General features: G+C 72.5%; 55 protein-coding genes, 5 tRNA genes and 1 pseudogene (2 of these 61 cut by a window edge). 41 read left to right on the forward strand and 20 right to left on the reverse strand.

The genetic code is table 11. From position 1 onward, the window contains the following. Positions 1-41: the final stretch of an NUDIX hydrolase gene (locus ACSUPV_RS33130; RefSeq protein ID WP_031114688.1), read on the forward strand. The gene continues 505 nt to the left of window position 1, outside the view; only the last 41 of its 546 coding nucleotides appear in the window; its start codon lies beyond the left edge, outside the window; it ends in the stop codon at positions 39-41. A 1-nt stretch (position 42) separates the two neighbouring features. Here the strand turns inward: ACSUPV_RS33130 and ACSUPV_RS33135 are convergent, their stop codons facing one another. Further along, the gene (locus ACSUPV_RS33135) at positions 43-300 is read right to left on the reverse strand and encodes a hypothetical protein (RefSeq protein ID WP_037760511.1); all 258 of its coding nucleotides are present in this window, start codon (positions 298-300) and stop codon (positions 43-45) included. A 219-nt stretch (positions 301-519) separates the two neighbouring features. On the opposite strand from ACSUPV_RS33135, the gene ACSUPV_RS33140 reads away from it, so the two are divergent. After that, a complete protein-coding gene (locus tag ACSUPV_RS33140; protein ID WP_436949108.1) occupies positions 520-750 on the forward strand; it encodes a hypothetical protein in 231 nt (76 codons plus the stop codon). A 21-nt stretch (positions 751-771) separates the two neighbouring features. Here ACSUPV_RS33140 and ACSUPV_RS33145 read toward each other — a convergent pair whose 3' ends face one another. Then, complete coding sequence (locus ACSUPV_RS33145; protein WP_031114692.1) at positions 772-1,647, reverse strand: 3-hydroxybutyryl-CoA dehydrogenase; 876 nt, start codon at positions 1,645-1,647, stop codon at positions 772-774. Positions 1,648-1,827: 180 nt separating this feature from the next. Here ACSUPV_RS33145 and ACSUPV_RS33150 point away from each other — a divergent pair, with 180 nt between their 5' ends. Continuing rightward, entirely contained in the window at positions 1,828-3,057 is a 1,230-nt protein-coding gene (locus ACSUPV_RS33150) for a family 10 glycosylhydrolase (RefSeq protein WP_031114694.1), read from the forward strand. Between the two features lies 1 nt (position 3,058). On the opposite strand, the gene ACSUPV_RS33155 is transcribed toward ACSUPV_RS33150, so the two are convergent. Both ACSUPV_RS33155 and ACSUPV_RS33160 read right to left on the reverse strand, forming a co-directional pair. Continuing rightward, complete coding sequence (locus tag ACSUPV_RS33155) at positions 3,059-3,259, reverse strand: DUF1918 domain-containing protein (RefSeq protein ID WP_031114695.1); 201 nt, start codon at positions 3,257-3,259, stop codon at positions 3,059-3,061. 92 nt (positions 3,260-3,351) lie between these two features. Continuing rightward, a complete protein-coding gene (locus tag ACSUPV_RS33160; RefSeq protein ID WP_382616841.1) occupies positions 3,352-4,272 on the reverse strand; it encodes a DMT family transporter in 921 nt (306 codons plus the stop codon). On the opposite strand from ACSUPV_RS33160, the gene ACSUPV_RS33165 reads away from it, so the two are divergent. The 3 genes from ACSUPV_RS33165 (at position 4,271) to ACSUPV_RS33175 (ending at position 6,855) form a co-directional block, all read left to right on the forward strand. Then, entirely contained in the window at positions 4,271-5,707 is a 1,437-nt protein-coding gene (locus ACSUPV_RS33165; RefSeq protein ID WP_436949109.1) for a PLP-dependent aminotransferase family protein, read from the forward strand. The two genes, ACSUPV_RS33160 and ACSUPV_RS33165, sit on opposite strands and share 2 nt — an antisense overlap. A gap of 40 nt (positions 5,708-5,747) precedes the next feature. Next, positions 5,748-6,188, forward strand: coding sequence for a GNAT family N-acetyltransferase (locus ACSUPV_RS33170; protein ID WP_037760518.1), 441 nt, complete (start codon positions 5,748-5,750; stop codon positions 6,186-6,188). A gap of 73 nt (positions 6,189-6,261) precedes the next feature. Beyond that, complete coding sequence (locus tag ACSUPV_RS33175) at positions 6,262-6,855, forward strand: histidine phosphatase family protein (RefSeq protein WP_031114701.1); 594 nt, start codon at positions 6,262-6,264, stop codon at positions 6,853-6,855. 36 nt (positions 6,856-6,891) lie between these two features. Here the strand turns inward: ACSUPV_RS33175 and ACSUPV_RS33180 are convergent, their stop codons facing one another. Continuing rightward, complete coding sequence (locus ACSUPV_RS33180) at positions 6,892-7,332, reverse strand: DUF6314 family protein (protein ID WP_037760521.1); 441 nt, start codon at positions 7,330-7,332, stop codon at positions 6,892-6,894. A gap of 133 nt (positions 7,333-7,465) precedes the next feature. On the opposite strand from ACSUPV_RS33180, the gene ACSUPV_RS33185 reads away from it, so the two are divergent. The 6 genes from ACSUPV_RS33185 to ACSUPV_RS33210 all read left to right on the forward strand — a co-directional run bounded on the left by ACSUPV_RS33185 (position 7,466) and on the right by ACSUPV_RS33210 (position 14,899). Continuing rightward, positions 7,466-9,949 carry an alpha-L-arabinofuranosidase C-terminal domain-containing protein gene (locus ACSUPV_RS33185; protein WP_436949110.1) on the forward strand — a complete coding sequence of 828 codons (2,484 nt, stop codon included), beginning with the start codon at positions 7,466-7,468 and terminating at the stop codon, positions 9,947-9,949. Positions 9,950-10,071: 122 nt separating this feature from the next. Next, positions 10,072-11,100: an N-acetyl-gamma-glutamyl-phosphate reductase gene (gene argC / locus ACSUPV_RS33190; protein WP_436949111.1), complete on the forward strand. Its 1,029-nt coding sequence runs from the start codon at positions 10,072-10,074 to the stop codon at positions 11,098-11,100. After that, complete coding sequence (gene argJ, locus ACSUPV_RS33195) at positions 11,097-12,248, forward strand: bifunctional glutamate N-acetyltransferase/amino-acid acetyltransferase ArgJ (protein ID WP_031114706.1); 1,152 nt, start codon at positions 11,097-11,099, stop codon at positions 12,246-12,248. The genes argC and argJ overlap by 4 nt, the downstream gene beginning before the upstream one ends. Next, positions 12,245-13,150 carry an acetylglutamate kinase gene (gene argB / locus ACSUPV_RS33200; RefSeq protein ID WP_359785681.1) on the forward strand — a complete coding sequence of 302 codons (906 nt, stop codon included), beginning with the start codon at positions 12,245-12,247 and terminating at the stop codon, positions 13,148-13,150. The genes argJ and argB overlap by 4 nt, the downstream gene beginning before the upstream one ends. Continuing rightward, positions 13,147-14,346: an acetylornithine transaminase gene (locus ACSUPV_RS33205; protein ID WP_436949112.1), complete on the forward strand. Its 1,200-nt coding sequence runs from the start codon at positions 13,147-13,149 to the stop codon at positions 14,344-14,346. Before argB ends, ACSUPV_RS33205 begins: the two co-directional genes overlap by 4 nt. Positions 14,347-14,353: 7 nt before the next feature. Beyond that, entirely contained in the window at positions 14,354-14,899 is a 546-nt protein-coding gene (locus tag ACSUPV_RS33210; RefSeq protein ID WP_031114708.1) for an arginine repressor, read from the forward strand. 65 nt (positions 14,900-14,964) lie between these two features. On the opposite strand, the gene ACSUPV_RS33215 is transcribed toward ACSUPV_RS33210, so the two are convergent. The 6 genes from ACSUPV_RS33215 to ACSUPV_RS33240 form a co-directional block, all read right to left on the reverse strand. Further along, positions 14,965-15,768, reverse strand: a complete 804-nt coding sequence (locus ACSUPV_RS33215; RefSeq protein ID WP_436949113.1) for an FAD:protein FMN transferase — start codon at positions 15,766-15,768, stop codon at positions 14,965-14,967. Further along, positions 15,761-16,828 carry an FMN-binding protein gene (locus ACSUPV_RS33220; RefSeq protein WP_436949114.1) on the reverse strand — a complete coding sequence of 356 codons (1,068 nt, stop codon included), beginning with the start codon at positions 16,826-16,828 and terminating at the stop codon, positions 15,761-15,763. The genes ACSUPV_RS33215 and ACSUPV_RS33220 overlap by 8 nt, the downstream gene beginning before the upstream one ends. A gap of 40 nt (positions 16,829-16,868) precedes the next feature. Next, a complete protein-coding gene (locus tag ACSUPV_RS33225; RefSeq protein ID WP_031114713.1) occupies positions 16,869-18,251 on the reverse strand; it encodes a ferredoxin reductase family protein in 1,383 nt (460 codons plus the stop codon). A 127-nt stretch (positions 18,252-18,378) separates the two neighbouring features. Beyond that, the gene (locus ACSUPV_RS33230; protein ID WP_359785669.1) at positions 18,379-19,080 is read right to left on the reverse strand and encodes a L,D-transpeptidase family protein; all 702 of its coding nucleotides are present in this window, start codon (positions 19,078-19,080) and stop codon (positions 18,379-18,381) included. 3 nt (positions 19,081-19,083) lie between these two features. Then, entirely contained in the window at positions 19,084-19,671 is a 588-nt protein-coding gene (locus ACSUPV_RS33235; RefSeq protein WP_031114715.1) for a pyridoxamine 5'-phosphate oxidase family protein, read from the reverse strand. A gap of 137 nt (positions 19,672-19,808) precedes the next feature. Continuing rightward, positions 19,809-20,747 carry a hypothetical protein gene (locus ACSUPV_RS33240; protein ID WP_436949115.1) on the reverse strand — a complete coding sequence of 313 codons (939 nt, stop codon included), beginning with the start codon at positions 20,745-20,747 and terminating at the stop codon, positions 19,809-19,811. Positions 20,748-20,963: 216 nt separating this feature from the next. On the opposite strand from ACSUPV_RS33240, the gene argH reads away from it, so the two are divergent. The 11 genes from argH to ACSUPV_RS33295 all read left to right on the forward strand — a co-directional run bounded on the left by argH (position 20,964) and on the right by ACSUPV_RS33295 (position 31,770). Next, on the forward strand, positions 20,964-22,397 hold the full coding sequence (gene argH, locus ACSUPV_RS33245; protein WP_031114719.1) for an argininosuccinate lyase: 1,434 nt from the start codon (positions 20,964-20,966) through the stop codon (positions 22,395-22,397). Between the two features lie 169 nt (positions 22,398-22,566). Next, positions 22,567-23,538, forward strand: a complete 972-nt coding sequence (locus ACSUPV_RS33250) for an aldo/keto reductase (RefSeq protein WP_436949116.1) — start codon at positions 22,567-22,569, stop codon at positions 23,536-23,538. Positions 23,539-23,623: 85 nt separating this feature from the next. Beyond that, a complete protein-coding gene (locus ACSUPV_RS33255; protein WP_031114722.1) occupies positions 23,624-24,175 on the forward strand; it encodes a TetR/AcrR family transcriptional regulator in 552 nt (183 codons plus the stop codon). Beyond that, complete coding sequence (locus ACSUPV_RS33260) at positions 24,172-25,707, forward strand: MFS transporter (RefSeq protein WP_037760621.1); 1,536 nt, start codon at positions 24,172-24,174, stop codon at positions 25,705-25,707. The genes ACSUPV_RS33255 and ACSUPV_RS33260 overlap by 4 nt, the downstream gene beginning before the upstream one ends. A 140-nt stretch (positions 25,708-25,847) precedes the next feature. Beyond that, positions 25,848-26,075: a hypothetical protein gene (locus tag ACSUPV_RS33265; protein WP_031114726.1), complete on the forward strand. Its 228-nt coding sequence runs from the start codon at positions 25,848-25,850 to the stop codon at positions 26,073-26,075. A 2-nt stretch (positions 26,076-26,077) separates the two neighbouring features. After that, complete coding sequence (locus tag ACSUPV_RS33270; protein ID WP_037760709.1) at positions 26,078-27,070, forward strand: AAA family ATPase; 993 nt, start codon at positions 26,078-26,080, stop codon at positions 27,068-27,070. Then, the gene (locus ACSUPV_RS33275; protein ID WP_436949117.1) at positions 27,067-27,975 is read left to right on the forward strand and encodes a DUF58 domain-containing protein; all 909 of its coding nucleotides are present in this window, start codon (positions 27,067-27,069) and stop codon (positions 27,973-27,975) included. The genes ACSUPV_RS33270 and ACSUPV_RS33275 overlap by 4 nt, the downstream gene beginning before the upstream one ends. Positions 27,976-27,988: 13 nt before the next feature. Next, complete coding sequence (locus tag ACSUPV_RS33280; protein ID WP_436949118.1) at positions 27,989-28,939, forward strand: VWA domain-containing protein; 951 nt, start codon at positions 27,989-27,991, stop codon at positions 28,937-28,939. Between the two features lie 16 nt (positions 28,940-28,955). Continuing rightward, entirely contained in the window at positions 28,956-29,864 is a 909-nt protein-coding gene (locus ACSUPV_RS33285) for a S1C family serine protease (protein WP_359785656.1), read from the forward strand. A gap of 14 nt (positions 29,865-29,878) precedes the next feature. Then, the gene (locus tag ACSUPV_RS33290; RefSeq protein WP_031114734.1) at positions 29,879-30,547 is read left to right on the forward strand and encodes a response regulator transcription factor; all 669 of its coding nucleotides are present in this window, start codon (positions 29,879-29,881) and stop codon (positions 30,545-30,547) included. A gap of 5 nt (positions 30,548-30,552) precedes the next feature. After that, entirely contained in the window at positions 30,553-31,770 is a 1,218-nt protein-coding gene (locus ACSUPV_RS33295) for a sensor histidine kinase (RefSeq protein WP_436949965.1), read from the forward strand. 9 nt (positions 31,771-31,779) lie between these two features. Here the strand turns inward: ACSUPV_RS33295 and ACSUPV_RS33300 are convergent, their stop codons facing one another. Beyond that, entirely contained in the window at positions 31,780-32,454 is a 675-nt protein-coding gene (locus ACSUPV_RS33300; protein ID WP_031114736.1) for a lysophospholipid acyltransferase family protein, read from the reverse strand. A gap of 378 nt (positions 32,455-32,832) precedes the next feature. Between ACSUPV_RS33300 and ACSUPV_RS33305 the strand changes: the two genes are divergently transcribed. The 3 genes from ACSUPV_RS33305 to ACSUPV_RS33315 all read left to right on the forward strand — a co-directional run bounded on the left by ACSUPV_RS33305 (position 32,833) and on the right by ACSUPV_RS33315 (position 35,150). Next, positions 32,833-33,996, forward strand: coding sequence for a glycerophosphodiester phosphodiesterase (locus ACSUPV_RS33305; RefSeq protein WP_037760629.1), 1,164 nt, complete (start codon positions 32,833-32,835; stop codon positions 33,994-33,996). A 104-nt stretch (positions 33,997-34,100) separates the two neighbouring features. Further along, positions 34,101-34,595 carry an RNA polymerase sigma factor gene (locus tag ACSUPV_RS33310; protein WP_037760631.1) on the forward strand — a complete coding sequence of 165 codons (495 nt, stop codon included), beginning with the start codon at positions 34,101-34,103 and terminating at the stop codon, positions 34,593-34,595. Positions 34,596-34,652: 57 nt separating this feature from the next. After that, the gene (locus ACSUPV_RS33315) at positions 34,653-35,150 is read left to right on the forward strand and encodes a GNAT family N-acetyltransferase (RefSeq protein WP_031114741.1); all 498 of its coding nucleotides are present in this window, start codon (positions 34,653-34,655) and stop codon (positions 35,148-35,150) included. 93 nt (positions 35,151-35,243) lie between these two features. On the opposite strand, the gene ACSUPV_RS33320 is transcribed toward ACSUPV_RS33315, so the two are convergent. Both ACSUPV_RS33320 and ACSUPV_RS33325 read right to left on the reverse strand, forming a co-directional pair. Beyond that, a complete protein-coding gene (locus tag ACSUPV_RS33320) occupies positions 35,244-35,675 on the reverse strand; it encodes a hypothetical protein (protein ID WP_037760634.1) in 432 nt (143 codons plus the stop codon). Then, positions 35,656-36,015 (reverse strand): hypothetical protein, encoded by a 360-nt coding sequence (locus ACSUPV_RS33325; RefSeq protein WP_031114743.1) that lies wholly within the window; start codon positions 36,013-36,015, stop codon positions 35,656-35,658. Before ACSUPV_RS33325 ends, ACSUPV_RS33320 begins: the two co-directional genes overlap by 20 nt. 69 nt (positions 36,016-36,084) lie before the next feature. Between ACSUPV_RS33325 and ACSUPV_RS33330 the strand changes: the two genes are divergently transcribed. The 10 genes from ACSUPV_RS33330 to ACSUPV_RS33375 all read left to right on the forward strand — a co-directional run bounded on the left by ACSUPV_RS33330 (position 36,085) and on the right by ACSUPV_RS33375 (position 49,261). Then, positions 36,085-36,735, forward strand: coding sequence for an HAD-IA family hydrolase (locus ACSUPV_RS33330; protein WP_359785649.1), 651 nt, complete (start codon positions 36,085-36,087; stop codon positions 36,733-36,735). 374 nt (positions 36,736-37,109) lie between these two features. Continuing rightward, positions 37,110-38,144 carry a methionine ABC transporter ATP-binding protein gene (locus ACSUPV_RS33335; protein WP_037760639.1) on the forward strand — a complete coding sequence of 345 codons (1,035 nt, stop codon included), beginning with the start codon at positions 37,110-37,112 and terminating at the stop codon, positions 38,142-38,144. Continuing rightward, entirely contained in the window at positions 38,141-38,848 is a 708-nt protein-coding gene (locus tag ACSUPV_RS33340; RefSeq protein WP_031114747.1) for a methionine ABC transporter permease, read from the forward strand. Before ACSUPV_RS33335 ends, ACSUPV_RS33340 begins: the two co-directional genes overlap by 4 nt. A gap of 62 nt (positions 38,849-38,910) precedes the next feature. Further along, on the forward strand, positions 38,911-39,729 hold the full coding sequence (locus ACSUPV_RS33345; protein WP_436949119.1) for a MetQ/NlpA family ABC transporter substrate-binding protein: 819 nt from the start codon (positions 38,911-38,913) through the stop codon (positions 39,727-39,729). Between the two features lie 140 nt (positions 39,730-39,869). Next, complete coding sequence (locus ACSUPV_RS33350) at positions 39,870-40,502, forward strand: GNAT family N-acetyltransferase (RefSeq protein WP_037760645.1); 633 nt, start codon at positions 39,870-39,872, stop codon at positions 40,500-40,502. A gap of 145 nt (positions 40,503-40,647) precedes the next feature. Beyond that, the gene (cbiE, locus tag ACSUPV_RS33355; RefSeq protein WP_359785644.1) at positions 40,648-41,865 is read left to right on the forward strand and encodes a precorrin-6y C5,15-methyltransferase (decarboxylating) subunit CbiE; all 1,218 of its coding nucleotides are present in this window, start codon (positions 40,648-40,650) and stop codon (positions 41,863-41,865) included. A 367-nt stretch (positions 41,866-42,232) separates the two neighbouring features. Further along, positions 42,233-46,564, forward strand: a complete 4,332-nt coding sequence (cobT, locus tag ACSUPV_RS33360; RefSeq protein WP_436949120.1) for a nicotinate-nucleotide--dimethylbenzimidazole phosphoribosyltransferase — start codon at positions 42,233-42,235, stop codon at positions 46,562-46,564. 171 nt (positions 46,565-46,735) lie between these two features. Beyond that, entirely contained in the window at positions 46,736-47,977 is a 1,242-nt protein-coding gene (gene cobA, locus ACSUPV_RS33365; RefSeq protein ID WP_031114757.1) for a uroporphyrinogen-III C-methyltransferase, read from the forward strand. Between the two features lie 64 nt (positions 47,978-48,041). Then, a complete protein-coding gene (locus tag ACSUPV_RS33370; protein ID WP_382616880.1) occupies positions 48,042-48,860 on the forward strand; it encodes a TrmH family RNA methyltransferase in 819 nt (272 codons plus the stop codon). Positions 48,861-48,868: 8 nt separating this feature from the next. Beyond that, on the forward strand, positions 48,869-49,261 hold the full coding sequence (locus tag ACSUPV_RS33375; RefSeq protein ID WP_031114760.1) for an NUDIX domain-containing protein: 393 nt from the start codon (positions 48,869-48,871) through the stop codon (positions 49,259-49,261). A gap of 25 nt (positions 49,262-49,286) precedes the next feature. On the opposite strand, the gene ACSUPV_RS33380 is transcribed toward ACSUPV_RS33375, so the two are convergent. Further along, positions 49,287-50,720, reverse strand: a complete 1,434-nt coding sequence (locus ACSUPV_RS33380) for a serine/threonine-protein kinase (RefSeq protein WP_382616883.1) — start codon at positions 50,718-50,720, stop codon at positions 49,287-49,289. 255 nt (positions 50,721-50,975) lie between these two features. On the opposite strand from ACSUPV_RS33380, the pseudogene ACSUPV_RS33385 reads away from it, so the two are divergent. The 4 genes and pseudogenes from ACSUPV_RS33385 to ACSUPV_RS33400 all read left to right on the forward strand — a co-directional run bounded on the left by ACSUPV_RS33385 (position 50,976) and on the right by ACSUPV_RS33400 (position 53,193). Next, positions 50,976-51,187: pseudogene (locus tag ACSUPV_RS33385) on the forward strand (hypothetical protein). Between the two features lie 234 nt (positions 51,188-51,421). Then, a complete protein-coding gene (locus ACSUPV_RS33390; RefSeq protein WP_031114762.1) occupies positions 51,422-51,631 on the forward strand; it encodes a hypothetical protein in 210 nt (69 codons plus the stop codon). A 247-nt stretch (positions 51,632-51,878) separates the two neighbouring features. Beyond that, entirely contained in the window at positions 51,879-52,823 is a 945-nt protein-coding gene (locus ACSUPV_RS33395) for a phosphotransferase family protein (RefSeq protein ID WP_436949121.1), read from the forward strand. A 79-nt stretch (positions 52,824-52,902) separates the two neighbouring features. Beyond that, positions 52,903-53,193, forward strand: a complete 291-nt coding sequence (locus ACSUPV_RS33400; protein WP_078625368.1) for a zf-TFIIB domain-containing protein — start codon at positions 52,903-52,905, stop codon at positions 53,191-53,193. A 60-nt stretch (positions 53,194-53,253) separates the two neighbouring features. Here ACSUPV_RS33400 and ACSUPV_RS33405 read toward each other — a convergent pair. From ACSUPV_RS33405 to ACSUPV_RS33425, 5 genes are all read right to left on the reverse strand, one after another. After that, positions 53,254-53,325 (reverse strand) — tRNA-Val (locus ACSUPV_RS33405). A 43-nt stretch (positions 53,326-53,368) separates the two neighbouring features. After that, positions 53,369-53,440, reverse strand: a tRNA-Val gene (locus ACSUPV_RS33410). A 26-nt stretch (positions 53,441-53,466) separates the two neighbouring features. Next, positions 53,467-53,538: transfer RNA gene (locus ACSUPV_RS33415), tRNA-Val, on the reverse strand. Between the two features lies 1 nt (position 53,539). Then, positions 53,540-53,613: transfer RNA gene (locus ACSUPV_RS33420), tRNA-Cys, on the reverse strand. 37 nt (positions 53,614-53,650) lie between these two features. Then, positions 53,651-53,723: transfer RNA gene (locus tag ACSUPV_RS33425), tRNA-Gly, on the reverse strand. Positions 53,724-53,900: 177 nt separating this feature from the next. Between ACSUPV_RS33425 and ACSUPV_RS33430 the strand changes: the two genes are divergently transcribed. Further along, positions 53,901-54,929: the 5' portion of a chorismate-binding protein gene (locus tag ACSUPV_RS33430; protein ID WP_031114766.1), read on the forward strand. 15 nt of this gene lie beyond the right edge of the window; 1,029 of the gene's 1,044 nt are visible here — the first part of the coding sequence; the start codon lies at positions 53,901-53,903; the stop codon falls past the right edge of the window.

Consider the following 54,929-nt stretch of genomic DNA (forward strand, 5'->3'; position numbering starts at 1 on the left):
TGCTGCACCATCTCAGGCTCGGTCAGGACACCTTGCCCTGAACTAGCGTCCCAGTGCCTGCCAGATCGCTACGACGAGGGCACCCACGGCGGTGAGGGCGGCGACCGCGGGCAGCGGCCAGCGCGCGTGTTCCAGGGTGTGGATCCGGGTGTTGAGTTCCTCGATCTCCTTGGCGGTCTCCTCGGTGCGGTGGCTGAGCAGTGCCAGGCCGCCCTCGACGCGGGCGTACGCCACATCGAGGCGGCGTCGTAACTCTGCGAGTTCTCCATGAACGACGGGATGCTCGGGATCGGCGGTCACGAGTCCGCTCCTTTCCGTAGTCGTTTCACATCCCTTGCACACGCATGAGGAGTCAACTCGCCTGGTGGGCGCCTGGGGAGAGTGTGCGGAGGGCATATGCGAGCCCGCCGCGCACACGGTGTGTGAATGCCGCGGGCCCGGCACCAACTCAGGTGCCGGGCCCGTCGGTTGGCCGAAATCTGACCGACCGTAATCGGCCTGTGGGGGTACTCGGGCCGCATGACGAAGGAGCAGAAGAACGCGGCGTACGCGCTGGCGCTCTACGCGCTGTTGGCCGTGGTGTTCCGGTTCTCCTCCGGCGGGCAGGGATGGGGCACGGCGCTGCTGCTCGCTCTCGTGGCCACTCCGCTCGCGCTGTGGATGGGATGGCTGCGCCGCCGGCTCAACGAGCAGGCGGTGGAATGGGGGCGCCGCCGGGCCCGGCCGTGGCCCGAGGAGCGGCGGCGCTGAGGTGGGGCCTGACCCGGGCGGTCAGCCGTACGTGTAGAAGCCCGAGCCCGTCTTGCGGCCCAGGCGGCCCGCGTCGACCATGCGCTGGAGCAGCGGGGGAGCGGCGTACAGGGGCTCCTTGTACTCCTCGTACATCGACTGCGCGACCGAGGCCACCGTGTCCAGGCCGATCAGGTCGGACAGCTTCAGCGGGCCCATCGGGTGGGCGCAGCCCATCTCCATGCCGTTGTCGATGTCCTCGCGGCTGGCGATGCCCGTCTCGAACATGCGGATCGCGGAGAGCAGGTACGGGATCAGCAGCGCGTTGACCACGAAGCCGGAGCGGTCCTGGGCGCGGATCGCGTGCTTGCCCAGCAGCTTCTCCGTGAACAGCTGGGCACGGCTGAGCGTGCCCTCGGACGTGGTGAGCGCCGGGATCAGCTCGACGAGCTTCTGCACCGGGGCCGGGTTGAAGAAGTGGATGCCGATGACCTGGTCGGGCCGCGCGGTCGCCACCGCCAGCTTCACCAGCGGGATGGAGGAGGTGTTGGAGGCCAGGATCGCGTCCGGCCGGGTCACGACCTGGTCGAGCACCTGGAAGATCTCGGTCTTGACCTGCTCGTTCTCGACGACGGCCTCGATCACCAGGTCACGGTCGGCGAACTCGCCGAGGTCCGTGGTGAAGCTCAGGCGGGCCTGCGTGGCCTGAAGCTCCTCCTCGGTGATCTTGCCGCGCTCGGCGGCCTTGGCCAGGGAGTTGTACAGCCGGGTGCGGCCGATCTCCAGGGCCTCGCCGGTGGTCTCGGCGACCATGACGTCCAGGCCGGCCCGGGCGCACACTTCGGCGATCCCCGCGCCCATCTGACCGCAGCCCACGACTCCGACGCGTGCAATGTCTCCCGCTGGGATGTCCGTCACATCGTCCCTTTCGCTGCTGATCCACGACCGGGCAGGTTCGCCGGGTCCCGGTGCCTGCTCCGTTCGTGCACGTTACTCCCAAGTATCGATGATCGATCGCGGGGGTCGGGTCCGCGTCGGGCATGCTGGGCCCGGAGCGATCCGCGACCGGGCGGATCCGCGGCTTTTTGGGGCATGCGGATGGGACGAGTGTCACGCAGGGCGTTCGCGGTGGCGGCGCTGTCGGCTTTCACGATGATGCCTCCGGCGTCGGCCGCGCCCGGGCACAGGGGCGGGGCGCCGGCCTCGCAGATGCGGGGCGTCTGGCTCGCGACCGTGGCCAACCGGGACTGGCCCTCGAAGCCGGGGCTGACCGCCTCGCAGCAGCGCTCCGAACTCCTCACCCACCTCGACACGGCCGTCCGCAACCGGCTCAACACCGTGTTCTTCCAGGTCCGGCCCGCGGCGGACGCCCTGTGGCCCTCGCCCTACGAGCCGTGGTCGCAGTACCTCACCGGTACCCAGGGCAAGGACCCGGGCTGGGACCCGCTGGGCACGGCCGTCGAGGAGGCCCACGCCCGGGGTCTGCACCTGCACGCCTGGTTCAACCCGTACCGGGTGGCGGCCCACACCGACCCGACCCGGCTCGCCGCCTCGCACCCCGCCCGGAAGAACCCGGAGTGGGTGGTGGCGTACGGCGGGAAGCTCTACTACAACCCGGGGCTGCCCGAGGTCCGGGCCTTCGTGCAGGACGCGATGCTCGACGCGGTGGCGAAGTACCCCGTCGACGGCGTCCACTTCGACGACTACTTCTACCCCTACCCCGTGGCGGGCGAGAGCTTCGACGACGACGCGGCCCACGACGAGTACGGCTCCGGCTTCCCGGACCGGGCCGCCTGGCGGCGGGACAACATCGACCGGCTGGTGCGGGAGACGGCGGCCCGCATCAAGGAGGTCCGGCCGGGCGCCCGCTTCGGCATCAGCCCCTTCGGCGTGTGGCGCAACGCGGCGACCGACCCGCTCGGCTCGGACACGCGGGCGGGCGTGCAGACCTACGACGACCTGCACGCGGACACACGCAGGTGGGTGCGCGAGAGCTGGATCGACTACATCGTCCCGCAGCTGTACTGGAACATCGGGTTCGCCGCCGCCGACTACGCGAAGCTCGTGCCCTGGTGGGCGGAGGTCGCGCGCGGCACCTCGACGCAGCTCTACGTGGGGGAGGCGCTGTACAAGGCCGGCGACCCCGCGCAGCCCGCGGCCTGGCAGGACCCGGCCGAACTGTCCCGGCACCTGACGCTCGCCGCGGAGCACGCGCAGGTGCGCGGGCACGTCTTCTTCGCCGCCAGGGACCTGGCGGCCGATCGGATCGGGGCGATGGCGAGGGTGGTCGCCGACCACTACGGGCAACCGGCGAACCCCCCGCGCTGAATCACGGCCCGGTGGTGGTCTCCCGGTGGCGGATCTCGGTGTCGGGTCCCGGTGAGCACACGCCCTCGTGCCCGTCCTCGAACCGGACGCGGTACGGGGGGTTGCCCTCCTCGCCCAGCACCTCGACGATCTCGCCGACCTTGTCGTGCTGACCGACCACCCTGCCGTGCTGGACAAGCTGGTCGCCCACGGTTGCGCGCATCTGGGGCCTCCTCACGATGTGCGGAGCAGCGGTCCGTGGCCTTGAGTCTACGGCGGGGGACGCGGGTCGGCAGGGGCCGTGCAGCGCCCTGCTCAGCCGCGCGCCCGTTGTGTGACGGCGATGCAGACCAGCACCGCGGCGGCCGTCAGCGGGGCGGCCACCGTCAGGTGCTCGCCCAGCAGCAGCACCGACCACACCAGTGTGAGCAGGGGCTGAGCGAGCTGCAACTGGCTGGCCTTCGGGATGCCGATGGCCGCCATGCCCCGGTACCAGACGACCAGTCCGAGGAACTGCGAGCCCGCAGCGACCCAGAGCAGCCCGGTGACGCTGTGCGCGGTGAGACGCACGGGTTCCTGCGCCAGGGCCAACGCGGCCACGGGCACGGCCAACGGCAGGCACAGCACCAGCGCCCAGCCGATGACGTGCCAGCCCGGCATGATCCGGGCCAGCCGGCCGCCCTCGGTGTAGCCGGCCGCGCACACCAGCAGCGCCGCGAAGAGGTACAGGTCGGCCGTGGTCAGCTCACCGCCGCTCTGCTGCACGGTGAAGGCGAGCACCGCCGCCGCGCCCGCGAGGGCCGCGATCCAGAAGGTCCGCGAGGGCCGGGTGCCGACGCGCAGGGCGGAGAAGAGCGCGGTGGTCAGCGGGAGCAGGCCGACCACGACGGCGGCGTGCGCGGTGGTCGAGGTCTCCAGCGCGAGCGTGGTCAGCAGCGGGAAACCGAGGACGACACCGGACGCGACGACCACGAGGCCCGGCCAGTGGCGGCGGGCGGGCACCGGTACGCGCAGCACGAGCAGGGCACCGCCCGCGATCACCGCGGCCAGCACGCTTCTCACGGCGACCAGCGACCAGGGCCCGAAGCCCTCAAGCCCCCAGGCGGTGGCCGGGAACGTCAGGGAGAAGGCGACGACACCGAGCGCGGCCTGGAGGGTGCCGAAGCCGGGGCGATCCCGGCCCGGGGTGGCGACTGCTATCGGGGGTGCGGTAGTAGCGCTACTCTGTGCTCTCATGCAAGAGCGTAGCAGTGTGCGTGAACTGGCGGAACAGTTGCGGCGAGAGCTCGACCGCTACTCTCCTGGTGGAAAGCTGCCGTCGAGTCGGGACCTCGTCGAGCGGTTCCGGGTGAGCCCGGTGACGGTGTCGCGGGCCCTGGCGCAACTCGCCGCCGAGGGGCTGGTCGTCACCCGGCCCGGCGCGGGCGCCTTCCGTGCCCGGCCCCGGACGGCACCCGCCCCCGCCGGAGACACCTCCTGGCAGGAGGTCGCGCTCAGCGCGGACGGCGCCGCCGACCTCGTTCCGCGCTCGGTGGACGCCTCCGGGGTGCTGGTGTCGCTGGCCGCCCCGCCGCCCGGCGTGGTCGAGTTCAACGGCGGCTATCTGCACCCCTCGTTGCAGCCGGAGCGGGCGATGGCCGCGGCCCTCTCCCGCGCCGGACGCCGTCCCGGAGCCTGGGGGCGCCCGCCCATGGAGGGGCTTCCCGAGCTGCGCGAATGGTTCGCGCGGAGCATCGGCGGCTCCGTCACGGCCGCCGAGGTGCTGGTCACCGCGGGCGGACAGTCCGCGCTCACCACCGCCCTGCGCGCCCTCGCCCCGCCCGGCGCCCCCGTCCTGGTCGAGTCGCCGACCTACCCCGGCATGCTCGCCATCGCCCGTGCGGCGGGCCTGCGCCCGGTGCCCGTCCCGGTGGACGCCGAGGGCGTGCGACCGGAGCTGCTCGCCGACGCGTTCCGGGCCACCGGCGCCCCGGCCTTCGTGTGCCAGCCGCTCTTCCAGAACCCCACCGGTGCCGTGCTCGCGCCCGAGCGGCGCGCCGAGGTGCTGCGCATCGCCCGCCGGGCGGGGGCGTTCGTCATCGAGGACGACTTCGTACGGCGGCTCGTGCACGAGGACGCGGGGCCGCTGCCGCGCCCGCTGGCCGCCGCCGATCCCGACGGCGTCGTCGTCCACGTCTCCTCGCTGACCAAGGCGACCTCGCCGAGCTTCCGGGTCGGCGCGCTGGCCGCGCGCGGCCCGGTGCTGGAGCGGCTGCGCGCCATCCAGGTCGTCGACACCTTCTTCGTGCCCCGGCCGCTTCAGGAGGCCGCGCTCGAACTCGTCGGCTCGCCCGCCTGGCCGCGCCACCTGCGGGCCGTCTCGACGGAGCTGAAGGCACGCCGGGACGCGATGACCGCCGCGCTCGCGCTGCACCTGCCGGACCTCGCGCTGCCGCACGTGCCGTCCGGCGGCTACCACCTGTGGCCGCGCCTGCCCGAGGGCACGGACGAGGCGGCCCTGGTCGCGGCCGCCCTGCGCGCCGGCGTCGCGATCACCCCCGGCCGCCCCTACTTCAGCGCCGAACCGCCGGCCGCCCACATCCGGCTGAGTTTCGCGGCGGTCGCGGGCACCGGCGAGATCTCGGAAGGGGTGCGGCGGCTGCGGACGGCCCGCGACGAGGTGCGGCGATAACCGCTCGACGCGTCTTGCGACGGCCTGCGAGCATCCCTCCATGAGCGCCACGCCGAGCCTGCCCGAGGGCTACGAGATCTCCACCGACCCCGCCCGCGTCGACGCCGAGCGCGTCCACCGCTGGCTGTCCACCGACGCGTACTGGGCGCTGGGCCGCCCCCGCGAGAAGCAGGACCGGGCGATCGAGGGCTCGCTCAACTTCGGCGTGTACGACGCGGTGTCGGGGGAGCAGGTGGCGTACGCCCGGGTCATCACGGACCGGGCGACCTTCGCGTGGCTGTGCGACGTGTACGTCGACCCGTCGGTGCGCGGCAAGGGCGTCGGCACCGCCCTCGTGGCGGCCGTACGGGACGAGCTGCGGGAGTACGGGGTGCGGCGCGTCCTGCTCGCCACGCACGATGCCCACGGGGTCTACGCCAAACACGGATTCGCGGCGCTGGAGCGGCCCGAGGACTGGATGGCGCTCGTCTTCGGCCCGTGAGGGCCGATGCACCCTGGGTAACTCCCTGGTAACACCTCTTGACCTGCACACTTGCGGGACGCACGATCCCCGCATGCCACTGAGGGTCACGTTCGTCGCCGCCGCGCGCAGCGCACCGCTGCTCACCGAGCGTTTCGAGGACGACCGGCCGCTGGACCAGGCCGGCTGGGGCGAGGTGGAGCGCGTCGCACACGAACTCCTGCCGCTCGCCGCCGCCGAACTGCGCTACTGCTCGCCGACCCCGCGCAGCCGGGCGACGGGAGAGGGGCTCGGGTACGCGCCGCTGGTGCAGCTCGGCCTGCGCGACTGCGACATGGGCCGGTGGCGCGGGCTCACCCTGGGCGAGGCGATGGCCCGGGAACCGGCGGCCGTGGACGCCTGGCTCGCCGACCCGCACGCCACACCGCACGGCGGTGAGTCGCTGGTCGACTTCATCACCCGCGTCGGCGGCTGGCTCGACACCCGGCCCGTCGAGGACGGCTGCCGGGTGGTGGCGGTGGCCGAGCCGTCCGTGATCCGGGCCGCGCTCGTGTACGCCCTGAAGGCACCGCCCTCGACGTACTGGAACATCGACGTCCGCCCGCTGTCGACGACCACGGTGACGGGCCGCGCGGGACGCTGGAACCTGCGGTTCGACGGCGCGTCGGCGCAGCCTTCGCGGGCTTAGCGCGTCCGTCGGCGTGCGCGTCGGCGGTGTGTCCGCTCAGGCCTCGCGCACGTAGTCGGTGCGCAGGACGAGGTCCTTCGCGGGCCCGCGGACCCGCCACACCGTCCGCCAGTGGTCCGGGTCGCGGACGGTGAACTCGCCGCGGTAGAGGTCCGCCGCGCAGGGGTGGTCGGCGACATGCCGGCCGGACGACAGGTCCAGGTCGTGGAACGGCCGCCCGTCCGCGAACCGCACGTCCGCCGTGCCGCCCGGGCCCGGCAGGAACCGCAGCGTCCGCTCGGCGGGCCGGGCGACGCCCTGCCACACGAAGGTGCCGGACTCGTGGTGCAGCAGCCCGCCGTTCTCCCGCGCCTCGAAGAGGGTGCTGCCGGTGAACTCGCCCTCCGCGCCGCTCGAGAGATCCCGCACCGACCGCGTCACGCGCCAGCGCCCGGCCAGATACGCCAGGACGTCCGGCACTGGCCAGAACTCGCCCATTCCGTACCGCTCTCCGTCCCAGCCGTTGCTGCGCGACCCATTGACGCGCACCTGCCCCCTCCCTATCTTGCCGTTCGAAGTGCTGATCAATGTCTGATATTTCGAACACTCCCTAGAGAGCCGCGGAGTATCCATGCCACGCACCGCCCGCACCCGATGGAGAGTCGGCCTCACGGCCACCGCACTCCTGACGGCGGCAGCCCTCGTACCGGCCCCCGCGCACGCCGAGGACATCACCGACTACGCGATCACCGTCGACCCGTCCGGCCAGGGCGCGAAGATCGACGACACGATGTACGGAGTCTTCTTCGAGGACATCAACCGGGCCGCCGACGGCGGTCTCTACGCCGAGCTCGTGCAGAACCGCTCCTTCGAGTACTCCACCGCCGACAACGGCTCCTACACGCCCCTGACCTCCTGGACGGTCGGCGGCACGGCCCAGGTCGTGAACGACTCCGGGCGGCTCAACGAACGCAACCGCAACTACCTTTCCCTGGGTGCCGGTTCGACCGTCACGAACGCCGGCTACAACACCGGCATCCGGGTCGAGCAGGGCAAGAAGTACGACTTCTCCGTGTGGGCCCGCGCCGAGAGCGGCAGCACGCTCACCGTCTCGCTGAAGGACGCCGCGGGCAGCCTGGCCACCGCCCGCCAGGTCGCCGTGAAGGGCGGCTGGGCCAAGTACAAGGCCACCTTCACCGCGACCCGCACCAGCAACCGCGGCCGGCTCGCCGTCGCCGCCACGAACCCGGCCGCGCTCGACGAGGTGTCGCTGTTCCCGCGCGACACCTACAAGAACCAGCCGAACGGCCTGCGCAAGGACCTCGCCGAGAAGATCGCCGCCCTGAAGCCGGGCTTCGTGCGCTTCCCCGGCGGCTGCCTGGTCAACACCGGCTCCATGGAGGACTACAGCGAGGCCTCGAACTGGCAGCGCAAGCGCAGCTACCAGTGGAAGGACACCATAGGCCCGGTCGAGCAGCGCGCCACCAACGCCAACTTCTGGGGTTACAACCAGAGCTACGGCCTCGGCTACTACGAGTACTTCCGCTTCTCCGAGGACATCGGCGCCATGCCGCTGCCTGTCGTCCCCGCCCTGGTGACCGGCTGCGGCCAGAACAAGGCCACCGACGACGAGGCGCTGCTCAAGCGGCACATCCAGGACACCCTCGACCTCATCGAGTTCGCCAACGGCCCCGCGACCTCCACCTGGGGCAAGGTCCGCGCCCAGATGGGCCACCCCAAGCCCTTCCACCTGACCCACATCGGGGTCGGCAACGAGGAGAACCTCCCCCGCGAGTTCTTCGCCCGCTTCGAGAAGTTCCGGGCCGCCATCAAGGCGAAGTACCCGGACATCACCGTCATCTCCAACTCGGGCCCGGACGACGCCGGCACGACCTTCGACACCGCCTGGCAGCTCAACCGCGAGGGCAAGGTCGACATGGTCGACGAGCACTACTACAACAGCCCGAACTGGTTCCTGCAGAACAACGACCGCTACGACTCCTACGACCGCAAGGGCCCCAAGGTCTTCCTCGGCGAGTACGCCTCGCAGGGCAACTCCTGGAAGAACGGCCTGGCCGAAGCCGCGTACATGACCGGCCTGGAGCGCAACGCGGACATCGTCAAGCTCGCCTCGTACGCCCCGCTGCTCGCCAACGAGGACTACGTCCAGTGGCGGCCGGACATGATCTGGTTCAACAACCGGGCCTCCTGGAACTCGGCCAACTACGAGGTCCAGAAGCTGTTCATGACCAACGTCGGCGACCGCGTGGTCCCCTCGAAGGCCACCACCACGCCGAACGTCAGCGGCCCCATCACCGGAGCCGTCGGCCTGTCGACGTGGGCGACCAGCGCCGCGTACGACGACGTGAAGGTCACATCCGCGGACGGCTCGACGCTGCTCAGCGACGACTTCTCCGGCGACGCCTCGAAGTGGACCACCAGCGGCCGGGGCAGCTGGAGCATCCAGGACGGCCAGTACGTCCAGAGCGACACCGCCGCCGAGAACACTATGGTCACGGCGGGCGACCCGGCCTGGAAGGGCTACGACCTGCATGTGAAGGCCACCAAGAAGTCCGGCAAGGAGGGCTTCCTCGTCGCCTTCGGCGTCAAGGACACCGGCAACTACTACTGGTGGAACCTGGGCGGCTGGAACAACACCCAGTCCGCGATCGAGCAGGCCGTGGACGGCGGCAAGGGCACGCTGCTGACGAAGGCCGGCTCGATCGAGACGGGCCGTGCCTACGACATCGACATCAAGGTGCGCGGCCGCCAGGTCACCCTGTTCCTCGACGGCAAGGAGTGGGGCAGCTTCACCGACGACAAGCCGGCCGAGCCGTTCCGCCAGGTCGTCACCCAGGACGCGAAGACCGGTGACCTGATCGTCAAGGTCGTCAACGCCCAGTCCGCCGAGGCCCGCACGGCCGTCGACCTGGGCGGCGCCAAGGTCGCCTCCACGGCCCGCGTGACCACGCTCGCCGCCGACCAGGACGCGGTGAACACGGAGACGGACACGCCGGTGACGCCGGTGACGTCCACGTTCCGGGGCGTGGCCGCGAAGTTCAGCTACACGTTCCCGGCCAACTCCGTGACGTTCCTGAGGATCAAGCAGAGGTAGTACCCGCTTCCCGTCGTGGGCCGCTGTCCTCCGGGCAGCGGCCCACGCGCGCGTAGCGACCGACGAGATTGCATAAACGTGCAGCGAAACGTATAGTCATGCTCTCTGAGGAGGAGGATTCCATGGCGGTACGTGCGGCAGTGGCCGGAGCGAGTGGATACGCGGGCGGGGAACTGCTGCGTCTGCTCCTGGCGCACCCCGAGGTCGAGATCGGCGCCCTGACCGGCAACTCCAACGCCGGGCAGAAGCTCGGTGCGCTCCAGCCGCACCTGCTGCCCCTGGCCGGCCGAGTGCTCCAGGAGACCACCCCCGAGGTCCTCGCCGGGCACGACGTCGTCTTCCTCGCGCTGCCGCACGGGCAGTCCGCCGCCGTCGCCGAGCGGCTCGGGCCCGATGTACTGGTGATCGACATGGGGGCCGACTTCCGGCTGGCGGACGCCGCCGCCTGGGAGAAGTTCTACGGCTCACCCCACGCCGGAACCTGGCCCTACGGCCTCCCCGAACTGCCGGGTGCCCGCGCTGCGCTGGAGGGGTCCAAGCGCATCGCGGTACCCGGTTGCTACCCCACGGCCGTGTCGCTGGCCCTCTTCCCGGCCTACGCCGCCGGCCTGGCCGGACCCGAGGCCGTGATCGTCGCCGCGTCCGGCACGTCCGGCGCGGGCAAGGCGCCCAAGCCGCACCTGCTGGGCAGCGAGGTCATGGGGTCGATGTCCCCGTACGGCGTCGGCGGCGTGCACCGGCACACGCCCGAGATCACCCAGAACCTCAGCGCGGCCGCCGGCGGGCCGGTCTCCGTGTCCTTCACGCCGACCCTCGCGCCGATGCCGCGCGGCATCCTCGCCACGTGCAGCGCGAAGGCGACGGACGGCGTCACCGGCGAGGTGCTGCGCTCCGCGTACGAGAAGGCCTACGCCGACGAGCCCTTCGTGCACCTGCTCCCCGAGGGGCAGTGGCCCGCCACGGCGTCCGTCCACGGTTCGAACGCCGTTCAGGTGCAGGTCGCGTACGACGAGGCCGCCGGACGGATCATCGTGATCAGCGCCATCGACAACCTCACCAAGGGCACCGCGGGCGGTGCCGTCCAGAGCATGAACATCGCCCTCGGTCTCGACGAGACCACCGGACTGACGACGATCGGAGTTGCGCCGTGAGCGTGACGGCAGCGAAGGGATTCACGGCGGCGGGCATCGCCGCCGGGATCAAGGAGAACGGCAACCCCGACCTGGCCCTCGTGGTCAACGACGGCCCCCGCCGCGCCGCCGCCGGCGTCTTCACGTCCAACCGTGTGAAGGCCGCCCCGGTGCTGTGGTCCGAACAGGTCCTGAAGAGCGGCCAGGTGTCCGCCGTCGTCCTCAACTCCGGCGGCGCCAACGCCTGCACGGGGCCGAAGGGCTTCCAGGACACGCACGCCACCGCCGAGAAGGCCGCCGAGGTCCTCGGGCGGGGCGCCATCGAGATCGCCGTCTGCTCGACCGGCCTCATCGGCGTCCTGCTGCCGATGGACAAGCTGCTCCCGGGCGTCGAGCAGGCCGCCGCGTCCCTGAGCGAGCACGGCGGGGAGAAGGCCGCCATCGCCATCAAGACCACCGACACCGTCCACAAGACGTCCGTCGTGACGAGGGACGGCTGGACCGTCGGCGGCATGGCCAAGGGCGCGGGCATGCTCGCCCCCGGCCTCGCCACCATGCTCGTCGTCCTCACCACCGACGCCGACGTCGACGGCGAGACCCTGGACAAGGCCCTGCGCGCCGCCACGAAGGTCACCTTCGACCGGGTCGACTCCGACGGCTGCATGTCCACCAACGACACCGTGCTGCTCCTGGCCTCCGGCTCCGCCGGCGTCACCCCGGCGTACGAGGAGTTCGCCGAGGCCGTACGGCAGGTCTGCGACGACCTCGGCCAGCAGCTCATCCGGGACGCCGAGGGCGCCAGCAAGGACATCAAGGTCGAGGTCGTCAACGCCGCGACCGAGGACGACGCCGTCGAGGTGGGCCGCTCCATCGCCCGCAACAACCTCCTCAAGTGCGCCATCCACGGCGAGGACCCCAACTGGGGCCGGGTGCTCTCCGCGATCGGCACCACGTCCGCCGCCTTCGAGCCCGACCAGCTCAACGTCGCCATCAACGGCGTCTGGGTCTGCAAGAACGGCGGCGTCGGAGAGGACCGCGAGAAGGTCGACATGCGCTACCGCGAGGTGCACATCGTCGCCGACCTCGCCGCCGGGTCGGAGACCGCCACCATCTGGACCAACGACCTCACCGCCGACTACGTCCACGAGAACAGCGCCTACTCCTCATGAGCACCACGCGTAAACACACCGCGCTCCCCAAGGCACAGATCCTCATCGAGGCGCTGCCCTGGCTGGTCCGGCACAACGGCAAGACGGTCGTCATCAAGTTCGGCGGCAACGCCATGATCGACGAGGACCTCAAGGCCGCCTTCGCCCAGGACGTCGTCTTCCTGCACCACGCCGGCCTCAAGCCGGTCGTCGTGCACGGTGGCGGCCCGCAGATCAGCGCCGCCCTCGACCAGCACGGCATCGTCAGCGAGTTCAAGGCGGGCCTCAGGGTGACCACCGAGGACGCCATGGACGTCGTCCGGATGGTGCTGGCCGGCCAGGTGCAGCGCGAGCTGGTCGGGCTGCTCAACCGGCACGGACCGCTCGCTGTCGGCCTGACGGGCGAGGACGCGCACACCATCACCGCCACCAAGCACCAGCCGGAGATCGACGGGGAACTCGTCGACATCGGCCGGGTCGGCGAGATCACCGCGATCGACACGGGCGCGATCGAGGCCCTGCTCGCCGACGGCCGCATCCCGGTCGTCTCCTCCATCGCCCGCTCCCAGGACGACGGACATGTCTACAACGTCAATGCTGATACGGCGGCTGCGGCACTCGCTGCTGCACTGGGCGCCGAAACCCTCATGGTCCTCACGGACGTCGAGGGACTCTACGAGGACTGGCCGAACAGCGACGAGGTGATCAGCCGCCTCACCGCCTCCGAGCTGGAGCGGCTGCTGCCGGACCTGTCGTCCGGCATGGTGCCCAAGATGGAGGGCTGCCTGCACGCCGTGCGCAACGGCGTGACCACCGCCCGCGTCATCGACGGCCGGGTCCAGCACTCGATCCTGCTGGAGATCTTCACCGACGAGGGGATCGGCACGATGGTCGTGCCGGACGAGAAGGGGGATACCGCATGACCGGCAACGCGGAACTCGGCGAGCGGTGGCAGGGCGCGCTCATGAACAACTACGGCGCCCCGCTGCTGCCCCTCGTCCGCGGTGAGGGCACCACCGTGTGGGACGCCGACGGCACGCGCTACCTCGACTTCGTCGGCGGCATCGCGACCAACGCCCTCGGCCACGCCCACCCGGCGATCGTCGAGGCCGTCAGCACCCAGATCGGCACCCTCGGCCACATCTCCAACTTCTTCATGGCCGAGCCGACCGTCGCCCTCGCCGAGCGGCTGCTGCGGCTCTTCGGCCGGGACGGCAAGGTCTTCTTCTGCAACTCCGGCGCCGAGGCCAACGAGGCCGCCTTCAAGATCGGCCGGCTGACCGGCCGGACGCACATCGTGGCCACCGAGGGCGCCTTCCACGGCCGGACCATGGGCGCCCTGGCGCTGACCGGCCAGCCCGGCAAGCGGGAGCCGTTCCTGCCGCTGCCCGGTGACGTCACCCACGTGCCGTTCGGCGACGCGCAGGCCCTGGCCGCCGCGGTCACCGAGGAGACCGCGCTCGTCATCGTCGAGCCGATCCAGGGCGAGCTCGGCGTGGTCGTCCCGCCGGCCGGCTACCTGAAGGCCGCCCGGGCGATCACCGCCGCGAACGGGGCGCTCCTCGTCCTCGACGAGGTGCAGACCGGCATCGGCCGGACCGGGCACTGGTTCGAGTACCAGGCCCACGAGGGCGTGCTGCCCGACGTCGTCACCCTGGCCAAGCAGCTCGGCGGCGGCCTGCCGCTGGGCGCGACCGTGGCTTTCGGGCGGGCCGCGGAGCTGCTCCAGCCGGGCCAGCACGGGACGACGTTCGGCGGCAACCCCGTCGCCTGCGCCGCCGGGCTCGCCGTCCTCGACACCATCGAGAACGAGGGGTTGCTGGAGAACGTCAAGCGGCAGAGCGAGAGGTTGCGCGACGGAATCGAGGGCCTCGGCCACCAGTTGATCGATTTCGTCCGGGGTGCGGGTCTCCTGCTGGGTATCGTGCTCACCGAGCCGCTCGCGCCCCAGGTGCGCCAGGCGGCTCAGGAGGCCGGATTCCTGGTGAACGTGCCCGCCCCCGATGTCGTCCGGCTGATGCCGCCGCTGAACCTCCGCGACGACGAGGTGGACGCGTTCCTGGGCGCACTGCCCGGCATCCTCCAGGCAGCGAACGGGGACGGACGATCCGGGGAATGAGACGACGATGAGCCAGGCGCAGGACCACGAGCAGCCGGGGGCGAACGGGCCCGCCGTGCCGCAGACCCGCACCGCACGCCACCGCCGGATCGTGGACATCCTCAACCGGCAGCCGGTGCGGTCGCAGAGCCAGCTGGCGAAGCTGCTCGCCGACGACGGGCTGAGCGTCACGCAGGCGACGCTCAGCCGGGACCTGGACGAGCTGAACGCGGTGAAGATCCGCAACACCGACGGCGACCTGATCTACGCGGTGCCGAGCGAGGGCGGTTTCCGCACGCCGCGGGCCCCGCTCGGCGGGTCGGCGAAGGAGGAGCGGATGCGGCGCCTCTCGCAGGAGCTGCTGATCTCCGCGGAGGCGTCGGCGAACCTCGTGGTCCTGCGCACGCCTCCGGGGGCGGCGCAGTTCCTGGCCTCGGCCATCGACCAGGCCGAACTGCACGACATCCTGGGGACGATCGCCGGTGACGATACGTTGCTGCTGATCAGCAGGGAGCCGACGGGTGGGCAGGCGCTGGCCGACCATCTGCTGAGGCTGGCGCAGAACGGGCACTGAGGTTCGTCCTTCGGGCGCGGGTGCGCTGTGGCCGTTCGCGCAAGTTCCGCGCCCCCGGGGGCCGGTCACCCGAGCCGCGTGGCCAGGCCCCCCGTGCACCGCACCTCGTCACCGGCCGTGATCAGCAGCGCCTCCACGTCCGGCAGGGACTCCAGCCACTCCAGGCCCTCGCGGGAGCCCATCGCGAACGCCGCCGTGGCCCAGCAGTCCGCCCAGGTCAGGCGAGGTGCCACCACCGTCACGGCGACCAGGTCCGTCACGGCCGAACGCCCGGTGCGCGGGTCGACGATGTGCGTCCCCCGCTCGGCCGTACCGGACGTGGCCACGGAGAGCTCGTCCGTACCGGCCGCGGAGATGACCGCCGCCAGGCCGCCCGGGCGCAACGGGTCCGAGACGCCGACCCGCCAGGGCCGCTGCCCTCCCGGCCTCCCGAGGAGCTGGACGTCGCCGCCGCCGTTGAGGTTCACCCCGCACACCCCGGGCACCTCCGCCAGCCGCCGTGCCGCCCGCTCGACGGCCCAGCCCTTCACGATGCCGGTCGGGTCGAGGCGGCCCTGGTACGACGTGCTGAACCAGCCGTCGCTCAGCCGTTCCGCCTCGGCGGCCAGCTCCAGCACCTCGGCGACCTCGGGATCGCACTCCCCGACGGTCAGCTCACCGCGCTGCAGACGGGAGACCTGGCTGTCCTCGCGGTACGTGCTGAACACCTCGTCGACCCGGTGCAGCCCGGCCACGACCTCGTCCAGGGCCGCGCGTACGGCGGCCGGTTCCCCGCCGCGGACGTCGAGGGAGAAGACGGTCCCCATCGTCTCCTCCGCATGACGTACCGCGGCGGGAGCCTGAGCGGAGTCGGCCACGGCGTCAGCCACCGGCCTGGTCCAGCGCCGACTGGAGGGACTGCTTGTAACCCGCGCTGGTGTAGGTGGCCCCGGAGACGGAGTCGATCTGAGCGTTCCCGGCCGCGACGGCGGCCTGGTTGAGGCGGGGGACGGAGCTGGAGGTGATCTGGTCGCTGCGGCCGCCCTTGGGGGCCTGGACGGCCTCGGCCTTGGTGATCTTCCCGCCCGTGACGGTCACCCGCACCTGGACGGGGCCGTACTGCGTCTGCGCCACGCTGCCGGTGAGCGTCTGCGTCTGTGGCTGCGCCGCCTGACCACCGCCGGAGCCCGCGGCCTGCGACGAGCCGCCCCCGGCCGGGGCCTTGTCCAGGGCGGACTGGAGGGACTTCTTGTAGCCCGCGCTGGTGTACGTCGCCCCGGACACCGCGTCGATGTCCGCGTTCCCGGCCGCGACGGCGGCCTGGTTGAGGCGGGGGACGGAGCTGGAGGTGATCTGGTCGCTGCGGCCGCCCTTGGGGGCCTGGACCGCCTCGGCCTGGGTGATCTTCCCGCCGGCGACGGTGATACGGACCTGGACGGGGCCGTACTGCGTCTGCGCGACGTCGCCGGTCACGGTCTGGGCGCCGCCCGAACCCTGCGCGGCGCCGCCCGCGGCCCTGGCCTTGTCCAGGGCGGACTGGAGGGACTTCTTGTAGCCCGCGCTGGTGTACGTCGCCCCGGACACCGCGTCGATGTCCGCGCTCTGTGCGGCGACCGCCGCCTGGTTGAGGCGGGGCACGGAGCTGGCCGTGATCTGGTCGCTGCGGCCGCCCTTGGGTGCCTGGACCGCCTCGGCCTGGGTGATCTTGCCGTTGGCCATGGTCAGGCGGACCTGCACCGCGCCGTACTGCGTCTGCGCCGCGTCACCGGTGACCGCGCCGTTCACGCCGCCCTGCGGGGCCTGCCCGGCGGCCGCCGGCGGGACCTGGCCGCCCGCGGCCTGGGCGGCGCCCGGGTCGGAGGCCGGCTTCAGGGACAGCAGCAGCACGATCCCTGAGACGGTGGCTGCGCCGGCGAGCACGGCACGCCGGACGGGGTGAGACTTCCTCATCGTTTCCCAAACTCCTGAAGGGCCGTTGGTGTCCCGTCGCTCACATCTCGAACGACTCGTGATGGATACGGCGGGCGGGGACTCCCGCACCGCGCAGTGCCTCGTAGACCGACTGCGCGAAGCCGGGCGGCCCGCACATGAAGACGTCGTGGTCGCCGATGTCCGGGATCTTCCGCTGGAGGGACTCGGCGGAGATGTCGGGGCGTTCGCCGTCCGGGCTGTTGACCGCGTACATCAGCCGCGCGCCACGCTCGTCGGCGATCTTGGCGAGTTCGCCCCACAGGGCCAGGTCCTGGGTGCTGTTGGCCCGGTAGAGGAGCGTGATGTCACCCGACGCGCCCGGCAGCGTCTCGAACAGCGCCCGCATCGGGGTGATGCCGACACCGCCCGCGACGAGCAGCACCTTGCCGCGGCTGCGGCGCTGCGCGGTCATCGCGCCGTACGGGCCCTCCGCCCACACCCGGGTGCCGGGCGTCAGCTCGCGCAGCCGCTCGGTGTGGTCGCCGATCGCCTTGACGGTGATCCGCAGCATGTCCGGGCGGGGCGCCGCCGACAGGGAGTACGGGTGGGAGCTGAACCGCATGCCGGGCGCCATGAAGCGCCAGCGGAAGAAGTGCCCGGCCTCCGCGCCCATCCGGTGCAGCTTGCGCCCGCCGATCAGCACGGACACGATGCCCGGGGTCTCCTCGATGACCGCCTCGACCCGCATGCGGTGCCGCAGGTTCAGCCGGATCGGGGTGAGGATCCGGTACCAGACCACCAGCGCGGTCACCACGCCGTACAGCCCGTACCAGAAGGTCTTCGCGGTGGGCTCGACGGCGAACTCGTTGCCGGTCGTGATCTGGTGCCAGAACGTCATGTACACCGAGGCGTACGTGAGCAGGTGCACGTGGTACCAGGTGTCGTACCCGATCAGGCGCCGGACACCGCCGATCGACAGGATCCCGATGAGGAACAGCAGACCGGTGCCGATGGCCGCCTTGCCCATGTCGGGCAGCTGGTTGACGGAGTCGATGGTCTGCTGGACGACGTCGCCGAGCCCCTTGCCCGCCTGGAGGGCGTAGCCCCACATGGTGAGGAAGACGTGGGCCAGGACCAGGCAGAGCGTGTAGCGGCCGGTCATGGCGTGCCAGCGGGCGACCCGGTCGGTGCCCACCCGGCGCTCCAACGCGGGGACCCGCGCCATCTGGAGCACCACCAGCGCCATCAGGTAGCCGGCGAGCAGACCGGTGATCCGGCCCGCGGCCAGGATCTTGCTCGTGGTGTCCGCGAGGGACGGTGTGTTGTCCCACCACAGCCACAGCACGGCCGCCGCACCCGCCCACAGGGCGATCAGCAGCGGTACGGCCGGGGAGCGGCGCGGGCGGATGCGGCGCATCGTCTGGCGGCGGGCGGCACGGCCGCCTGCGAGCGTGGTGGTCACGGTTCCTCCGTGGGGACTTGACCCTTGGCCCACAGATACGTGCCGGGACACGGGAGTGTTCAGTCGCTCACGGAGTCGTGCGGGGACAGCGGTGACCGTTGGTAACACTGGCCCGGCGACCGGCCCGTCACAGGCGGGTGAGGGCCGTGCTCCCGTTCTCGGTGCCCACGGCGATGTGCGGCCGCCGCGCCGGGTCGGCCCAGGTGAGGATCCGTCGCATGGCGTCCTTCGGCACGGAGACGCAACCCGCCGTCGCCCCGCGCCCGTTGACATGGAGGAAGATGCCCGCGCCGCGCCCCCGCACGGGACGCTCGTAGTTGAAGCCGATGACGAGCGCGTGCGCGTACCGCTCGCCGTACGTGATCAGGTGCTCGGACTCGGCGGCCCGGCAGTCGGCCGCACGGGGCTCGCTCCAGCGGTTGTAGGAGCGGGAGTCGTTGTCCTGGCACCACCAGGAGTCCCGGTGCACCCGGCGGTACGGGTACGCCGTCCCGCGCGGCGCCGCCTCGATGCCGAAGGCGTACGGCAGGCCGTACAGGCCCGTGGGCGTGGTGTTCGTGCCCTGCTCGCGGGAAGCGCCCGGGGCGAGTCCGTTCGCTCCGAAGCGGGCCGGTGCGGAACCGGTCCTCACCCAGCGCCCGCCGGTGCGGTCCCACCAGGTGACGGTGCCCGTCGTCGAGCTCCTCCTCGGGGCCACCGCGGTGATCAGCTGGGTGCCGCCGCCGGTGTCCGCCATCCGGGCCGGCAGCGGCGGCGGTGCGGGGACGGGCGGCCCGGCGCCGAGCACGACGAGGGAGCAGACGGCGAGGGCGACGGCACCGGGGCGCATGCCTCAGACGGTAGAGGGAGGCAGCGGCAACGGCAGCCCGGGCAGTCCGTCCAGGCTGCTGGCGATGTGCTCCTTCTTCGTGAAGTAGGCGTTGAGCGAGGCGTCGTCCTCGCGCGCGAACCGCTTCCCGTGCAGATCGCGATCCTGCTCGTACGCCATGAAGGGCACCGCGTAGCCGCAGGTGTCACGGACGAGTTCGGCGGTGACGACGATGATCGCGCGCAGGCCGTGCTGCGTCGGGTCGATGTCCGGGAAGTGCGCGAGCAGTTCCCCGAAACGGGGGTCGTCGCGGAAGACCGGTTCACCCTTGCCGTGCACACGGACGATGTTCGGCGGGCCCTGGAAGGCGCACCACATCAGGGTGATCCGCTCGTTCTCCCGCAGGTGGGCGATGGTCTCGGCGTTGGAGCCGGCGAAGTCGAGGTAGGCCACACGGTGTTCGTCGAGCACCGTGAAGGAGCCCCTGAGGCCTTTGGGGGACAGGTTGATCGTGCCGTCGGCGGACAGCGGGGCGGTGGCAGTGAAGAAGACCGGCTGCGCCTCGATGAACGAGCGGAGCCGGCCTTCTATGCACTCATAAGTCTTTCCCATGTCTAACGATTATGAGTGCATATCCTTCGCCTGTCTAACGAATTGCGGGCTCCGGTCACCTCTGCCGGATCCCGCGGGCGCCTGCCCGTGGCCGCCCCGGCCGGCGCTCACACGGGACGGCCACAGCGCCTGTCACCTCACTTGGTGAGCGTGCAGGCGGCCAGGGAGTCCAGGCCGGCCGGACGCTCGGCCGTGCGGCCGATGGCGGTGGCGATGCGGTTGATCGCGGCGACGCGCTTGTCCTCCAGCGGGCCGAGGATGGCGTTCTGGACGAAGTTGGGGCCGCCCTGGCCGACGGTGTCGACGAGGCGCTTGTTGGCCTCCTGGATCTGGGTGTCCAGCTGGCCCAGGTTGCGGTCGACCTCGGCCTGGGCCGAGGCGGGGATCGCCGGCAGCTGGGAGGCGACGTCCGGGCAGCTGATCGTGCCGGCACCGGCGTTGCCCGCCTCGCCCGCGCCCTCTTCGGCACCCGCGCCTGCTCCGGCTTCGGCACCCGCGCCCGCCTCCGCGCCCGCACCTGCCTCGGCACCCGCACCGGCCTCGGCGCCCGCGCCCTCGCCGGCTCCCGCGCCCGCCTCCGCACCGGCATCCGCCTCGCCGCCCGCCGCCTCGCCCGCTCCGGCGCCGCCGTCGGCGTTGAGCTGGCAGGCGGCGAAGGCTTCGAGCCCCTCGGGCTTCTCCGCGGCGCGGCCGATGGCGGTCTCGATGCGGTTCAGGGCGGCGACGCGCTTGTCCTCCAGCGGGCCGAGGATGGCGTTCTGGACGAAGTTGGGGCCGCCCTGGCCGACGGTGTCGACGAGGCGCTTGTTGGCCTCCTCGATCTGGGTGTTCAGCTGGGCGAGGTTGCGGTCGACCTCCGCCTGGGCCGAGGCGGGGATCGCCGGCAGCTGGCCGGTGACGTCCGGGCACGTGATGGTGCCGGGGCCCGCCAGCGTCCGGGCGTTCGTGCCGCTGCTCTGGGACGTCTCCCCGGCGAGGGCGAAGCCGGCGATCGCCGTGCCGGACAGCGCCACCGCGGCCGCGCCGCCGATGAACGCGACGCGACGCTTGTTGTACTTCGGAAGAGCCCTGGACATGGGGGTGCCTCACTAGGGGTCGGTGGGTCGTCGGTGTACAAACGCGGCGCCTGCGTTCGGCGAGAGGTACGGGTAAGCGGTTTCGCGCGTTCAACGGATCATCAAATTCCCCGCGCGTGACCGGAAACCGCCCTCACCGCGAGGCGGATTGACGAATCATGCAGAGGTCTGCATAATCATGCAGGTCGCATCCCTACCCATCGAGGAGCGCAGCAGGTGAGCAGCAAGAGCGGTGACGTCCGGCTCTGGGGCGGCCGATTCGCCGACGGTCCCGCCGAGGCCCTGGCGAAGCTGTCCGCGTCCGTCCACTTCGACTGGCGGCTCGCGCCGTACGACATCGCCGGTTCGCGTGCCCACGCGCGCGTGCTGCACAAGGCGGGCCTCCTCACGGAGGACGAGCTGACCCGCATGATCGCCGGTCTTGACCAGCTGGAGGCGGACGTCGCCGACGGCTCCTTCACGGGCACGATCGCCGACGAGGACGTGCACACGGCCCTGGAGCGCGGTCTGCTGGAGCGCCTCGGCCCCGACCTCGGCGGCAAGCTCCGCGCGGGCCGCTCCCGCAACGACCAGGTCGCCACCCTCTTCCGGATGTACCTGCGCGACCACGCCCGGGTCATCGGCGGCCTCATCGCCGAGCTCCAGGACGCGCTGATCGGCCTCGCCGAGGCCCACCCGGACGTGGCGATGCCCGGCCGCACGCACCTCCAGCACGCCCAGCCGGTCCTCTTCGCCCACCACGTCCTGGCCCACGTCCAGTCCCTCTCCCGGGACGCGGAGCGCCTGCGCCAGTGGGACGCGCGCACGGCGGTGTCGCCGTACGGCTCGGGCGCCCTGGCGGGCTCCTCCCTGGGCCTGGACCCGGAGGCGGTGGCGAAGGACCTCGGGTTCGAGCACGGCTCCGCGGGCAACTCGATCGACGGCACGGCCTCCCGCGACTTCGTCGCCGAGTTCGCCTTCATCACGGCGATGATCGGCGTCAACCTCTCCCGGATCGCCGAAGAGGTCATCATCTGGAACACGAAGGAGTTCTCCTTCGTGACCCTGCACGACGCGTTCTCCACGGGTTCGTCGATCATGCCGCAGAAGAAGAACCCGGACATCGCGGAGCTGGCCCGCGGCAAGTCCGGCCGCCTGATCGGCAACCTGACGGGCCTGCTGGCCACGCTCAAGGCGCTCCCGCTCGCCTACAACCGCGACCTCCAGGAGGACAAGGAGCCGGTCTTCGACTCCATCGACCAGCTGGAGGTCCTGCTCCCCGCCTTCACCGGCATGATGGCCACGCTCACCGTGCACCGCGAGCGCATGGAGGAACTGGCCCCGGCCGGCTTCTCCCTCGCCACGGACATCGCCGAGTGGCTGGTCAAGCAGGGCGTCCCGTTCCGCGTGGCCCACGAGGTGGCCGGCGAGTGCGTGAAGGCCGCCGAGGCCGAGGGCAAGGAACTGGACGAGCTGACGGACGAGCAGTTCGCGAAGATCTCGTCCCACCTCACCCCCGAGGTCCGCTCGGTCCTCAACGTCCCCGGAGCCCTGGCCTCCCGCAACGGCCGCGGCGGCACGGCCCCGAGCGCGGTCGCCGTCCAGCTGGCAGAGGTGAAGCAGGACGTGGCGGCCCAGCACGAGTGGGCGGTGGCCAAGAGGCAGGGCTGAGGGGAACGCCCCCAGGGGCGCGGGGAACTGCGCGACAAGCCACGACGAAGCCACGCCGCACCCGCACCCGCACTCGCCGAACCGCCGAACGAACCGAGCCATGAGGCGAAGGTGATCGCGGGTTACGTTGGTCGGAAACCGAACCGGAACCGACCGATCGGAGCCCGCGATGCCCTTCGCCCGCCTGGCCGCAGCAACAACGCCCACCTGCCACATCGGCCTTGGCCTCGCCGCCGTCGGGCGCCCCGGCTACATCAACCTCGGCCGGGACGAGGACCTTCCTCCAGAGCGCACGGTCGATGCCCTACGGGAGCGCACCCACGAACTCCTCGACGCCGCCTACGCCCAAGGCGTCCGCTACTTCGACGCCGCCCGCTCCTACGGCCGCTCGGAGGAGTTCCTCGCCGACTGGCTGAACAAGAGGCCCGGCCTCGACGACATCGTCATCGGCAGCAAGTGGGGCTACACCTACACCGCCGACTGGTCCACCGACGCCGAGACGCACGAGGTCAAGGACCACACCCTCGCCACCTACGAGCGGCAGCGCGCCGAGAGCGACGCCCTGCTCGGAGACCGCCTCGACCTGTACCAGATCCACTCGGTGACCCCGGACAGCCCGGCCCTCACCGACAAGGAACTGCACGCCAAGCTCGCGGAGGCCGCCGCCCAGGGCCTCACCATCGGCTTCTCCACCAGCGGCCCCGCCCAGGCCGACGCGATCCGCGCCGCCCTCGCCGTGACGGTCGACGGCGAACCGCTCTTCCGTACCGTGCAGTCCACCTACAACGCGCTGGAGACCTCCGCCGCCCCCGCCCTCGCCGAGGCGCACGACGCCGGGCTCACCGTGATCGTCAAGGAGGGCATGGCCAACGGCCGCCTCGCCGGGCCGCACGCCCCGGACGTCCTCAAGGGGGTCGCCGAGCAGACCGGACTGGGCTGTGACGCCGTCGCCCTGGCCGTCATCCTGCGGCAGCCCTGGGCCGGTGTCGTCCTCTCCGGCGCCGCCACCACCAACCAGCTCGCCTCGAACCTGCACGCCGCCGTCGTCGACCTCGACGACGACCAGCTGACCCGCCTCGCCACCTTGGCCGAGGATCCGCGCACGTACTGGGAGCGGCGCGGACAGCTGCCCTGGCACTGATCCCTCACCCGTCCTGAGGCGACCGGCATGAGGCACGCATGCCCAGGGTGAGACATTGACGTCTCATATGCGGTACTGTTGTCTCATGGCTGTCGATCGTGACCATGTGCTGCGCTCCGCCGCGGCCCTGCTGACCCGCAAATCCACCGCGACCATGGACGAGGTCGCGAAGGCCGCCGGGATCAGCCGCGCCACGCTGCACCGGCACTTCGCCGGGCGGGACGCCCTCGTCCGCGCCCTGGAGTCGCTCGGCATCGAGGAGTGCCGGGCCGCGCTGGACGCGGCCCGGCTCGACGAGGGCCCGGCGAGCGAGGCCGTGCGCCGGCTCGTCGGGGCCGTCGAGCCCGTCGCCGGACTGCTCGCGTTCCTCTACACCGAGAACCAGCTGTTCGAGGGCGAGGGGCAGAACGCGGGCTGGGCCCGGATCGACGACCGGATCTCCGCCCTGTTCCGGCGCGGCCAGCTCGCCGGCGAGTTCCGCATCGACCTCACGCCCGCCTGGCTCACCGAGGCGCTGTACGGCCTGCTGGCCTCCGGCGCCTGGCTGGTGCACAGCGGCAAGGGCGCCCCCAAGGACTTCCAGCACATGATCGCCGAGCTGCTGCTCGGCGGCGCGGTACGGAGAGAGGAATCATGACCAGCACCCTGCGGCCGGCGTCGACGACCGAGGCGGTGAAGCGCCCGGGCCGCTGGCTCGCGCTCGGCGTTCTCGTGCTCGCCGTGCTGCTGGTGGCCGTCGACGCGACCGTCCTCGGTCTCGCCACCCCCTACATCAGCGAGGACCTGGAGCCCACCGGCACGCAGTTGCTGTGGATCGGCGACGTCTACTCGTTCGTCATCGCCGGTCTGCTCGTCTCCATGGGTAGCCTCGGCGACCGGATCGGCCGCAAGCGGATCCTGCTCGTCGGCGCCACGGCGTTCGGCGCGATATCCGTGCTCAACGCCTACGCCACCACCCCCGAGATGATGATCGTCGCCCGGGCGCTGCTCGGTGTCGCCGGCGCGACCCTGATGCCGGCCACGCTCGCCCTGATCCGCAACCTCTTCCACGACCCGCGCGAGCGCAGTCTCGCCGTCGGCATCTGGGGCGCCACCGCCTCCGCCGGCACGGCCGTCGGACCGATCGCCGGCGGGTTCCTGCTGGAGCACTTCTGGTGGGGCTCGGTCTTCCTGATCAACCTGCCCGTGATGGCCGTCCTGGTCCTCGTCGGGATCAGGCTGCTGCCCGAGTCGCGCACCGCGAACCCCGGCCCCTGGGACCTGGCCAGTGTCGTGCTGTCGCTGGTCGGCATGGTCGGCGTGGTGTACGCGGTCAAGGAGGCCGCCGCGCACGGCTTCGCCTGGGACACCCTGGCGGCCGGTCTGCTGGGCGCGGCCGCCCTCTGGGGATTCGTCCGCCGTCAGCTCAGGCTGCCGGCCCCGCTGCTGGACATGCGGCTGTTCCGCAACCGCGGCTTCAGCGGGGCGGTGCTCGCCGACCTGCTCACCATCCTCGGCCTGTCCGGGCTGGTGTTCTTCCTCTCGCAGTACCTGCAACTCGTCCAGGGCCGCCGCCCGTTCGAGGCGGGCCTCGCCGAACTGCCCGCCGCGATCGGCGCGGTGGTGGCCGGTCTGGTCGCGGGCCGCGCGGCCCGGCGCTTCTCCGTGCGGGCCGTCGTCTCGGGCGGCCTCGCCGCGATCGGCCTCGCGCTGGCCGCGCTCACGGTGATCGGCCAGTCCACCGGCTACCCGCTGCTCGGGGCGGCGCTGCTCGTGGTCGGCGTCGGCGCCGGTTTCTCGTTCACCGTGACCGCCGACGTGATCCTCTCCAGCGTGCCCAAGGAGCAGGCGGGCTCCGCCTCCGCCGTGTCCGAGACGGCGTACGAACTCGGCGCCGCCCTCGGCATCGCCGTACTCGGCTCGATCGTGACCGGTGTCTACCGCGACTTCACCGGCCCCGCGGGCACCCCGGCCGCGGCCCACGAGTCGCTGGGCGGCGCCGTCGAGGCCGCCGCGGGCCTGCCCGCGCACACCGCCGCGACCATGCTGGACGCCGCCCGCACGGCCTTCGTCGACGGCCTGGCCCTCGCCGCGGGCGTCGGAGCGGCGGTGCTGCTCGCCGCGGCGGTGGCGGCGTGGTTCCTGCTGCGGGGGCAGCGGCTGGAGAGCGGCGGAGCGGAACACCCGTAGCCCACGGCGCTGCACGGCCCGGCACGGATTTCGAGCCCACCGGCTTCGAGCCCACCGGCTTTAAGCCCGTTTTCGCCCCCGCCTGATGGTCTTGGCTCCGTACCCGACGTCGTTCCCCACGGCCGAAGGAGCCACCGACCATGACACGTCGTACGAAGAAGGCGATCGTCACCGTCTCCGTCCTGGCCGCCGCAGGCCTCGCCGGCGGTGGTGCCGCACTCGCCGCGGAGGGTGACGAGCCGCCGCGCGAGCAGATCAGGTTCGTCGTCGAGGAGGGCACCCCGTCCGGTGGCGCCAACGGCGAGGACTGCCCGTGGAAGGACGGCGGCAGCGCACCGCGCGGCGGCGACCCCGCCTCGGAGCTGTGACCGTGCCGGCCGACGCCGTGAACCCCGACGGCAAGCTGCTGGAAGAGGCCCTCTTCGAGGTCAAGCGGGTGATCGTCGGGCAGGACCGCATGGTGGAGCGGATGTTCACCGCGGTCCTGGCCCGCGGCCACTGCCTGCTGGAGGGCGTGCCGGGTGTCGCCAAGACGCTCGCCGCGAAGACGCTGGCGCACGTCGTGGGCGGCCGGTTCGCCCGGCTCCAGTTCACCCCCGACCTCGTCCCCTCCGACATCACCGGCACTCGCGTCTACCGGCCCTCCCGGGAGAGCTTCGACATCGAACCCGGCCCGGTCATCGCCAACGTCGTCCTGGCCGACGAGATCAACCGGGCCCCCGCCAAGGTGCAGTCCGCCCTGCTGGAGGTCATGGGCGAGCACCAGGTCTCCATCGGCGGCACCACGCTCCCCGTCCCCGAACCGTTCCTCGTCCTCGCCACCCAGAACCCGATCGAGTCCGAGGGCGTCTATCACCTCCCCGAGGCCCAGCGCGACCGCTTCCTGCTCAAGGTCGAGGTCGCCGCGCCCAGCGAGTCCGAGGAGCTCGCCATCCTCTACCGGATGAGCGTCGACCCGCCCCGGCCCCGCCGGGTCCTCACCCCCGAGCGGCTGGTCGCGCTCCAGCGCGGCGCCGACGAGGTGTTCGTGCACCACGCCGTCGCCGAGTACGCCGTACGGCTCGTCTGCGCGACACGCGACCTGGCCGGGCCGGAGCGGCGGCTGGCGCACGGCGCCGGTCCGCGCGCCACCCTCGGCCTGGTCGCCGCCGCCCGCGCGCTGGCCCTGCTGCGGGGCCGTGGCTACGTGCTGCCCGACGACGTCGGCGACCTGGCCCACGAGGTCATCGGGCACCGCCTGGTCCTCTCCTTCGACGCGCTCGCCGACGGAGTGACCGGACCGCAGATCGTCGACGAGGTGCTCGCCTCCGTGGAACAGCCGAGGATCAGCCCCCGGCAGGCCGCCGAGGAGGCCGTGGCATGACCCCCACCCTCGGTGAACTCACCCCCGAGCAGGCGCTGCGGCACCTGGAGCTGCTCTTCACCCGGCACCCCGACGGCCGGCTCCAGGGCGATCATCCCTCCCTGGTGCCGGGGCCCGGCGAGGAGGTGGCGGAGACCCGGCCGTACGTCATCGGCGACGACGTCCGCCGGATGGACTGGAACGCCACCGCCCGCACCACCGTCCCGCACGTCCGCCTCACCCTCGCCGACCGCGAACTCACCACGTGGATCGTCCTCGACGCCTCCGCCAGCATGGACTTCGGCACGGCCCGGATGGAGAAGCGGGACCTCGCGGTGGGCGCGGCGGCCGCGGTCGCCTTCCTCACGGAACGGGCCGGCAACCGCCTCGGCGCCCACATCGCGGGGCCGGACGGCAGCCGGCGCATCCCGCCGCGCACCGGCCGCCGCCACCTGCTCGGACTCCTGCGGACCGCCCTCGAACGCCCGCGCGTCACCCCCGGCCCCCCGGCGCACCACCTCGCCGACGCCCTGCACTCCCTGCGCGCCCTGCCCGCCCGCGGTCTGGTCGCCGTGATCTCCGACTTCCTGGAGACGGGCTGGGAGCAGCCCCTGAAGACCGTGGCCCGCCGCCACCAGGTGCTCGCCGTGGAGATCGTCGACCCGCGCGAGGTGGACCTGCCGCCCGTCGGGCTCCTCACCGTCGTCGACCCGGAGACCGGACGGCGGCGTGAGGTCTCCACGCACAGCCGGGGACTGAGGGAGCGCTACCAGCGCGCCGCACTGGAGCAGCGGGCGCTGATCCGGCAGTCCATCCGCCGCGCGGGCGCCGCCCATCTGCGGCTGCGCACCGACCGGGACTGGGTGCGTGACGTCGTCCGCCATGTCGAGGCCCAGCGCCGCCGGGCCGGCGGCGGAGCCGCGTGAAGGAGGAGACACGATGAGTCTGCGCTCACCCGGCTGGCTCCTGCTGCTGGTGCCGCTCGCCGGCCTGATCGCCGCCTACGTCCTGGTCCAGCGCCGGCGCAGCCGCTACGCCGTCCGCTTCACCAACCTCGACCTGCTCGACAAGGTCGCCCCCCGCCGCCCGGGCTGGCGCCGGCACGTCCCCGCCGCCGTCTTCTGCGCCACCCTCGGCCTGCTGGTGCTGGGCTTCGCCCGGCCGACGGCCGAGGTGCAGGTCCCCCGCGAGCGGGCCACCATCATGGTCGCCTTCGACACGTCCGGGTCCATGGAGGCCACCGACGTCGAACCCACCCGCTTCGTGGCCGCCCAGCGCGCCGCCCTCGCCTTCGTCGACCGGCTGCCCGAACGGTTCAACACCGGGCTCGTCTCGTTCAACGGCTCCGCCACGGTCGCCGTGCCCCCGACCACCGACGGGGCGCTGCTGCGCTCGGCCATCGAACAGCTCACCCTCGGCCAGGCCACGGCGATCGGCGACGCCGTCGTCGCCGCCCGCGACGCCATCCGCGCGCTCGACCGGCAGGCCGCGACCGAACTGCCGCCCGCCCACATCGTGCTGCTGTCCGACGGAGCCAACACCTCCGGCCGCACGGTCGAGTCGGCGGCCGAGGAGGCGGCCCGCGACCGCATCCCCGTGTCGACGATCGCCTACGGCACCGAGGACGGCGTCGTCGACCTCGGCGGCGGCCGCATCCTCCAGGTCCCCGTCGACGGCCCCGCCCTGGAGAACCTCGCCTCGCGCACCGGCGGCGACTACCACGAGGCCGCCAGCGGAGAGGAACTCCAGGCGGTCTACGAGGACATCGGCAGCTCCGTCGGCCACCGCACCGAGGAACGCGAGATCTGGCAGTGGTTCGTCGCCGCCGGACTGGTCACGGCGCTGGTGACGGCCGCGACCTCCCTGCTGTGGTTCTCGCGGCTCCCGTGACGAAGGAGGTACGACCGTGCGCGACCCTCATCCCCGCACCGGACTGGGGGAGCCCCGGGGCCCGTCGTTCTTCCCGGGCCGCCCCCGCCCCCGCACCGAGCCGCCCGGACCACCGGCCCCAGCGGCCCCACCGCCCTCCCACGCCACGTCCCACCCCCCGTCCACGCCTCAGCCCCAACCTCCGCCCCCGCACCCGACCCGCCGCCCTCTCGCCACCGCCGTCCTGGCCGCCGTCCTCGCGGGCGGCCTCGCCGGGTACGCCGCCGGGACGCTCGGCGACGAGGACCCCGCTCCCGCCTCCGCACCGGCCGCCCGCGGCCCGGGCGATCTCCAGGCCGTCGCCGCCCGGGTGCTGCCCAGCGTGGTCTCCGTCCGGACGGACCGGGGGCAGGGCTCCGGGTTCGTCTTCGACGACCGGGGCCGCATCCTCACCAACGCCCATGTGGTGCAGGGCAGTTCACGCGTGTCCGTGGAGCTCCAGGACGGCCGCCGGCTCAGCGCCGAGGTCATCGGCGACGACCCCGACCACGATGTCGCCGTACTGGAACCGGAGACGTCCCGCGGCCTGCGCGCCGCCCGGCTCGCCACCGGCGCCCGCCCGGCCGTCGGCGACCCCGTCCTGGCCATCGGCTCCCCGCTGGGCCTGAGCGGCACCGTCACCTCGGGCATCGTCAGCGCCCTGGACCGCTCCGTCCGGCTCGGCGAGGGGAGCAGGGGAGGGCCGCGGCGGGCGCTGCAGACCGACGCCTCGATCAACCCGGGCAACTCCGGCGGGCCCCTGGTCGACGACGAGGGCCGGGTCATCGGCATCAACACGGCCATCGCGACGTTGGACCAGGACAGAGGCGGTTCCATCGGCATCGGCTTCGCGATCCCCGTGGGCGACGCGGTGGAGTCCGCCCGGACCATCATCGACGGTGGCTGAAGGGGGCCGCGCCCATGCGACTGCTGGTCGTCGAGGACGAGGAGGACCTCGTCGTCGCCCTGAAGGTGGGCCTGATCAGGGCCGGCTACGCGGTCGACGTCGCCCCGGACGTCGACACCGCGACCGAGAAGCTCGCCGTGAACGACTACGACCTGGTCCTGCTGGACCTCAACCTGCCCGACGGCGACGGCTTCTCGGTCTGCCGCGCCATCCGCGCCACCCCCGGCGGCCCCCGCATCCTGATGCTCACCGCCCGCGACCGCCTCGCCGACCGGGTCCGCGGCCTCGACGAGGGCGCCGACGACTACCTCGTGAAACCCTTCGCGCTGCCCGAGCTCCTCGCCCGCATCCGCGCCCTGCTGCGCCGGGAGGACGGCGGCACCTCCGTGGTCGAGGTCGGCGAGCTCCGCCTGGACACCGCTCGCTTCGAGGCGTACCGAGGGGAGCGGCGGCTTCCCCTCACGCCCAAGGAGTTCGGCGTCCTGCACTACCTGATGACCCGCCCCGGACGCGTCGTCCCGGCCGAGGAACTGCTCGAACACGTCTGGGACGAGCACGCCGACCCGTTCACGAACACCGTCCGCGTCACCGTCGGCTCCCTGCGCCGCAAGGTCACCGGCGAGGGCGAGCCGCTCATCGAGACGGTGATACGGCAGGGCTACCGCCTCAAGGAGACGCCGTGACGACGATGCTCCGACCGCTGCGGGCCCGGATCCGGCTGCCCGCCTTCACCCACACCATCCGCTTCCGCCTCACGGTCCTCTACTCCGGCCTGCTCTTCCTGCTCACCGCCCTCGTCCTGGGCGCCACCTACTTCGCCGTCGAGCGCAGCGAGGCCCGCCCGGTCAGCAAGCAGTTCCGGGCCGAGAAGTACGTCAACGGCGTCTACATGGGCGAGTTCGACGCCGTGAAGCTCCAGGAGGTCGAGGCGGCCGTCACCTACGAGACCCTCGGCAACCTCCGCAACTTCTCCTTCCTCGTCTTCGGCGCCCTCGCCGTCGCCAGCCCCGTCATCGGCTGGATCCTCGCCGGCCGCGCCCTGCGCCCCGTCCGCGCCATCTCCCGCACGGCCGCCGACATCCAGGTCACCGACCTCTCCCAGCGCATCCGCCTCACCGGCCCCCGGGACGAACTGCGTGACCTCGCCGACACCGTCGACTCCATGCTCGACCGCCTGGACGAGGCCTTCCGCGCCCAACGCCAGCTCATCGACGACGCCTCCCACGAGCTGCGCAGCCCCCTGGCGATCATCCGCGCCAACGTCGACGCCGTCCTCACGGCGGAGGACTCGGACGAGGAGGACCGCCGCATCGCCGCCCGCAGCGTCGACCGGGCCACCACCCGCATGACCCGCCTGGTCGAGGACCTCCTCGCCACGGCCCGGCGCAGCGCCCCCGCCCTGGCCGACGCGGACGTCGACCTGGCCTCGGCAGCCGCCGAGGCCTGCGAGGAGTTCGCGCCCCTGGCCGCCGAACGGGGCCTGGCCCTGCACCGCAGCCTCACCACCGGCCTCACGGTCATCGGCGACCACGACGCCCTGCGCAGGGCGGTCGGCAACCTGCTGTCGAACGCGGTACGTCTGGCCCCGCCCGGCTCCCGCATCACGGTCGCGGCGGGGCGGGAGGGCTCCTGGCTCTGGACGGCCGTACGGGACGAGGGCCCGGGCATCGGCGACGACGACCGCGCGCGGGTCTTCGACCGCTTCTGGCGGGCCGAGGGCAACAGCAGAGGCCGAGACCGTCACGCCGGTCTCGGCCTCGCGATCGTCCGTCAGATCGTGGAGTCCCACGGCGGCCAGGTGCGCCTGTTCTCCAAGGTGGGGGAGGGCTCGACGTTCGTGCTGTGGCTCCCGGCCCGGGGAACCGGCCGGACGAACGGAGACCCGCCGGAGGACGCGCCCCTCTAGCGCGGAAACCTACGCCGCTTCCTTCGCCTTGCTCGCGTACATGTCCACGTACTCCTGCCCGGACAGCCGCATGACCTCGGCCATCACCGAGTCCGTCACGGCCCGCAGCACATAGCGGTCGCGGTCCATCCCCTCGTACCGGGAGAACTCCATGGCCTCGCCGAACCGCACGGTGACCTTGCCCGGGCGGGGCAGACCCGCGCCGCCCGGCTGGAGCTTGTCCGTTCCGATCATGGCGAACGGCACCACCGGCGCACCCGTCATCAGCGTCAGCCGGGCGATACCCGTCCGGCCCCGGTACAGCCGCCCGTCGGGCGACCGCGTCCCCTCCGGGTAGATCCCGAACACGCGGCCCTCCTCCAGCACCCGCCGCCCGGTCATCAGCGCGGCGACACCGCCCCGGCCGCCGTCGCGGTCCACCGGGATCATGCCGACACCGGTGAAGAACCAGGCCATCAGCCGGCCCTTCAGCCCCTTCCCGGTCACGTACTCGTCCTTGCCGATGAAGAAGACCTGCCGGTCGCAGACCAGCGGCAGGATCATCGAGTCGATGAACGTCAGGTGGTTCCCGGCCAGGATGACCGGGCCCCGGCCGGGGATGTGCTCCGCACCCTCCACCTGTGGGCGGAACATCAGGCGCATGATCGGGCCGAGCACTGCCTTGATGAGCGCGAAGCGGGACAACGGACCCTCCGGTGTCAAGGGATGCTGTATGAGTCTGTGCAGGTGAGGACGATACTCGCGGGCGCGGGGGTCGCGCACATCGGGCACGGCGACTTCACCGAGGCCTTACGCACTGTTGACGCGTGTTTACCTGCGGTGGTGTGTCACCGACGGTGTGTAACACGCCCGCCATGATGTGACGGACATCGCCTCCCCGCACCGGACGCGTTCCCCGAACAGCCCCACCGAATCGAACAGGAGTGGACGAACCGTCAGTTCGCCACCCCCTTCCGCCACTACGACATCCCACGTCACCCGCGTGTTCCGCCCGGGGTCTCCCACCCGTCATGTACGCGCCCCTACGATCGGCGCGCACTGACGACGGCAGGGAGGGCGCTCATGGGAACGCAGGAGTCGAACGAGGAAACGAGCCGGACCGGACGGCGGGCCCTGCTCGGCGCGGCGGTGCTGGGCGCCGGCGGAGCGGTCCTCGGCGTGACCGGCACGGCCAGAGCCGACGCGCCCCGGCACGGTGGTGGTGTGAAGAGCCTGCCCAAGCCGACGATCGTCGGCCACCGCGGGGCCAGCGGCTACCGGCCGGAGCACACCCTCGGCTCCTACCAGCTGGCCCTCGACATGGGCGCCGACATCGTCGAGGCGGGAGACCTCGTGCCGACGAAGGACGGGCACCTGGTCTGCCGCCACGAACCGGAGATCGGCGGCACCACCGACGTGGCCGACCACCCCGAGTTCGCCGACCGCAAGAAGACCAAGCTGCTCGACGGCGTCTCCACCACCGGCTGGTTCACCGAGGACTTCACGCTCGCCGAGCTGAAGACCCTGCGCGCCATCGAGCGCATCCCGGCCAACCGCCCCCACAACACCCTCTACGACGGCCGCTGGGAGATCCCCACCTTCGAAGAGGTCCTGAAGTGGCAGGACGAGCAGACCCGCAAGCGCGGCAAGCAGGTGTGGATCTACCCCGAACTCAAGCACCCCACCTACTTCCGCAAGCAGGGCCTCCCGCTGGAGGAGCGCGTCGCCAAGCTGCTGCGCAAGTACCGCAGGGACCGGCGGACCTCCCCGGTCATCCTCCAGTCCTTCGAGCCGACCAGCATCGAGCGCCTGAACAAGCTCGTGGACAACCCGCTGGTCGTCCTGCTGTCGTCGGCGGACTCCCGCCCCTGGGACTTCGTCGAGACCGGCGACCCGCGCACGGTCGCGGACCTGATCAAGCCGGCCGGCCTGCGGGAGATCGCCTCCTACGCGCAGGGCATCGGCCCGACGCTCGACCTGGTCATCCCACGGGACGCCCAGGGCAACCTGACCCGGCCGACCACGCTCGTCTCGGACGCGCACAAGGTGGGCCTGATCCTGCACCCGTGGACCCTGCGCAACGAGAACCCCTTCCTGCCCGCGAACTTCCGCAAGGGCACGGACGCGGACGCCTACGGCGACGTCTTCGGCGCGTACCGGGCGTACTTCGCGACGGGTATCGACGGCGTCTTCACCGACCAGCCCGACACGGGCCTGCTGGCCCGGGAGGCCTTCCTCGCCGACTGAGCCCCGCCACGACCGAGCGTCAACACGTGAGCTCACACCCTCCGGTCGAGTGAGCTTCGGCCGCCCGGGCAACCCGCAGCCCGGGCGGCGGCGTCGCTCCGCATATGACGCACGACCTGGTCACCTCCCTGCGCCCGCTGCTCACCGCCGAGGCCTCCGCGGAGGCGTATGCCGCCGGAGCCGAGCCGGGGGACCTGGAGCAGGCGGTCTGGCTCCGCCTGCTGGAGCGTCTCGACGCCGAGGGGCCGCCGCGGGACCCCCAGGAATGGCTCCGCCGGGCCGTCCGCTCCGAGGCGCGCCGCAGCCGCCGCACAAGCCGACTCGAACGGCCGTACGCCGTCGAACCGGCCGACGACCCGGACCGGGAGCCCGAGCGGCTCGCCCTCGCCGCCGCCCGCGGCCGTGCCCTGCGCGAGGCCGTGCGCCGCCTTCCCGGCCGCTGTCCCCGGCTCATGGAGGCCCTGCTCTCGCCCGAGGACCTGACCTACCGCGAAATCGCAGGGGAGTTGGGTATCTCACAGGGGAGTCTTGGTCCGGAACGTTCCAGATGCCTGGGATGTCTGCGCAGATTGCTCTCACCGGAGGTTGCGGCCCGCTGAGGACGGGGATAGGAGTGAGGAACGACAGGTGATCAGATGAGCGGGAGGCGTGCGCACATGGGCATGAGCGTGACCATCTCTGCGGCGACCGAGCAGGACGCCGAGCAGATTTTCAGGCTGCAGTACCTGTGCTTCCAGACGGAGGCGGCGCTGTACGGGAACTACCGCATCGACCCGCTCGTCCAAACCCTCGACTCGGTCCGCGAGGAAGTCGCCCGGGACTGCGTCTTCGTGGCCCGGCTCGGCGAGGAGGTCGTCGGCTCGGTCCGCGGCTCGGTCACCGAGGACGGCGCGGCCGCGATCGGCAAGCTCTGCGTCCACCCCCGCCTCCAGGGCCACGGCATCGGCGCCCGTCTCCTCCGGGCCGCCGAATCGGCCCTGGCCGACCAGCACGGCGCGACCCGCTTCCGCCTCCACACGGGCCACCGCAGCGAGGGCAACCTCCGCCTCTACCGCAAGGTCGGCTACGAGACGGTGGGCACGTCCCAGGGCGCGGACGGCATACCGATGATCGTCCTGGAGAAGCCGGCGGGTACCTACGCGGCGACGGCTTGATCTTCGCCCTTCAGGGGCGCGGGGATGTGTCGATGTGCGGCTCCGCCGCGTGGGCGCGAACAACCACGCACGGCCCGCGGCCGCCTGGTCACCTCAGGCGGCATCCCCGTCCCGCGAACGCGAAGCCCTGAGCCAGTAAATGGCCGACAAGGGCAGCAGAACCGGGATGAACACATACCCCATCCCGAAGTCCGACCACACGGTCGCGTCCGGAAACGCCGACGGCTCGATCAACGTCCACGTCCCCACCGTCAGCACACCCACCAACTCGGCGACACAGCAGCCCAGGGCGATCCTCCGCGCCGTCTCCCCGCCCCGCACCAACGAGTACGTGATGAACCCGTACACGACACCGGCGACAGCCGACAGCGAGTACGCGAGCGGCGCCCGGTCGAACTCCGTGGCGATCTGATACGCGGAACGCGACACCGCCCCGACCACCATCACGCCGTACAGCCACACCAGCAGCGTGCCCGGCCCGCTGGTCAGCCGCCGGCGGCCCACCTCAGCCTCCCCAGATGTCATAGAGCCGCACCTCCAGCACCGCCAGCACCACACCGCCCGCGGCGACCGTCACCGAGCCCCACCGGGTCCGCTCGGCCAGCGACATGAACCCGGCCGCCGGGACACAGGCGAACGAGCCCAGCAGATACGCCACGAAGATCGTCGTGCCCTGCTCCGGCTCCTCGCCCCGCGCCAGCAGCACGATCCCCACCACCAGCTGGATCAGCGTCAGCAGCGTGACCACGGCCATCCCGATGAAGTGCCAGTCCTTCGTCGGCTGGTCACGGTAGGCCGCCCAGCCGCACCAGGCGGCGAGCAGCAGCGCGGCGACGCCGGTCACCAGCGTCAGGGCATCAAGCATGCTGCGACCTTATTACGGCCGAAAAGGCCCGATGCCGCCGCCCCTGGCCTGCACCGTAGGGTCGAGAGCATGAAGATCCACGCGCAGGCCCTGCTGTTCGACAACGACGGAACCCTCGTCTCCTCCCTCGCCTCGGTGGACCGCTGCTGGACGCGGTGGGCCACGGAGTACGGGATCACGGCCGAGGAGTTCGCCCGGGTCGAGCTGCACGGCCGGCCGGCCGCCGAGATAGCCGCCGACCTGCTGCCTGCCCACGTCGTGCCGGAGGCCGTCGCACGGATCGAGGATCTGGAGGTGGAGGACGTCCCGAACGGCGGTGTGCACCTGCTGCCGGGCACCCGCGCCTTCCTCGACTCCCTTCCGGCCGAACGCTGGGCCGTCGTCACCTCCGCCACCCGGCGGCTCGCCGAGGCCCGCCTCGACGCCGTCGGCATCCTCCCCAAGACGCTCGTCGCCGCCGACGACATCACCCGTGGCAAGCCCGACCCCGAGCCCTACCTGCTCGCCGCCCGCACCCTCGGCGTCGACCCCGCCCGCTGCGTGGTCTTCGAGGACGCCCCCGCGGGCCTCGCGGCCGGCCGCGCCGCCGGTATGACCACCGTGGCGTTGACCACAACCCACCAGGCCCACGAGCTCCACGCCGACCTGGTCGTCGACGACCTGTCGGCCCTGTCCGCACTGGTCACCGAGCAGGGCGTGGAGATCTCCCTCCGCGGCTGACGCGTCCCGGCCCTTGTCCACCGCTGTCCAGCATCCGGACAGCGGCGGCTTGTCAGGACCGTACGCATGTTTTACTGACGGCATGACCACGACGAGCGACCGCATCCCCGCGACCGAGGCGACCCTGACGCCCGGTGCTCGTTGTATGTGTCGAATGTGCGCCTTCTAGAGGGCCCCCGCACCACCCCCTGAGCTCGCGCCCCGAAGCGAGACCGCGGCCTGTCCGCACGCCCTGAGCGCTGCGTGACACACGCCGCCCGCGCACATGTTCTCCCCGGTTCCCCGCCCAGCGAGAACCGTGTCGCGTCCCTGAACGAATGCCCCTGTGTCCGGGCACACCCACGCCCGCGCACTCGACAGTGACGGAAACCCACGTGATCACCACAACGGGCCTCACCAAGGTCTACCGTGCACGCGGCCGCGAGGTCACCGCCCTGGACGGCGTCGACCTGCACGTCCGCGAAGGCGAGGTGTACGGCGTCATCGGCCAGTCCGGCGCCGGCAAGTCCTCGCTCATCCGCTGCGTCAACCTGCTGGAACGCCCCACCTCCGGCACCGTGACCGTCGCCGGGCAGGACCTCACCGCCCTGGCCGGCCGTGGCCCGCGCGCCGGAAAGGAACTGCGTCGGGCGCGCAGCCGGATCGGCATGGTCTTCCAGCACTTCAACCTGCTGTCCTCCCGCACCGTCCAGGACAACGTCGAACTCCCGCTGGAGATCCTCGGCAAGTCCGGGCAGGAGCGCTCCCGCAAGGCCCTCGAACTGCTCGACCTGGTCGGCCTCGCCGACAAGGCGGGGGCCTACCCGGCGCAGCTCTCCGGCGGCCAGAAGCAGCGCGTCGGCATCGCCCGCGCCCTCGCCGGCGACCCCAAGGTGCTGCTGTCCGACGAGGCCACCAGCGCCCTCGACCCCGAGACCACGCGCTCGATCCTGGCGCTGCTGCGCGACCTGAACCGGCAGCTCGGTCTGACCGTGCTGCTCATCACGCACGAGATGGACGTCGTGAAGTCGGTCTGCGACTCGGCCGCGCTCATGGAGAACGGCCGCATCGTCGAGTCGGGCACGGTCAGCGAGCTCCTCGCCACCCCCGGCTCGGAGCTGGCCGCCGCGCTGTTCCCGCTCGACGGCGAGGCCTCCGGCGAGGACCGCACCGTCGTCGACGTCACCTTCCAGGGCGAGAGCGCCACCCAGCCCGTCATCTCGCAGCTCGCCCGCACCTACAACATCGACATATCGATCCTCGGCGCCGCCATCGACACCGTCGGCGGCCTCCAGGTCGGCCGGATGCGCATCGAACTGCCCGGCCGCTACGAGGACAACGTCGTACCGATCGGCTTCCTGCGCGAGAAGGGCCTGCAGATCGACGTCCCGGGCCATGAGTCCGCGCTGGTGAAGGAAGGTGCCAAGTGACCTGGTCCGAGATGCGGCCGCTGCTGGAACAGGCGTGTTGGGACACGCTCTACATGGTCGGCTGGTCCACACTCATCGCCGTCGTCGGCGGACTCCCGCTCGGCATCCTGCTGGTCCTGACCGACCGTGGCGGCCTGCTGCAGAACCTCGCCGCCAACAAGGTCATCGGGCAGGTCGTGAACATCGCCCGCTCGCTGCCGTTCATCATCCTGATGGTCGCGCTGATGGGGTTCACCCGCCTCATCACCGGTACGACCATCGGCGTCCAGGCGGCCATCGTGCCGCTCGCCGTCGGGGCCATCCCGTTCTTCGCACGGCTGGTCGAGACGGCCGTCCGCGAAGTGGACCACGGGCTCGTCGAGGCCGTGCAGGCCATGGGCGGCAACACCTGGACCGTCGTCCGCAAGGTGCTCGTCCCCGAGTCCCTGCCGTCGCTGATCTCCAGCACCACGACCACGATCGTCGCCCTCATCGGCTACTCGGCGATGGCGGGCACGGTCGGCGCCGGCGGCCTCGGCGACATCGCCATCCGCTACGGCTACCAGCGCTTCGAGACCGGGCTGATGTGGATCACCGTCGCGATCCTCGCGGTCGTCATCTCCCTCATCCAGTTCGCCGGCGACTACGCGGCCCGCTCCCTGCACCGCCGCGGCGCCCACGCGGGACCCGCCCCGAAACTGCGGCTGCTCAAAGCCGCCTCCTGAACCCCCCGTTCACCCACGACGGGGTCGCACCACTCGCAAGGCCATAAGGAAAGGCACTTTTCGTGCGTAACACCGCCAAGATCACCACCGCCGTCCTCGCCGCCGGAGCCCTCACCCTCGGGCTCAGCGCCTGCGGCGCCGGGAGCTCCGGCACCGACGGACCCCTGATCGTCGCCGCCAGCCCCGTCCCGCACGCCGAGATCCTCACCTACGTCAAGGACCACCTGGCGAAGAAGGAGGGCCTGGACCTCCAGGTCAAGGAGTTCACCGACTACGTGACGCCGAACACGGCGACCCAGGACGGCTCCGTCGGCGCCAACTACTTCCAGAACCAGCCGTACCTCGACGACTTCAACAAGAAGAACGGCACCGACATCGTGCCCGTCGTCACGGTCCACCTGGAACCGCTCGGCCTCTACTCCCACAAGGTCAAGAAGGCCGACGACCTGAAGAGCGGTGCGACCGTCGCCATCCCCAACGACACCGTCAACGAGGCCCGCGCCCTCAAGCTCCTCGCCGCCAACGGGCTCATCACGCTCAAGGCGGGCGTCGGCAACGAGGCGACCCCGTCCGACATCACCGAGAACCCCAAGAACCTCAAGTTCAAGGAGCTGGAGGCGGCCCAGACGCCGCGCTCCCTCGACGACGTGGACGCCGCCGTCGTCAACGGCAACTACGCCATCGAGTCCGACCTCAAGCCGTCCAAGGACGCCCTCGTCCTGGAGTCCCCGAAGAACAACCCCTACGGCAACTTCCTCGCCGTGAAGAAGGGCAACGAGGACGACCCGCGCGTGAAGAAGCTCGCCAAGCTCCTCACCTCGCCCGAGGTGAAGAAGTTCATCCAGGACAAGTACGCCGGCTCCGTGCTCGCCTCCTTCTGAGCCCGCCTCCGGCACCCGCCACGGCCGGGGTCCTCCCTCACCCGGTGGGGAGGACCCCGTGGTGCGGATCAGTGCTTTCATGCTGCATGCTGGGCAGTTCAGCAGGCCCCGAAGGTTCACCGAAGGTTACGGAGCGGCGCATGACGAGCACCTTCCCCAACATCTCCATCAGCACGGAGCGGTTGGTCCTGCGCCCCCTCGAGGAGCCGGACATCCAGGCGTTCGCCGACATGATGAACGACGAGCTCGTCACCGCGTGGACCTCCGTCCCGCACCCCTACACCGAGGCCCACGCCCGCACCTGGATCACCGAACAGGCCCCGGCGGAACGGGCCGAGGGCCGCGGCATCGTCTTCGCCGTCACCGAGTTCCTCACCCAGCGCCTCGTCGGCATCGTCCACCTCAAGAACACCGACTGGCGGGTCCGCTCCAGCGAGATCTCCTACGTCATCGCCCCCTGGGCCCGCGGCGAGGGCTACGCCTCCGAGGCGGCGCTCGTCACCGCGCAGTGGCTCTTCAACGACCAGAAGTTCGAGCGCCTCGAACTGCGCACCGCGGCCGACAACACCGCCTCCCAGCAGGTCGCCCAGAAGATCGGCTGTATCAGCGAGGGCGTCCTGCGCGGCGCCTGGATAGCGCGGACCCGGACGGACAACGACGAGTGGACCGAGGTCCGCACCGACCTGATCGTCTGGAGCCTGCTCCCCGAGGACCTGGAAGGCGTCGGCGACCAGCTGCCCGGCGGCTTCACGTCCTTCGGCGACTGGAACTGACCGGAACCACCCGGAGGAAGACGGCGACGACGACACCGGCGCCCCCTCCGACACCTCCACCGAGTACCCTCACGGAGCCCGCCTGCGGGCGGTTCCCCACAACGACACGCAGACGACCTGCGAAAACCCCTGGAGACTGACGACGATGGCCGACCGGGTCACGGTGATCGGCTGGGACGGTTCGCCGCTGACCGCCGCGGCGAGCGCCGCCCTCGGCGCCGCCACGCTCGTGGCGGGCGCCGCGCACCACCTGGCGCTCCCCGAGGTACCCGCCGGCGCCGAGCGCATCCGCCTCGGCAGCGTCGCCCTCGCCGCCCGCCGCATCGCCGCCCACCGCGGCACGGCCGTCGTGCTCGCCGACGGCGACCCCGGCTTCTTCGGCGTCGTACGGACCCTGCGCGCCCCCGAGTTCGGCCTCGAGGTCGAGGTCGTCCCCGCCGTCTCCTCCGTCGCCGCCGCCTTCGCCCGGGCCGGCATGCCCTGGGACGACGCACAGGTGGTCGTCGCACACCGCCGCACCCTGCGACGTGCGGTGAACGTATGCCGCGCCCACACCAAAGTGGCGGTGCTCACCTCACCCGGCGCCGGCCCCGCCGAACTCGGCCTGCTCCTCGAAGGAGTCCACCGCTCCTTCGTCATCTGCGAGGAACTCGGCACCGCACGCGAGCGGGTCAGCGTCGTCACCTCCGACAAGGCCGCCGACCACACCTGGCGCGACCCCAACGTCGTCATCGTCCTCGGCGGTCCCGCCCGGCCGGACACGGCGGGGGAGACCGGCTGGATCGCCGGCCGCGACCCGTCCGCCGGACCACGCGGCTGGTCCCTGCCCGCCGAGGCGTACGGCGGCGACCTCGGCGAGGGCGAGACCCAACTGCTGCGCGCCTCCCAACTCGCCCGCCTGGGCCCGCGCGTCGGCGACCTCGTGTGGGACATCGGCTGCGGCAGCGGCGCCTTCGCCGTCGAGGCCGCCCGCGCCGGCGCCGCCGTCATCGCCGTCGACAGCGACCGGGCCGCCTGCGCCCGCACCGACGCCACCGCCCGCCGTCTCGGCGTCCAGCTCCAGATCGTGCACGGCACCGCCCCGCACGTCCTGGAGAACCTCCCCGAACCGGACGTCGTCCGCGTCGCCGGCGGGGGAGCGGCCGTCGTCTCGGCCGTCGCCGACCGCCGCCCGCAGCGCATCGTCACGCACGCCGCCACCCGCGACGCCGCCGAACTCATCGGCCGCGACCTGACGGAGCACGGCTACGGCGTCGAGTGCGCCCTGCTCCAGTCCGTCGAACTCGACACCCGGGCCTGGACGGAGAAGGAACGGAGCGTCGCGTTCCTGCTCAGCGGCGTCCTGCCGAAGCGCGGCGCCTGACCCCGCGACCGTCCCCGTGATCGGTTTGTCGTACTGCGCGCGGTAGGCTGGCCGATCGCTGCACCGCACGCGGACGTCCGGCAGTTCGTCGGCCAATGTCCGGAAAACCCGCCCGTTTTGGGGCGGGTGTGGTACGGCAGAACCGGAGGACGCGCAACGTGGCGCAGTCCACAGCGGAACCGTCGCGGATCAAGCTGCCGTGAGGGTGCCACGGCCGCAACAATGCCAGTGAATGGCTTTGTCGCCTTTTCGAGGCGGGCCGCTCGTGCCGCTGGGGACGCACGCTCGTTCTTCACTGTGGGGCGGTCGGTGCGCCGTTCCGGGTGAGCTGGTCGTAGGAGCACTAACCGATGGGCGAGGGGTACGCATGACCGACACCGGCCAGGTCCCGGGCGAGGGACTGCCGGAGAACGCAGGCATGGTGGATCAGCCGGGCGCCCCCGCGCAGGGCGCGTACGCCTACCTCTCCGACAACACCGCCGAGGACGAAGACCTGCTGTTGCCGGGCTCCCACGGCGCCTGGGGCAACGAGGTTCCCCCGCCCGCGCCGGAACCGGTCGTCGAGGCCGTCCACGAGCCGGGCCCGCACGAGATCTCCGGCCGCGACAGCGGCTCGGTCGACCTCAGCGGCGTCCGTCTGCCCGACCCTCCGCCGATCCCGCCCATCACCCCGCGCCGGCCGCTGCACCTCGGCCCGCCCCTGCCCGACAGCTCCGCCAGCCCGGTCCGCTCCCTCGCCGACCGCGGCCCCGCGGACGCGCCCGTACGACAGCCCGCCGCGCCGTCGGCCGGCCCCGAGTACCTCGACGTCCCGCGCGCCCCGGAGACGCCCTCGGCGCCGGCGGCGCCCTGGGGCGCACAGGTCGCGGCCCCCGCCCAGGTGAGCGCCGGGGCAGCCCCTGCGGAAACGGTTGTTCCGGCACCCCAGCCGGTCGGCGCGGCCCAGGCCGTGGTGGCCCGGGTGGCGACGGAGGCCGCACAGGGGGCCGTGGAGGAGACCGTGGAGGGGGCTCACGCCGAGCAGCCCGCGCAGGGCGCGGCGGCCGCGGGCCAGCCCGCCGGAGGCCAGGCGGCTGCCGCCGGGCCGGGGCAGGCCGTTCCCACGGAGGGGACGGCGGTCGAGGGCGATGCCGCCGGTGTGGTCGCCGCTCCGGACGCGGGCCAGTCGGCTGCGGCCGAGGCCGGTCCGGGCGAGGCGGTCGCGGGTGGCCCCGCCGGGGCGGGCGCCGCCCCGGACTCCGGCCAGGTCGCTGCCGCGGAGGCCGGGGCCGTTGCCGCTGAGGCGGCGACCCCTGCCGCTGAGGCCGCGACCCCTGCCGCTCCGGATGCGGTGCCGCCGTCCGCTGTGGCGTCGGGTCCGGCTGTGGAGGGGGCAGGCCAGGACGGTCAGCCCGGACAGCCCGCCGCCGCGCCCGAGGCTTCCGGGCCCGGTGCCACCGGTGATTCCGCCGAAGGCGCCGAGCAGGCCGCCGTCGCCGGTGCCGAGCAGGGCGTGGCGCCCGCTCCCGCCGCGGAGGCCGCACCGGCCCCGGAGGCGGTCCCGTTCCCTGAGGCTGCGACCGGGCCGGAGCAGGCCGTCGCCACCGCGCCCGAGGCAGGGGCCGGGGAGGCGGCAGGTGGCCGCGAGGCCGTGGGGCAGCAGCCAGGCGCGGTAGTTGCTGAGGCCGGCGCGCAGGCGCCTGAGGCGGTGGCTGCTGAGACCGTCGCCCAGGCACAGGAGGCGGCGGCTGCTGAGACGGTCGCGCACGCACCGGAGGCGGTGGCTCAGGACGCTGCCGCCCAGGCATCTGACGTTGCCCCCCAGGCACCTGACTCGGCGACTGCAGACGCCGTTGCCGAGTCACCTGACGTGGTGAGCCCTCAGGCTGCCGTTCAGGCGCCGGACGCGGTGGGCCCGGAGGCTGCCGCCCAGGGCGCCCAAGCCCCCGAGGCAGCAGCCCTCGAAGCAGCAGCCCCCGAAGCCGTCGCCCCGGAGGCCGTCGTCCCGGTCGCCCCGGAAACCGCTGCTCCGGCGGCCCCCATGCCCGCCCCCGAGGCCGCCGCACAGCAGCCGGACGCCACCGGCGGCGAGGCCGCCCCCCAGGCCCCCGAAGCACCCACGGCCCCAGATGCGGAGGCAGCCCCGCAGGGCCCCGAGGCGACGGCTCCGCAGCCCGCCACGCCCACCCCCGAAGCAACCACCCCCGAAGCACCCACCCCGGAGGCAACCACTCCGGAAGCGCCCGCCACCGGAGCACCCGCCCCTGACGCCACCGCCCCGGCAGCCGAGCCCGTCGGCCCGGAAGCGGTCGCCCCGGCAGCAGCCGAGCCGGTCGCCCAGGAAGCCGTCGCTCCGCCCGCCGAGGCACCGACGACGACCGACGCACAGGAGCCCGCCGAGGCAGCCGCCCCCGCCGACGCGCCGGAGACCACCGCCCCGGCCGAGCCCCTTGCCGCAGCCGCGCCCGCCCCGGCCGTCGACACGGCCACGCCCGACTCCTCGGCCGAGGCCCCGGCGCCTGCTCAGGCCCCTGAGCAGTCCGCACCCGCCCCGGCCGCCGAGGCACCCGCCGCCGCTCCCGCCGAGGCACCCGCCGAGGCGTCGCCCGCGCCCGAGCCGGCGGCCCCGGTGCCCCCGGCCCCCGAGGTCGCCGACGTCGCCCCCTCCCCGGCGGATCCGGAAACACCCGCGGACACCGCCCCGGCATCCTCCGAGGACGTCACCGTCGTACTCCCCGCCCCGGCCCCGGAGGAACACGGCGGCCACCCGGTCCAGGGACCGCAGCAGTCCCAGCCGGCACAGCCCGGGGCACCGGAACCCCCGGCGCCCGTCGCCACCGTCCCGGCACCCCGCGACGGCGACGCCGAACTCGCGCAGAACGCCGACGACCTGGACACCCGGGCCGCCGATCAGGACGACCTGGCGGACCAGGAACACCACCGAGGAGAGAGCGCGGCCGCAGTGGCAGAAGCACGACAGTCCTCCGGCCCCGCCGCCCCCGGCTACGACCCCGCCGAGCGCGAGGCCGTACTGAAGGTCATGCGCGAACGCCGCGACATCCGCAACGGTTTCCGCAGCGACCCCATCCCGCACGAGGTGCTGCTCCGCGTCCTGGAGGCCGCCCACCACGCGCCCTCCGTGGGCCACTCGCAGCCCTGGGACTTCGTCGTCATCCGCTCCGCCGACACCCGGCGGGCCATGCACGAACTGGCCATGCGCCAGCGCGACGCGTACGCGAAGTCCCTCCCCAAGGGCCGGGCCAAGCAGTTCAAGGAACTGAAGATCGAGGCCATCCTCGACACCCCGGTGAACATCGTCGTCACCGCCGACCCGACCCGCGGCGGCCGCCACACCCTCGGCCGCCACACCCAGCCCCAGATGGCCCCGTACTCGGCCGCCCTGGCCGTGGAGAACCTCTGGCTCGCCGCGCGCGCCGAAGGACTCGGCGTCGGCTGGGTCAGCTTCTTCGACGAGCGCGAGATGGTCCGCGCCCTGGGCCTGCCCGAGCACCTCGAAGTCATCGCCTACCTGTGCGTCGGTTACGTCGACGAGTTCCCGGACGAGCCCGAGCTGCTGCAGGCGGGCTGGTCGAAGCGCCGCCCGCTGTCCTGGGTCGTGCACGAGGAGACGTACGGCCGCCGCGCCCTTCCCGGAGAGGAACCGCACGACCTGCTCGCCGAGACCGTGGCGCAGATCCGCCCGCTGGACGCCAAGGCGCTCGGCGAGGCGTGGGAGCGCCAGAAGCGCATGACCAAGCCGGCAGGTGCCCTGGGCATGCTGGAGATCATCTCCGCCCAGCTGTCGGGCCTGTCCCGCCAGTGCCCGCCGCCCATCCCGGAGCCCGCCGCCGTCGCGATCTTCGCCGGCGACCACGGCGTGCACGCGCAGGGGGTCACCCCCTGGCCGCAGGAGGTCACGGCCCAGATGGTGGCCAACTTCCTCGGCGGCGGCGCCGTCTGCAACGCCTTCGCCACCCAGGTCGGCGCCGAGGTCTGCATCGTCGACGTGGGCGTCGCCGCCGACCTCCCGGCCACGCCGGGCCTGCTGCCCCGCAAGATCCGGGGCGGCACGTCCGACATGACGACCGGCCCCGCGATGACCCGCGAGGAGGCCAAGCAGGCCATCGAGGTCGGCATCGACACCGCCCGCGACCTGGTCGCCGCCGGCAACAAGGCCCTGCTCACCGGTGAGATGGGCATCGGGAACACGACCGCGTCCGCCGCGCTGATCTCCGTCTTCACGGGAGCGGACCCGGCCGAGGTCACGGGCCGGGGCACGGGCATCAACGACGAGACCCTCGCCCGCAAGACCGAGGTCGTCCGCCGTGCCCTGGAACTCCACCAGCCGGACCCCGCCGACCCGATCGGCGTGCTCGCCGCGATCGGCGGCTTCGAACACGCCGCCATCGTCGGCCTCCTCCTCGGCGGCGCGTCCCTGCGCACGCCGGTGATCCTCGACGGCGTCAGCGCCGGCGCGGCCGCCCTGGTCGCCCGCGCGATCGCTCCGGAGGTCCTGGCCGCGTGCATCGCGGGCCACCGCAGCGCGGAGCCGGGCCACGTGGCGGCCCTCAACAAGCTGGGCCTGCGCCCCCTGGTCGACCTCGACCTCCGCCTGGGCGAGGGCACGGGCGCCCTCCTTGCCCTTCCGCTGGTCCAGAGCACGGCGCGGGCGATGCACGAGGTGGCGACGTTCGACTCGGCGGGCGTGACCGAGAAGTAGGTGCCGTGGTCCGTGGGAGGCCTGCCGCACGGCGGCACGCCTCCCACGGACCAGCCGCCGGCGGACGGTCCAGGTGCCCAGCTACCGGACCACCCGCGCCGCCATGCCTGCCGCCCATTAAAATCCGCACGTCAGGGCCACCGCACCGCCGTCACCAGGAGCCGCACCCCCATGGCCGAACACCCCGCCTACCCCGTAGGCCTCCGCCTCACCGGCCGCCGCGTGGTCGTCCTCGGCGGCGGCCAGGTCGCCCAGCGCCGCCTCCCCGCGCTCATCGCGGCCGGCGCGGACATCCTCCTCGTGTCCCCCGAGGCCACCCCCTCCGTCGAGGCGATGGCGGACGCCGGCGAGATCACCTGGGAGAAGCGCCCGTACGCGGAAGGCGACCTCGCGGACGCCTGGTACGCCTTGATCGCCACCGGCGACACGGAGGCGAACACCCGGGCCTCGGCCGAGGCGGAGCGCCACCGCGTCTGGTGCGTCCGCTCCGACGACGCCGACCAGGCGACGGCCTGGACCCCGGCCACCGGCCACAGCGAGGGCGTCACGATCGCCGTCCTCACCACCGACGCGCGCGGCCGCGACCCCCGCCACACCGCCGCCATCCGCGACGCGGTCGTCGAGGGCCTGCGCGACGGCACGCTCGTCGCCCCGCACCACCGCACCCGCACACCCGGTGTCGCCCTGGTCGGCGGCGGCCCCGGCGACCCGGACCTGATCACCGTGCGCGGCCGTCGCCTGCTCGCCGAGGCCGACGTGGTCATCACCGACCACCTCGGCCCGCGCGACCTCCTCGCCGAACTCCCGCCGAGCGTCGAGGTGATCGACGCGGCGAAGCTGCCGTACGGCCGGTTCATGGCCCAGGAGGCCATCAACGAGGCCCTGATCGAGTACGCGAAGCAGGGCAAGTCGGTCGTACGGCTCAAGGGTGGCGATCCCTTCGTCTACGGGCGCGGCATGGAGGAGGTCCAGGCGCTGTCCGAGGCCGGCATCCCGTGCACGGTCGTACCCGGCATCTCCAGCTCCATCTCGGTCCCGGGCGCCGCCGGCATCCCGGTCACCCACCGGGGCGTCGCCCACGAGTTCACGGTGGTCAGCGGCCACATCGCGCCCGACGACGAGCGCTCCCTGGTCGACTGGCCGTCCCTCGCGAAGCTCACCGGCACGCTGGTGATCCTCATGGGGGTGGCCACGATCGGGAAGGTCGCCGAGACGCTCATCGCGCACGGCAAGTCCCCGGACACACCCGTCGCCCTGGTCCAGGAAGGCACGACGGCCGGCCAGCGCCGCGTCGACGCGACCCTGGCGACGGTCGCGGAGACCGTGCGGACCGAGGACGTGAAGCCCCCGGCGGTCATCGTCATCGGCGAGGTCGTGAAGGTCGGCCCCACGGCCACCGCACCCCGCGAGTAACCCCGGGTAACACAACCCGTTCCGAGCCGTTGGCACCGCACCCAGGACAAGGCAGTATCACCCTGTGGCCGATCTCATCACCGTCGAGGATCCCGACGACCCCCGTCTGCGCGACTACACCGGCCTGACCGACGTGGAGCTGCGCCGCAAGCGCGAACCCGCCGAGGGCCTGTTCATCGCCGAGGGCGAGAAGGTCATCAGGAGGGCGAAGGAAGCGGGTTACGAGATGCGGTCCATGCTGCTCTCGGCCAAGTGGGTCGACGTCATGCGCGACGTCATCGACGAACTCCCGGCGCCCGTCTACGCGGTCAGCCCCGAGCTCGCCGAGCAGGTCACCGGCTACCACGTGCACCGCGGCGCGCTCGCCTCCATGCAGCGCAAGCCCCTGCCCACGGCCGCCGACCTCCTCCGGAGCGCCCGCCGCGTCGTCATCATGGAGTCGGTCAACGACCACACAAACATCGGCGCGATCTTCCGCTCGGCCGCCGCCCTCGGCATGGACGCGGTCCTGCTCTCCCCGGACTGCGCGGACCCCCTCTACCGCCGCAGCGTGAAGGTCTCCATGGGTGCGGTCTTCTCCGTGCCGTACGCCCGCCTCGACACCTGGCCCAAGGGCCTGGAGTCGGTCCGCGAGGCGGGCTTCACCCTCCTCGCCCTCACTCCGGACGAGAAGGCCCGGCCCCTCGACGAGGCCGCCCCGCACACCATGGACCGCGTGGCGCTCATGCTCGGCGCCGAGGGCGACGGCCTGTCCACCCAGGCCCTGGTCGCCGCCGACGAGTGGGTCCGCATCCCCATGTCCCACGGCGTCGACTCCCTCAACGTGGGCGCGGCGGCCGCCGTGGCCTTCTACGCCGTGGCCACCGGCCGCCCCCAGGACTAGGGCCGTCCGTGGAACAGCGCGAGGCGATCGTCGCCGTACTGCTGCGCGGGGAGCGGGTGCTCGCGGTCCGGCGCGGCCCGGCCGTCGCACGCCCCGGCTACTGGCAGCCGCTCAGCGGCAAGGTCGAACCGGGGGAGACGCAGGAGCAGGCCGTCGCCCGCGAGGTGCGCGAGGAGGTCGGCCTCACCGTCGTGCCGCTGGCCAAGGTGTGGGAGTCGGAGACCGACGACCGGCGCTTCCGCCTCCACTGGTGGACCGCCCGCGCGGACACCGGCGAGGTGGTCCCCGACCCGGCCGAGGTCGCCGAGGCCCGCTGGGTCACGCCGGAGGAGTTCCTCGCCCTGGACCCGGTCTTCGAGGGAGACCGCGCGTTCTTCGAGCGGATCCTGCCGGGACTCTGACGCCCCGCTGACCTGCGGTGCCGCCCTACGGCTGGTAGTCCCGCGGTGTCTGGTCCCGCTGCACGTGCTCCTGGCGTACGCCGGCTCCGTCACCGCCGAGCCCGCGCGCCGGGCCCTGGCAGCCCTGCACCAGCGCGATGCCGACCGCCACCAGCAGCGTGACCACGACGAACACGAACAGCCGCTGCCGCAGCAGCCGCGGATTGGCGGGCCGCAGCCCGGTCCCCGTGTTCCGGGACGGGGAACGCCCGGTACCGCTGTGCGGCGCCGGACGGCTGCCGCTGCCCGACCGCGTCCCGTCGCGCCCGGTGGGCGTGGGCCGGGACCCGGAACCTCCGGTGCGTGACGGGGTGCCGCCGCGCGGAGTGCCGCGGCCACCCGCCGGAGCAGCGCCGCGGGGCGCTCGACCCACCGGGTCGGCCGTGCCCTGCGCACCGGTCCTGCGCCGGGGCTGCCCGCCGTCCTCCGCCGGCGAGGACCCCCGCGGCGGGGGAGTCCCGCGGCCCCGCTGCGCTCCGGAAGCCCCCACGCCCTGCTGCCCCTGCGGACGCCGGGTGCGCTCGGGATAGGTGCCGGTGGGCCGGTCGGCCTCGCCGCCGCGCGGCGTGGGCGGACGCACACCGGCGAGGTCCTGGGACTCGCGCGCCGCGATCTCCTTCAGCCGCATGGAGAGTTGGAGCGTGCTGGGCCGCTCCTCGGGGTCCTTCGCGAGGCAGGCCCGGACGAGCGGGGCCAGCGCGTCGGGTACGCCGTGCAGCTGCGGTTCCTCGTGCACGACCCGGTACAGCATCACCTCGGAACTGCCGTGCCCGAAGGGCGAGTCGCCCATCGAGGCGTAGGCGAGCGTGGCGCCCAGCGAGAAGACGTCCGTGGCCGGTGTGACGGCCGCCCCGCGCACCTGCTCCGGTGCGAGGAAGCCGGGCGAGCCGACCGCCGTGCCGACATGGGTCAGCGTCGATGCGCCGGTCGCCCAGGCGATGCCGAAGTCGATGATCCGCGGCCCCTTCGGGGACAGCAGGATGTTGGACGGCTTCAGGTCCCGGTGCACCACCCCGGCCTCGTGCACGGCGACCAGTCCCTCCGACAGGGCGGCACCGACGGCGGCGACATCGGCCGCGCCGAGCGGTCCCTCGGCGGCGACCTTGTCGTGCAGGGAGGGGCCGGGGACGTACTGCGTCGCGAACCAGGGCCGGTCCGCGTCGAGGTCGGCCGCCACGAGCCGTGCCGTGCACCCACCGCGGATCCGTCGTGCCGCCGAGACCTCACGGGCGAAGCGCGAGCGGAACTCCTGGTCCTCCGCCAGGTCGGGTCGGATGACCTTGAGCGCGACCCGCTGCCCCTTCTTGTCGGAGCCGAGGTAGACCACGCCCATCCCGCCCGCGCCGAGCCGTCTGTGAAGCCTGAACGAGCCGACGACGCGCGGGTCCTCGCGCCTCAGGCGCATCATCGCCATGTTCATCCCCGCTGCCCGGTCCTGTGACGAGCCACAGCTTACGTTTCCACGGCCGCCCGCGCGCAGAGGCCGCGCCCTCTCGGAGCGACGGATTGTCAGTGGTGGGTGCGAGACTTGAAAGGTGGTCAGGGAGGGCGCGCGGAGGCGGACTTCGCGCCGTTGGTGATCCCAACCACCCGTCGCAGAAGGGGGATTGGTCCTGTGAAGGGTGATCGCGTGGAGATAGTCGTGGACGCCGGGGACACGACGCGCACGTAAGAGGTGGTGGCGAGCCGGGCCGGACGCAGGGTGGAGACGGCGGTGCGCCGAGGTGTCGTGGAAGTGAGCGAAGTCACGCGGTGGGGGTCCCCCCACGCCCTTCAGGCAGTGGGGGAGGGACATTCGTACGTACGGCACGGTTCATGGCGAACCGGGTGCTGGCGCTCGTGGAACAGCCGGTTCCGCGGGAGGAGAGCTCGGAGAAAGCGGGATGATCCGGGCGTCCCGTCGGGGAAGACCCTGAGACCGGGACCGGCGTCTCCACCCAGGGGAGTACATCGCAGGTGACGGCTCATCCTCGGGGAGGCCCGGCAATCGGTACGAGGGCATGACGCCGGGGAGGGGCCGGACGCCTAGATTTGAGGTCAAGCGGCGGGTGCAGCACTCGTCCCCCGAGGTCAGACGCCCGCCGCTGCCAACGACAACTGAGAACGGTCAGGAGAGGGACCATGGCCCACACGGCACCGCGGACGCTGATCCGCGAGGAGGGACGCAAGGTGTACGCCGCCGCGTTCCGCCGCCGCCGTCAGGGCCGTCGCCACCCCGTGGTGGCGACGCTGATGGCCCTTCCCCTGGCGGTCCTGCTCCTCGTCGTCTTCGACGGCTGGGAGACAGTGGCCACACAGGCGTCGTCCGTGGGCGAGATGCTGGGGCGCTGAGCGGCGACCCCAGGCCCGGAAGAGCGGTCCGGGCGGGGACATCCACCCATGAAACCCCGTGGGGACGGGGGTGCGGCGGACGGCACAAATGCCGGCGCAGCTGGGGAGCTGCGCCGGCATTGCTTTTGCGTCAAGAGCCCGGGCGAGGCACCGGGTGCCCCGGGCGGCGGACCCACCCGGCCCCGACGCAGGCGCCGCCCCCGCGCACCCGAAACCCACGCACCCGCTCCGGGCGTACCCTCACCCCGTGACACCCGCCCCCGACCTGCTCGTACCTGCCCTCACCGCCAGAGCGCGGGCCGCCGCACACGCCGGCTCCTCGTCCTGCCCCTGCGGCGCGGCCACCCTCGCGGACCGCCCCGACGGCACCGTCGTACGCCACGGCGACACCGTCGCCAAGGCTCACCCCCCGGGCACCGACCCCACCGAGCTGGCCCGCCGACTCGCCGTCGCCTCCGGCCTCCCCGGCGTCCTCCTGTCCCCACTCGCCCCGGCCCCCCTCGACCTGCGCGGCCGCCTGGTCACGCTCTGGCCCTACGGCACCCCCGTCGACCCGGACGACCCGGACGCCGCGCCCTGGGAAGCCGCCGCCACCCTCCTGGCCCGCCTGCACCGCACCCCCGCCCCCGAGGACCTCCCACCCATGCGCGGCCCCGCCAAGGCGGCCCAGGCCGTCGCCCGGCTCCGCGCGGGGGCGGCCGCGCACCCCGCCGCCGCCCCCGTCCTGCGCGCCTGGAACGCCCTCCCCGCCTGGGCCCGCGCCGAGACGCCCCTGCCCGACGCCACCACCCTCTGCCACGGCGACCTCCACCTGGGCCAGCTCGTTCGCCACCCCGCCCCCGCCGGCCCCTGGCTGCTGATCGACGTGGACGACCTCGGTGTCGGCGTCCCGGCCTGGGACCTCGCCCGCCCCGCGGCCTGGTACGCCTGCGGACTGCTCCCGCCGGACGAGTGGACCCGCTTCCTGACCGCCTACCGGGAGGCGGGCGGCCCGGCCGTCCCCGCCGACGGTGACCCCTGGCCCGCTCTCGACACCCCCGCCCGCGCGCTCACCGTGCAGACCGCGGCCCGGGCCGTCGCCAAGGCGGTCGCGGCAGGCCGGCCGCTGGACGAGGTGGAGCAGGCGGTCGTGGACGCCTGTGACCGAATGGCTACCGTCCCGCCGCAGTTGGCGCAGGAGCACGCGAAGTAGGGTGCAACCGACCACAGCGGGACAGAGTCTGTCCTGGCGGGATACGAAGCAGGACCGACCGGCGAGGAGTTGAACGACCATGCAGTGTCCGAAGTGCCGTGCGCCGATGCACACCTACAACCGCAACGGCGTCCAGATCGAGCAGTGCAGCGGCTGCCGCGGGATCTTTCTCGACTACGGCGAGCTGGAGTCGCTGACCCGCTTGGAGGCCCAGTGGTCCCAGGCGGCCCCTCCGCCCCCACCCGCCCCGCAGGCCTACCCAGCGCCTCCGGCCCCCGCCTGGGGCGCCCCGCACGGCGGCCACGGCCACCATGGCCACCACGGTCACCACCGGCACAAGAGCTTCGGGCACATGCTGTTCTCGTCCTGACCCGCCCTGACACGACAGAGCCCCCGGCCGCTTCATACGGCCGGGGGCTCCGGTGTGATGTGGACGATACTGGGATTGAACCAGTGACCTCTTCCGTGTCAGGGAAGCGCTCTCCCGCTGAGCTAATCGTCCTCGGGACCATGACCACTCGGTGCAGCGGATCATGGGCACTGCGTGCGCGATACTGGGATTGAACCAGTGACCTCTTCCGTGTCAGGGAAGCGCTCTCCCGCTGAGCTAATCGCGCGGGGTGGGATCTTCGATGAGATCCAGTGGACGATACTGGGATTGAACCAGTGACCTCTTCCGTGTCAGGGAAGCGCTCTCCCGCTGAGCTAATCGTCCTTGGAGGTGGAGACGGGATTTGAACCCGTGTAGACGGCTTTGCAGGCCGTTGCCTCGCCTCTCGGCCACTCCACCAGGAGTGTAGGGGACCGGGAAGCCCCCTGTTCCTTCGAGCGGACGACGAGGCTCGAACTCGCGACCTCAACCTTGGCAAGGTTGCGCTCTACCAACTGAGCTACGTCCGCTTGTCGTTTCGGTCCGCTCTCGCGGCCCGGCGACGTGTTGAACTCTAGCGGATTCCGGGGCCAGTACAAAAACGCGTTTGTGCAGCGTGCTGCGCTTCACCTGCTCAGGGATGTCGCAGAGCCTCCTGAAGGGACACGCCCCGGCCACCCGCGGGTCACCCGCCATAGACTCGATGCGTGCCCGACCTCCCTCCTCTGGCCCGCTTCGGCGACCGCGTCGCCACCGGGCTCCTCGACGTCACCGATGATCCCGAAGCCCTGGAATCCAGCGGCTTCTGGGCCGTCTGCGCCGACTTCGAGGGCCGTCTGACCTGCGCCCGCTTCCGGGACGTGCGGCAGGCGGACGTGCCTGTTCCGACGTCCGGGGCCTGGCGCGGGCCGGCGGCCGGCGACTGGACGTCGTCGCTCGACCGCGCCGCGTACACGGCGGGGGTGCGGCGGATCCGCGAGCACATCGCGGCCGGCGAGGTCTACCAGGCGAACCTGTGCCGGGTGCTGTCCGCGCCCGTGGCACCCGGTGCCGACGTCGACGCCCTCACCGCGCTGCTGGCCCGCGGCAACCCGGCACCGTATGCAGGAACGATCCGCCTGCCCGGTCACGGCGTGGAGATCGCGACCGCGTCCCCCGAGCTGTTCCTGCGGCGCGACGGGCGGACCGTCGAGTCCGGGCCGATCAAGGGCACCGGCCGCACCGAGGCGGACCTGCTGGAGAAGGACTACGCCGAGAACGTGATGATCGTGGACCTCGTCCGCAACGACATCGGGCGGGTCTGCGCCACGGGCAGCGTGACGGTGCCCGACCTGTGCGCCGTCGAGAAGCACCCGGGGCTGGTCCACCTCGTGTCGACGGTCCGCGGTGAGCTGCGGGACGGGGCCGGCTGGGCCGAGCTGCTCGGCGCGGCCTTCCCGCCCGGCTCCGTCACCGGCGCGCCCAAGTCCAGCGCGCTGCGAATCATCGACGCCCTGGAGACGGCGCCCCGGGGGCCGTACTGCGGGGGGATCGGCTGGGTCGACGCCGACCGGCGCACCGGGGAGCTCGCCGTCGGCATCCGCACCTTCTGGATCGACCGGGCCGAGGGCATGCTGCGCTTCGGCACCGGCGCCGGCATCACCTGGGGCTCCGATCCCGAGGGGGAGTGGCGGGAGACCGAGCTGAAGGCGGCCCGGCTGCTCGCGATAGCGTCGGCCACGTACGAGGTGAGTGGA

The sequence above is a fragment of the Streptomyces sp. SudanB52_2052 genome (genome assembly GCF_964272415.1).
Taxonomy (GTDB): Bacteria; Actinomycetota; Actinomycetes; order Streptomycetales; family Streptomycetaceae; genus Streptomyces; species Streptomyces olindensis.

What these genes read in the sequence shown, in the direction of transcription:
- ACSUPV_RS33140 (WP_436949108.1), top strand. Translation starts at nt 520, where the DNA reads ATGACGAAGGAGCAGAAGAACGCGGCGTACGCGCTGGCGCTCTACGCG.
- ACSUPV_RS33150 (WP_031114694.1), top strand. Translation starts at nt 1,828, where the DNA reads ATGGGACGAGTGTCACGCAGGGCGTTCGCGGTGGCGGCGCTGTCGGCT.
- ACSUPV_RS33155 (WP_031114695.1), bottom strand. Translation starts at nt 3,259, where the DNA reads ATGCGCGCAACCGTGGGCGACCAGCTTGTCCAGCACGGCAGGGTGGTC.
- ACSUPV_RS33165 (WP_436949109.1), top strand. Translation starts at nt 4,271, where the DNA reads ATGCAAGAGCGTAGCAGTGTGCGTGAACTGGCGGAACAGTTGCGGCGA.
- ACSUPV_RS33160 (WP_382616841.1), bottom strand. Translation starts at nt 4,272, where the DNA reads ATGAGAGCACAGAGTAGCGCTACTACCGCACCCCCGATAGCAGTCGCC.
- ACSUPV_RS33170 (WP_037760518.1), top strand. Translation starts at nt 5,748, where the DNA reads ATGAGCGCCACGCCGAGCCTGCCCGAGGGCTACGAGATCTCCACCGAC.
- ACSUPV_RS33175 (WP_031114701.1), top strand. Translation starts at nt 6,262, where the DNA reads ATGCCACTGAGGGTCACGTTCGTCGCCGCCGCGCGCAGCGCACCGCTG.
- ACSUPV_RS33180 (WP_037760521.1), bottom strand. Translation starts at nt 7,332, where the DNA reads ATGGGCGAGTTCTGGCCAGTGCCGGACGTCCTGGCGTATCTGGCCGGG.
- ACSUPV_RS33185 (WP_436949110.1), top strand. Translation starts at nt 7,466, where the DNA reads ATGCCACGCACCGCCCGCACCCGATGGAGAGTCGGCCTCACGGCCACC.
- argC (WP_436949111.1), top strand. Translation starts at nt 10,072, where the DNA reads ATGGCGGTACGTGCGGCAGTGGCCGGAGCGAGTGGATACGCGGGCGGG.
- argB (WP_359785681.1), top strand. Translation starts at nt 12,245, where the DNA reads ATGAGCACCACGCGTAAACACACCGCGCTCCCCAAGGCACAGATCCTC.
- ACSUPV_RS33205 (WP_436949112.1), top strand. Translation starts at nt 13,147, where the DNA reads ATGACCGGCAACGCGGAACTCGGCGAGCGGTGGCAGGGCGCGCTCATG.
- ACSUPV_RS33210 (WP_031114708.1), top strand. Translation starts at nt 14,354, where the DNA reads ATGAGCCAGGCGCAGGACCACGAGCAGCCGGGGGCGAACGGGCCCGCC.
- ACSUPV_RS33220 (WP_436949114.1), bottom strand. Translation starts at nt 16,828, where the DNA reads ATGAGGAAGTCTCACCCCGTCCGGCGTGCCGTGCTCGCCGGCGCAGCC.
- ACSUPV_RS33230 (WP_359785669.1), bottom strand. Translation starts at nt 19,080, where the DNA reads ATGCGCCCCGGTGCCGTCGCCCTCGCCGTCTGCTCCCTCGTCGTGCTC.
- ACSUPV_RS33235 (WP_031114715.1), bottom strand. Translation starts at nt 19,671, where the DNA reads ATGGGAAAGACTTATGAGTGCATAGAAGGCCGGCTCCGCTCGTTCATC.
- ACSUPV_RS33240 (WP_436949115.1), bottom strand. Translation starts at nt 20,747, where the DNA reads ATGTCCAGGGCTCTTCCGAAGTACAACAAGCGTCGCGTCGCGTTCATC.
- ACSUPV_RS33250 (WP_436949116.1), top strand. Translation starts at nt 22,567, where the DNA reads ATGCCCTTCGCCCGCCTGGCCGCAGCAACAACGCCCACCTGCCACATC.
- ACSUPV_RS33255 (WP_031114722.1), top strand. Translation starts at nt 23,624, where the DNA reads ATGGCTGTCGATCGTGACCATGTGCTGCGCTCCGCCGCGGCCCTGCTG.
- ACSUPV_RS33260 (WP_037760621.1), top strand. Translation starts at nt 24,172, where the DNA reads ATGACCAGCACCCTGCGGCCGGCGTCGACGACCGAGGCGGTGAAGCGC.
- ACSUPV_RS33265 (WP_031114726.1), top strand. Translation starts at nt 25,848, where the DNA reads ATGACACGTCGTACGAAGAAGGCGATCGTCACCGTCTCCGTCCTGGCC.
- ACSUPV_RS33275 (WP_436949117.1), top strand. Translation starts at nt 27,067, where the DNA reads ATGACCCCCACCCTCGGTGAACTCACCCCCGAGCAGGCGCTGCGGCAC.
- ACSUPV_RS33280 (WP_436949118.1), top strand. Translation starts at nt 27,989, where the DNA reads ATGAGTCTGCGCTCACCCGGCTGGCTCCTGCTGCTGGTGCCGCTCGCC.
- ACSUPV_RS33290 (WP_031114734.1), top strand. Translation starts at nt 29,879, where the DNA reads ATGCGACTGCTGGTCGTCGAGGACGAGGAGGACCTCGTCGTCGCCCTG.
- ACSUPV_RS33295 (WP_436949965.1), top strand. Translation starts at nt 30,553, where the DNA reads ATGCTCCGACCGCTGCGGGCCCGGATCCGGCTGCCCGCCTTCACCCAC.
- ACSUPV_RS33305 (WP_037760629.1), top strand. Translation starts at nt 32,833, where the DNA reads ATGGGAACGCAGGAGTCGAACGAGGAAACGAGCCGGACCGGACGGCGG.
- ACSUPV_RS33310 (WP_037760631.1), top strand. Translation starts at nt 34,101, where the DNA reads ATGACGCACGACCTGGTCACCTCCCTGCGCCCGCTGCTCACCGCCGAG.
- ACSUPV_RS33315 (WP_031114741.1), top strand. Translation starts at nt 34,653, where the DNA reads ATGGGCATGAGCGTGACCATCTCTGCGGCGACCGAGCAGGACGCCGAG.
- ACSUPV_RS33320 (WP_037760634.1), bottom strand. Translation starts at nt 35,675, where the DNA reads ATGACATCTGGGGAGGCTGAGGTGGGCCGCCGGCGGCTGACCAGCGGG.
- ACSUPV_RS33325 (WP_031114743.1), bottom strand. Translation starts at nt 36,015, where the DNA reads ATGCTTGATGCCCTGACGCTGGTGACCGGCGTCGCCGCGCTGCTGCTC.
- ACSUPV_RS33330 (WP_359785649.1), top strand. Translation starts at nt 36,085, where the DNA reads ATGAAGATCCACGCGCAGGCCCTGCTGTTCGACAACGACGGAACCCTC.
- ACSUPV_RS33350 (WP_037760645.1), top strand. Translation starts at nt 39,870, where the DNA reads ATGACGAGCACCTTCCCCAACATCTCCATCAGCACGGAGCGGTTGGTC.
- cbiE (WP_359785644.1), top strand. Translation starts at nt 40,648, where the DNA reads ATGGCCGACCGGGTCACGGTGATCGGCTGGGACGGTTCGCCGCTGACC.
- cobT (WP_436949120.1), top strand. Translation starts at nt 42,233, where the DNA reads ATGACCGACACCGGCCAGGTCCCGGGCGAGGGACTGCCGGAGAACGCA.
- cobA (WP_031114757.1), top strand. Translation starts at nt 46,736, where the DNA reads ATGGCCGAACACCCCGCCTACCCCGTAGGCCTCCGCCTCACCGGCCGC.
- ACSUPV_RS33380 (WP_382616883.1), bottom strand. Translation starts at nt 50,720, where the DNA reads ATGAACATGGCGATGATGCGCCTGAGGCGCGAGGACCCGCGCGTCGTC.
- ACSUPV_RS33390 (WP_031114762.1), top strand. Translation starts at nt 51,422, where the DNA reads ATGGCCCACACGGCACCGCGGACGCTGATCCGCGAGGAGGGACGCAAG.
- ACSUPV_RS33400 (WP_078625368.1), top strand. Translation starts at nt 52,903, where the DNA reads ATGCAGTGTCCGAAGTGCCGTGCGCCGATGCACACCTACAACCGCAAC.